This is a genomic window from Erwinia amylovora, assembly GCF_017161565.1.
In the GTDB taxonomy this organism is placed as follows: domain Bacteria; phylum Pseudomonadota; class Gammaproteobacteria; order Enterobacterales; family Enterobacteriaceae; genus Erwinia; species Erwinia amylovora.
Genome location: NZ_CP066796.1, coordinates 115,344 through 173,014, shown reverse-complemented (window position 1 = coordinate 173,014; position 57,671 = coordinate 115,344). Strand labels below are relative to the sequence as shown.

43 protein-coding genes and 4 pseudogenes (2 of these 47 cut by a window edge) are annotated in these 57,671 nt (G+C 54.1%); 20 read left to right on the top strand and 27 right to left on the bottom strand.

Going from position 1 to position 57,671, the window contains the following annotated elements; translation table 11 throughout:
* A protein-coding gene (gene iolD / locus JGC47_RS00720) for a 3D-(3,5/4)-trihydroxycyclohexane-1,2-dione acylhydrolase (decyclizing) (RefSeq protein WP_004160870.1) crosses the window boundary here: on the bottom strand, window positions 1-1,212 show its 5' portion. Its footprint begins 729 nt before the window's first position; only the first 1,212 of its 1,941 coding nucleotides appear in the window; it begins with the start codon at window positions 1,210-1,212; its stop codon lies beyond the left edge, outside the window.
* Window positions 1,213-1,705: 493 nt separating this feature from the next.
* Between iolD and JGC47_RS00715 the strand changes: the two genes are divergently transcribed.
* Window positions 1,706-3,628 (top strand): bifunctional 5-dehydro-2-deoxygluconokinase/5-dehydro-2-deoxyphosphogluconate aldolase, encoded by a 1,923-nt coding sequence (locus tag JGC47_RS00715; RefSeq protein ID WP_004160874.1) that lies wholly within the window; start codon window positions 1,706-1,708, stop codon window positions 3,626-3,628.
* Between the two features lie 217 nt (window positions 3,629-3,845).
* Window positions 3,846-4,697, top strand: a complete 852-nt coding sequence (locus JGC47_RS00710) for a MurR/RpiR family transcriptional regulator (protein ID WP_004160882.1) — start codon at window positions 3,846-3,848, stop codon at window positions 4,695-4,697.
* A 55-nt stretch (window positions 4,698-4,752) separates the two neighbouring features.
* Here JGC47_RS00710 and iolB read toward each other — a convergent pair whose 3' ends face one another.
* The gene (iolB, locus tag JGC47_RS00705; RefSeq protein ID WP_004160883.1) at window positions 4,753-5,586 is read right to left on the bottom strand and encodes a 5-deoxy-glucuronate isomerase; all 834 of its coding nucleotides are present in this window, start codon (window positions 5,584-5,586) and stop codon (window positions 4,753-4,755) included.
* A gap of 46 nt (window positions 5,587-5,632) precedes the next feature.
* Complete coding sequence (locus tag JGC47_RS00700) at window positions 5,633-7,138, bottom strand: CoA-acylating methylmalonate-semialdehyde dehydrogenase (protein ID WP_004163469.1); 1,506 nt, start codon at window positions 7,136-7,138, stop codon at window positions 5,633-5,635.
* Window positions 7,139-7,820: 682 nt separating this feature from the next.
* On the opposite strand from JGC47_RS00700, the gene JGC47_RS00695 reads away from it, so the two are divergent.
* The 4 genes from JGC47_RS00695 to ahr all read left to right on the top strand — a co-directional run bounded on the left by JGC47_RS00695 (window position 7,821) and on the right by ahr (window position 13,765).
* Window positions 7,821-8,858: an AI-2E family transporter gene (locus tag JGC47_RS00695; RefSeq protein WP_004160890.1), complete on the top strand. Its 1,038-nt coding sequence runs from the start codon at window positions 7,821-7,823 to the stop codon at window positions 8,856-8,858.
* A gap of 334 nt (window positions 8,859-9,192) precedes the next feature.
* The gene (locus tag JGC47_RS00690) at window positions 9,193-10,743 is read left to right on the top strand and encodes an EAL domain-containing protein (protein WP_004160894.1); all 1,551 of its coding nucleotides are present in this window, start codon (window positions 9,193-9,195) and stop codon (window positions 10,741-10,743) included.
* Between the two features lie 245 nt (window positions 10,744-10,988).
* A complete protein-coding gene (gene proP / locus JGC47_RS00685; protein ID WP_013034916.1) occupies window positions 10,989-12,494 on the top strand; it encodes a glycine betaine/L-proline transporter ProP in 1,506 nt (501 codons plus the stop codon).
* 254 nt (window positions 12,495-12,748) lie between these two features.
* Window positions 12,749-13,765, top strand: a complete 1,017-nt coding sequence (gene ahr / locus JGC47_RS00680) for an NADPH-dependent aldehyde reductase Ahr (RefSeq protein WP_004163473.1) — start codon at window positions 12,749-12,751, stop codon at window positions 13,763-13,765.
* A gap of 168 nt (window positions 13,766-13,933) precedes the next feature.
* Here the strand turns inward: ahr and JGC47_RS00675 are convergent, their stop codons facing one another.
* The 4 genes from JGC47_RS00675 to JGC47_RS00660 all read right to left on the bottom strand — a co-directional run bounded on the left by JGC47_RS00675 (window position 13,934) and on the right by JGC47_RS00660 (window position 18,167).
* Entirely contained in the window at window positions 13,934-14,533 is a 600-nt protein-coding gene (locus tag JGC47_RS00675) for a helix-turn-helix transcriptional regulator (RefSeq protein WP_004160907.1), read from the bottom strand.
* 741 nt (window positions 14,534-15,274) lie between these two features.
* Window positions 15,275-16,567 carry an NAD(P)/FAD-dependent oxidoreductase gene (locus tag JGC47_RS00670; RefSeq protein ID WP_004160913.1) on the bottom strand — a complete coding sequence of 431 codons (1,293 nt, stop codon included), beginning with the start codon at window positions 16,565-16,567 and terminating at the stop codon, window positions 15,275-15,277.
* Between the two features lie 21 nt (window positions 16,568-16,588).
* A complete protein-coding gene (locus tag JGC47_RS00665; protein WP_004160915.1) occupies window positions 16,589-17,011 on the bottom strand; it encodes a RidA family protein in 423 nt (140 codons plus the stop codon).
* A gap of 16 nt (window positions 17,012-17,027) precedes the next feature.
* Entirely contained in the window at window positions 17,028-18,167 is a 1,140-nt protein-coding gene (locus JGC47_RS00660) for an ornithine cyclodeaminase family protein (RefSeq protein ID WP_004160916.1), read from the bottom strand.
* Between the two features lie 179 nt (window positions 18,168-18,346).
* On the opposite strand from JGC47_RS00660, the gene JGC47_RS00655 reads away from it, so the two are divergent.
* Window positions 18,347-19,180, top strand: a complete 834-nt coding sequence (locus JGC47_RS00655) for a helix-turn-helix transcriptional regulator (RefSeq protein WP_004160917.1) — start codon at window positions 18,347-18,349, stop codon at window positions 19,178-19,180.
* Window positions 19,181-19,346: 166 nt separating this feature from the next.
* Window positions 19,347-20,674 (top strand): annotated as a pseudogene (locus JGC47_RS00650) (APC family permease).
* 3 nt (window positions 20,675-20,677) lie between these two features.
* Here the strand turns inward: JGC47_RS00650 and JGC47_RS00645 are convergent.
* Entirely contained in the window at window positions 20,678-21,862 is a 1,185-nt protein-coding gene (locus JGC47_RS00645; protein WP_004160921.1) for a BaiN/RdsA family NAD(P)/FAD-dependent oxidoreductase, read from the bottom strand.
* Between the two features lie 241 nt (window positions 21,863-22,103).
* Between JGC47_RS00645 and pitA the strand changes: the two genes are divergently transcribed.
* Window positions 22,104-23,603 (top strand): inorganic phosphate transporter PitA, encoded by a 1,500-nt coding sequence (gene pitA, locus JGC47_RS00640; protein ID WP_013036294.1) that lies wholly within the window; start codon window positions 22,104-22,106, stop codon window positions 23,601-23,603.
* Window positions 23,604-23,666: 63 nt separating this feature from the next.
* Here the strand turns inward: pitA and uspB are convergent, their stop codons facing one another.
* A complete protein-coding gene (uspB, locus tag JGC47_RS00635) occupies window positions 23,667-24,002 on the bottom strand; it encodes a universal stress protein UspB (protein ID WP_004160932.1) in 336 nt (111 codons plus the stop codon).
* Window positions 24,003-24,300: 298 nt separating this feature from the next.
* Here uspB and uspA point away from each other — a divergent pair, with 298 nt between their 5' ends.
* Complete coding sequence (uspA, locus tag JGC47_RS00630; protein ID WP_004163479.1) at window positions 24,301-24,744, top strand: universal stress protein UspA; 444 nt, start codon at window positions 24,301-24,303, stop codon at window positions 24,742-24,744.
* Between the two features lie 32 nt (window positions 24,745-24,776).
* Here uspA and rsmJ read toward each other — a convergent pair whose 3' ends face one another.
* Window positions 24,777-25,529: a 16S rRNA (guanine(1516)-N(2))-methyltransferase RsmJ gene (gene rsmJ / locus JGC47_RS00625; RefSeq protein WP_013036296.1), complete on the bottom strand. Its 753-nt coding sequence runs from the start codon at window positions 25,527-25,529 to the stop codon at window positions 24,777-24,779.
* 7 nt (window positions 25,530-25,536) lie between these two features.
* The gene (gene prlC / locus JGC47_RS00620) at window positions 25,537-27,594 is read right to left on the bottom strand and encodes an oligopeptidase A (protein WP_004160938.1); all 2,058 of its coding nucleotides are present in this window, start codon (window positions 27,592-27,594) and stop codon (window positions 25,537-25,539) included.
* Window positions 27,595-27,790: 196 nt separating this feature from the next.
* On the opposite strand from prlC, the gene JGC47_RS00615 reads away from it, so the two are divergent.
* Window positions 27,791-28,612, top strand: a complete 822-nt coding sequence (locus JGC47_RS00615) for a CPBP family intramembrane glutamic endopeptidase (RefSeq protein WP_004160940.1) — start codon at window positions 27,791-27,793, stop codon at window positions 28,610-28,612.
* 264 nt (window positions 28,613-28,876) lie between these two features.
* Here the strand turns inward: JGC47_RS00615 and JGC47_RS00610 are convergent, their stop codons facing one another.
* Both JGC47_RS00610 and JGC47_RS00605 read right to left on the bottom strand, forming a co-directional pair.
* Window positions 28,877-29,341, bottom strand: coding sequence for a hypothetical protein (locus JGC47_RS00610; RefSeq protein WP_024015381.1), 465 nt, complete (start codon window positions 29,339-29,341; stop codon window positions 28,877-28,879).
* 265 nt (window positions 29,342-29,606) lie between these two features.
* Window positions 29,607-32,297, bottom strand: coding sequence for a hypothetical protein (locus tag JGC47_RS00605; RefSeq protein ID WP_004160948.1), 2,691 nt, complete (start codon window positions 32,295-32,297; stop codon window positions 29,607-29,609).
* Window positions 32,298-32,675: 378 nt separating this feature from the next.
* Between JGC47_RS00605 and JGC47_RS00600 the strand changes: the two genes are divergently transcribed.
* Window positions 32,676-33,518, top strand: coding sequence for a 23S rRNA (adenine(2030)-N(6))-methyltransferase RlmJ (locus tag JGC47_RS00600; protein WP_004160953.1), 843 nt, complete (start codon window positions 32,676-32,678; stop codon window positions 33,516-33,518).
* Between the two features lie 83 nt (window positions 33,519-33,601).
* On the opposite strand, the gene rnz is transcribed toward JGC47_RS00600, so the two are convergent.
* Window positions 33,602-34,516: a ribonuclease Z gene (gene rnz / locus JGC47_RS00595; protein ID WP_004160955.1), complete on the bottom strand. Its 915-nt coding sequence runs from the start codon at window positions 34,514-34,516 to the stop codon at window positions 33,602-33,604.
* A 546-nt stretch (window positions 34,517-35,062) separates the two neighbouring features.
* Here rnz and gorA point away from each other — a divergent pair.
* From gorA to JGC47_RS00585, 3 genes and pseudogenes are all read left to right on the top strand, one after another.
* Window positions 35,063-36,418, top strand: a complete 1,356-nt coding sequence (gorA, locus tag JGC47_RS00590) for a glutathione-disulfide reductase (protein WP_004160958.1) — start codon at window positions 35,063-35,065, stop codon at window positions 36,416-36,418.
* 179 nt (window positions 36,419-36,597) lie between these two features.
* Window positions 36,598-37,317, top strand: a pseudogene (locus JGC47_RS17445) (MFS transporter); the annotation flags it as partial.
* A gap of 528 nt (window positions 37,318-37,845) precedes the next feature.
* Window positions 37,846-38,667, top strand: coding sequence for an alpha/beta fold hydrolase (locus tag JGC47_RS00585; protein WP_004160962.1), 822 nt, complete (start codon window positions 37,846-37,848; stop codon window positions 38,665-38,667).
* A 172-nt stretch (window positions 38,668-38,839) separates the two neighbouring features.
* Here JGC47_RS00585 and cybB read toward each other — a convergent pair whose 3' ends face one another.
* The 3 genes from cybB to hpxD all read right to left on the bottom strand — a co-directional run bounded on the left by cybB (window position 38,840) and on the right by hpxD (window position 41,500).
* A complete protein-coding gene (gene cybB, locus JGC47_RS00580; protein WP_004160963.1) occupies window positions 38,840-39,364 on the bottom strand; it encodes a cytochrome b561 in 525 nt (174 codons plus the stop codon).
* Between the two features lie 130 nt (window positions 39,365-39,494).
* Window positions 39,495-40,457, bottom strand: a complete 963-nt coding sequence (locus JGC47_RS00575) for a PDR/VanB family oxidoreductase (RefSeq protein ID WP_004160964.1) — start codon at window positions 40,455-40,457, stop codon at window positions 39,495-39,497.
* 8 nt (window positions 40,458-40,465) lie between these two features.
* A complete protein-coding gene (gene hpxD, locus JGC47_RS00570) occupies window positions 40,466-41,500 on the bottom strand; it encodes a molybdenum cofactor-independent xanthine hydroxylase subunit HpxD (RefSeq protein WP_004160966.1) in 1,035 nt (344 codons plus the stop codon).
* Between the two features lie 121 nt (window positions 41,501-41,621).
* Here hpxD and JGC47_RS00565 point away from each other — a divergent pair, with 121 nt between their 5' ends.
* Complete coding sequence (locus JGC47_RS00565) at window positions 41,622-42,536, top strand: LysR family transcriptional regulator (RefSeq protein WP_004160968.1); 915 nt, start codon at window positions 41,622-41,624, stop codon at window positions 42,534-42,536.
* 31 nt (window positions 42,537-42,567) lie between these two features.
* Here the strand turns inward: JGC47_RS00565 and JGC47_RS00560 are convergent, their stop codons facing one another.
* The 5 genes and pseudogenes from JGC47_RS00560 to JGC47_RS00530 form a co-directional block, all read right to left on the bottom strand.
* Window positions 42,568-43,422, bottom strand: coding sequence for an alpha/beta hydrolase (locus JGC47_RS00560; protein ID WP_004160971.1), 855 nt, complete (start codon window positions 43,420-43,422; stop codon window positions 42,568-42,570).
* Between the two features lie 423 nt (window positions 43,423-43,845).
* On the bottom strand, window positions 43,846-44,343 hold the full coding sequence (locus tag JGC47_RS00555; protein WP_004160973.1) for a TIGR00645 family protein: 498 nt from the start codon (window positions 44,341-44,343) through the stop codon (window positions 43,846-43,848).
* A 454-nt stretch (window positions 44,344-44,797) separates the two neighbouring features.
* Window positions 44,798-45,538 carry an ankyrin repeat domain-containing protein gene (locus tag JGC47_RS00550; RefSeq protein ID WP_004160975.1) on the bottom strand — a complete coding sequence of 247 codons (741 nt, stop codon included), beginning with the start codon at window positions 45,536-45,538 and terminating at the stop codon, window positions 44,798-44,800.
* Window positions 45,535-47,032: pseudogene (locus JGC47_RS17915) on the bottom strand (DUF8093 domain-containing protein). Before JGC47_RS17915 ends, JGC47_RS00550 begins: the two are co-directional and overlap by 4 nt.
* A 357-nt stretch (window positions 47,033-47,389) precedes the next feature.
* Complete coding sequence (locus tag JGC47_RS00530; protein WP_004160985.1) at window positions 47,390-47,722, bottom strand: helix-turn-helix domain-containing protein; 333 nt, start codon at window positions 47,720-47,722, stop codon at window positions 47,390-47,392.
* 214 nt (window positions 47,723-47,936) lie between these two features.
* Between JGC47_RS00530 and JGC47_RS00525 the strand changes: the two are divergent.
* Window positions 47,937-48,041, top strand: a pseudogene (locus tag JGC47_RS00525) (LysR family transcriptional regulator); the annotation flags it as partial.
* Window positions 48,042-48,100: 59 nt separating this feature from the next.
* On the top strand, window positions 48,101-48,835 hold the full coding sequence (locus tag JGC47_RS00520) for a LysR substrate-binding domain-containing protein (protein ID WP_004160989.1): 735 nt from the start codon (window positions 48,101-48,103) through the stop codon (window positions 48,833-48,835).
* Here JGC47_RS00520 and JGC47_RS00515 read toward each other — a convergent pair.
* The gene (locus tag JGC47_RS00515; RefSeq protein WP_004160991.1) at window positions 48,832-49,734 is read right to left on the bottom strand and encodes a siderophore-interacting protein; all 903 of its coding nucleotides are present in this window, start codon (window positions 49,732-49,734) and stop codon (window positions 48,832-48,834) included. The two genes, JGC47_RS00520 and JGC47_RS00515, sit on opposite strands and share 4 nt — an antisense overlap.
* A 185-nt stretch (window positions 49,735-49,919) precedes the next feature.
* On the opposite strand from JGC47_RS00515, the gene JGC47_RS00510 reads away from it, so the two are divergent.
* A complete protein-coding gene (locus JGC47_RS00510; RefSeq protein ID WP_004160993.1) occupies window positions 49,920-51,047 on the top strand; it encodes a GNAT family N-acetyltransferase in 1,128 nt (375 codons plus the stop codon).
* Between the two features lie 23 nt (window positions 51,048-51,070).
* Here JGC47_RS00510 and JGC47_RS00505 read toward each other — a convergent pair whose 3' ends face one another.
* Window positions 51,071-52,903 carry an ABC transporter ATP-binding protein gene (locus JGC47_RS00505; protein WP_004160995.1) on the bottom strand — a complete coding sequence of 611 codons (1,833 nt, stop codon included), beginning with the start codon at window positions 52,901-52,903 and terminating at the stop codon, window positions 51,071-51,073.
* A 233-nt stretch (window positions 52,904-53,136) separates the two neighbouring features.
* Between JGC47_RS00505 and JGC47_RS00500 the strand changes: the two genes are divergently transcribed.
* Window positions 53,137-54,681 (top strand): methyl-accepting chemotaxis protein, encoded by a 1,545-nt coding sequence (locus JGC47_RS00500; protein WP_004160998.1) that lies wholly within the window; start codon window positions 53,137-53,139, stop codon window positions 54,679-54,681.
* 72 nt (window positions 54,682-54,753) lie between these two features.
* On the opposite strand, the gene JGC47_RS00495 is transcribed toward JGC47_RS00500, so the two are convergent.
* The 3 genes from JGC47_RS00495 to kdpD all read right to left on the bottom strand — a co-directional run.
* Window positions 54,754-55,770: an SMP-30/gluconolactonase/LRE family protein gene (locus tag JGC47_RS00495; RefSeq protein ID WP_004161000.1), complete on the bottom strand. Its 1,017-nt coding sequence runs from the start codon at window positions 55,768-55,770 to the stop codon at window positions 54,754-54,756.
* A gap of 12 nt (window positions 55,771-55,782) precedes the next feature.
* Window positions 55,783-56,361 carry a cupin domain-containing protein gene (locus JGC47_RS00490; RefSeq protein WP_004161002.1) on the bottom strand — a complete coding sequence of 193 codons (579 nt, stop codon included), beginning with the start codon at window positions 56,359-56,361 and terminating at the stop codon, window positions 55,783-55,785.
* A 644-nt stretch (window positions 56,362-57,005) separates the two neighbouring features.
* On the bottom strand, window positions 57,006-57,671 hold the 3' end of the coding sequence (gene kdpD / locus JGC47_RS00485) for a two-component system sensor histidine kinase KdpD (protein WP_004161005.1). It continues 2,013 nt past the right edge of the window; only the last 666 of its 2,679 coding nucleotides appear in the window; the start codon falls outside the window, past its right edge; its stop codon occupies window positions 57,006-57,008.

Sequence of the window (57,671 nt, the reverse complement as noted above, 5' to 3'; positions counted from 1 at the left end):
ACGGTCGATATCGTCGTCGATTTCCGGGACAAAATCGTCGCCGCTGTAAACCACTGAATAAACCCGCTGAGCCTCTTTCAACATCCTGGCCCGGGCCTGCGGCACCTTTTCGCCCCAGCCGTGCTGGAAGCCGGTGGCCGCCAGGCGATTGCCGATGGCAGTAAGGGCTTCGCGAGCATCTGCCAGCACCTGTACGCCATCCAGTTTGCAGGCGTCGAAATTGCTAACGTTGATGTTGAGATAGCTGACATCCGGATTATGGAAAATCCATTTCGATGCGGTGGTGAAGTCGCTGTAGCGTGTGCCGATGCCTATCACCAAATCGGCTTCTTTCGCCAGCAGGTTCGCTGCCAGACAGCCGGTTTCGCCTACCCCGCCAACGTTTAACGGATGGTCGGAGAGGATCGTTCCTTTCCCGGCCTGGGTCTCGGCGAACGGGATCTGATAGCGTTCTGCAAAAGCGCGTAAGGCATCGCCCGCCCCGGAGTATTTCACCCCACCGCCGCAGATAATCATTGGCCTTTTCTTCGCGGCAATCAGCGCCAGCGCGTCAGACAGCTGCCCTTCGGTCGGCAGGCGGCGCTCAAGACGGTGTACGCGCTTTTGGAAGAAATAGTCCGGGTAATTATAGGCTTCGCCCTGTACGTCCTGCGGCAGTGAAAGGGTTACCGCGCCGGTCTCCGCCGGGTCGGTCAGCACGCGCATGGCACTGATACAGGCGGTCATCAGCTGCTCTGGCCGGCTGACGCGGTCCCAGTATTTGCTGACGGCGCGAAAAGCGTCGTTGGTACTGATGCTTAAATCGTGGCTCTGTTCAACCTGTTGCAGAACCGGGTCCGGCTGGCGGGTGGCGAACACATCCCCCGGCAGCAGCAGCAGGGGAATGCGGTTAGCGCTGGCGGTCGCAGCAGCGGTAAGCATATTTGCTGCGCCCGGCCCGACGGACGAGGTACAGGCGATAATCTCGCGGCGAAGCCTCTGCTTGGCAAAACCTGTTGCCGCGTGCGCCATACCCTGTTCATTACGCCCCTGATACACCCTCAGATCGCCACTGTCCTGCTCCAGCGCCTGACCCAGGCCCAGCACATTGCCGTGGCCAAAGATGGCGAAAATGCCTTTAACGAATTTGCTTTCAACGCCGTCCACCGACAGATACTGGTTGTCGAGGAACCTGACCAGCGCCTGTGCGGTGGTTAATCTGATCTTGCCCATGTGCTGTTCCTTTCTCTGGCGTCAGCCCTGTTGCGGATGCAAAGCGGCAATGGCTGTAAGTGAAACGTGAGCTGATTATAAACAAATATTTTTTTCACTAAACAGCATTATAAAAGAAATATTTCATTATGCGAGGGAGATCAAATTATGTGCTGTAACCGGAGGAAATCACCTGTCCGCCAACGGGTAAATGAAACGATAACAGCCCCCCAGGCGACTGACAGGAAAAAATGGTTTCGTTGCAAAAAGTTTACCGGCATAGCCTGAATAAGGTGAGCGGGGGCGGTCACATGGCAAAAAAGCTCGAAATACCGGGCATACGGCGCTGCATTACGGCAGCGGTATCAGAATCATAACCACTTCACATTTTCGGGGTAATAATTTCATTCAATATTGAAAATGGAATTTTTATTTCTTATAGTGCTTTATGTCGCTGGGTCCGCAGCCACTCGGGCGTTGGGATGCAAGTCAGATAACAGAGGAAACAACAGATATGAGTACACAACAGAAGCGCCTTGATGTGATTTGTATCGGGCGTATCGCCGTCGACCTGTATGGGCAGCAAATCGGTGCACGCCTTGAAGACGAGACCAGCTTTGCCAAGTATCTGGGTGGCTCTTCCGGTAACGTTGCCTATGGTACGGCAGTTCAGGGGCTGAAATCGGCCATGCTGGCTCGGGTCGGTGATGAACATTTGGGCCGCTTCCTGCGCGAAGAGCTAGAGCGCGTGGGCTGTGATACTCAGAGCCTGATCACCGATAAAAACCGTCTGACCGGGCTGGTAATCCTCGGGATTAAAGATCAGGAGACTTTCCCACTGGTGTTCTACCGCGATAACTGTGCCGATATGGGCCTGGTGCCGGACGATATTCACGAAGAATATATCGCGGCTGCGCGCGCCGTAGCCGTGACCGGCACGCACCTGTCGCATGCGGATACCCGCGCCGCCGTGCTGAAAGCGCTGGAGATAGCACGCCGCCACGGCCTGCGCAGCGCGCTGGATATCGACTACCGTCCGGTACTGTGGGGACTGACCTCACTGGGCGATGGCGAGACCCGCTTTGTAGAGTCCGCACGCGTCACCCAACAACTGCAGGACGTGCTGCACTACTTCGACCTGGTGGTCGGGACAGAAGAAGAATTTCACATCGCCGGCGGCAGTACCAACAGCCTGACCGCCCTGAAAAACGTCCGTCAGGCGACCCGAGCCACGCTGGTATGTAAACGAGGGGCGCTGGGCTGTGTGGTGTTCGAAGGCGAGATCCCGGACAGCTGGCAGCAAACAAAACTGCACGGCGGGGTTCGTGTTGAAGTGCTTAACGTTCTGGGCGCGGGTGATGCCTTTATGTCCGGCCTGCTGCGCGGCTGGTTGAACGATGAAGGGTGGGAACAGGCATGCCGCTACGCTAACGCCTGCGGGGCGCTGGTAGTATCACGGCACGGCTGCGCCCCGGCAATGCCCGGCAAACAGGAGCTGGACGACTTTCTGAGCCGCAATAGCGCGGTACAGCGCCCGGATCTCGACAGCCGTCTTAACCATCTGCATCGCGTTACCACCCGTAAGCAGCAGTGGCACGAGCTCAATATCTTCGCCTTTGACCATCGTAAACAGCTGGCCGATATGGCGGCAGAAGCGGGCGCGGAGGTCACGCGTATTTCCGAGCTGAAAAATCTGCTGTTACGGGCCGCGCGCCAGGCGGCACAGGAGGCAGGTCTCGATGATGGCCGCTGCGGTATCCTGGCCGATACTACCTACGGCCAGCCAGCCCTGAATGAGATCACCGGCAAAGGATGGTGGATTGGTCGCCCGATTGAATTACCCGGCTCGCGCCCGCTACGTCTTGAACACGGCAACATCGGTTCTCAGTTGGTCAACTGGCCACAGGAGCACGTTGTCAAATGCCTGATTTTCTATCATCCACAGGATAGCGCGGAAATGCGCCAACAGCAGGATGAGCTGCTGCTGGACGTATGGAAGAGCTGTAATAAGTCCGGACACGAGCTGCTGCTGGAAGTGATCCTGCCCGAAAGCAACCCGGATAAGGACGAGAAATACTATGCGCAGATCCTGAACCACTTCTACCATTTGGGCATTCAGCCGGACTGGTGGAAGCTGCCACCGCTGTCACCTGCCAGCTGGAAAACCATTGGCGGCCTGATTGAAGAGCATGATCCGCACTGCCGGGGCATACTGCTGCTGGGCCTGGATGCGCCGCAAGCCGAACTTAAAGCCGGCTTCGCTGCTGCTGCCCGCTCTTCCTGGGTCAAAGGCTTTGCGGTCGGCCGTACTATCTTTGCCCAGCCGTCATGTCAGTGGCTACAGAACGAACTGGACGATGACGCGCTGATTGCCAGAGTGAAAAGCAATTATCTGGCGCTGATCGATTACTGGCGTGAGGCACGCCCGACACGATAAATAACGCCGCGCCGCTGAATATCGGGCGGCGCAATCAGGACGGCCTGTTCGCGCAATCGCCTTTACTGGCTCATTACTGCGCTGAACACGACGATTTTATGCAGGTTTCCTGTAGCGAATGAAATAAAATCTGTCTGTTTCTTCATCAAGTGAAATTTTTCATTCATCTGGTAGAATAGCGTACAGTAAATATCATTTTCTATTAGCGAGCCGCTTAATGAGCAACAATCAGACCCAGCTTTCTTTGTTACAGGACGACATTCGTCGTCGCTACGACACCCTGAGTAAACGCCTGAAGCAGGTGGCCCGCTATATTCTGGATAACAGCAACAATATCGCTTTCGATACCGTGGCCTCCATCGCCCAGCAGGCAGACGTACCGCCTTCCACCCTTATCCGCTTTTCCAATGCCTTTGGCTTTAGCGGCTTCAACGAAATGAAGCAGGTGTTTCGCCAGCACCTGATGGAAGAGACGGTCAGCTATACGGAACGGGCACGCCTGTCCCGCCAGATCGCAACCGATGGAGCACCTGCCGCGCCGGAAAGCCCGGCAGAAATTCTTAACGTATTTAGCATGGTCAATGCACAGGCGCTGCAGCAGTTGGCTATGCAGGTCAGTCCAGAACAGCTGGAAAAAGCGGTGAAGCTGCTCGACGAGGCAGACAACATCTATGTGATCGGCCTGCGCCGCTCGTTTAGCGTGGCATCCTATCTGACTTACGCTCTGCGGCATCTCGAACGCCGTGCATTCTTGATCGATGGGCTGGGCGGCATGTTCGCCGAGCAGCTGAGTATGGTTAATCCTAAAGACGTGGTGATCGCCATCAGTTATTCGCCTTATGCGCGTGAAGCGGTGGAGCTGGTGGAGCTGGGGGCGAAGCGCGGTGCGCAGCAGATAGCGATTACCGACAGCCAGGTCAGCCCACTGGCCGCTTTCAGCGATGTCTGTTTCGTGGTGCGCGAAGCCCAGATCGACGGTTTTCGTTCACAGGTGGCCTCGCTGTGTCTGGCACAGACGCTGGCCGTTTCACTGGCGCTAAACAACGCCAATCAGCAGCCTCAGGCATGAAAAACGGGTGAGTCATGCGGGTCACCCGCTATATCGTGCCGATTCACTTCGATGTTTAACCAGCGGATGACTGTTTACGCGGGTAATCTTTGCTGTTGACCCAGGCATGATCCTTTTCCCAGCTAAATTTCCACAGGCGTAGCGGGCCGGCCATCACGTTGAGATAGTAGTTATCATAACCAGCAATGGTCGCCACCGGGTGGTAACCGCGCGGTACGGTTACCACATCACGGTCACAGGGCGCCATGCACTCATCAAGCGAACGGTCGTCAGTATAGACACGCTGCATGGCGAAACCACTTTCCGGTTTGAAACGATGATAGTAAGTCTCTTCCAGACGGGTTTCCTGCTGTGAATCTTCGCGGTCGTGTTTATGGCTTGGCCAGGAACTGGTGTTGCCTTCATCGGTATACACCTCCACCACCAGCAGGCTGTGTGCTGGCTTATCGTCTGGCAGGATATTGTGCACCAGACGTTGATTGTTCCCCTTCCCGCGCGGCTCAACGCCAACGTCCTGCGGCGCGATAAGACGTGCAGGTAGTTTGCCGGCAGCGCCAGGCGCGCTGCACACCGCCAGCTCCAGGTCAGATTCTGCCAGCACGTCTACCTGTTCATCTGGCGGAACATAAACCGAGTAAGGCGGCGTGCGTTCAAACGGAGACAGGCGTTTACCGATATTAGCGAACTCTACCTGGCGGGTTCTCACCGAAGCAAGACCCGCGACCAGAACCAGGCACAGCTCTTTTTCACCGCTGGCCAGCGTCAGCGATTGGCCTCTTTTCAACTGGTAAGCAGAGAAACCGACATAGCGCCAGCCAGCACTTTCCGGAGTAATATGCTGGATACGCCCCTGCGCATCAGGCTGTTTGACTTTGTACATTAATGACATTGAATTCAGCTCCTTTTCTGGCTCCATATGAGCCAGGTGGCAGTGTTTAGCCCAGCGTCGGCATGCTGAACTCAGAGACGGTTTGCTGACCGCCTGGCCAACGCACCGTTGCCGTCTTCATTCGGGTGTAGAAGCGCACGCCGTCCGGGCCATGAACGTTCAGCGCACCAAACACCGAACGTTTCCAGCCGCCAAAGCTGTGGAAAGCCATCGGCACCGGAACCGGGACGTTAACGCCCACCATGCCCGCCTGCACTTCACGCACGAAATCACGGCCGGTGTGGCCATTGCAGGTAAAAATGGCGCTGCCGTTACCGAATTCGTGGCTGTTGACCAGCGCCAACGCGCTTTGATAGTCGGCCGCACGCACGATACTGAGCACCGGCCCGAAGATCTCCTCGCGCCAGATGGTCATATCGGTTGTCACCTTATCGAACAGCGTCCCGCCAACATAGTAACCATCGGGATGACCTGCAACGCGAATATCACGGCCATCAACCACCAGCTTCGCCCCTTCACTCACCCCCTTAGCGATGTAGCCCAGCACTCTCTTCTGGTGCGCCGCGGAAACCACCGGCCCCATTTCATTTTCATCATTGCCCTTGTGCATACCCGGCCCCACGCGCAAGGCTTTCACCAATGGAGTTAGAGCAGCAATCAGGTTGTTCGCCGTGTCCTCGCCCACCGCAACCACCACCGGCAGCGCCATACAACGTTCACCGGCGGAACCAAAGGCGCCGCCCATAATGGCGTTAACGGTGGCATCCAGGTCAGCATCCGGCATTACAATCGCATGGTTTTTCGCCGCACCGAACGCCTGAACACGTTTACCGTGCGCGCTGGCGGTGCTGTAGATATGCTCCGCCACGGTGGATGAACCAACAAAACTGACCGCCTGAACGCGCGCATCTTTATATAGCTGTTCAGCGATTTCATTTGAGCTGTGAATGACGTTGAAAACACCGTCTGGCAGCCCCGCTTCACTAAGCAGTTCTGCCATACGCACCGAGGCAGAGGGGGCGAGCGCCGGCGGTTTCAACACGAAAGTGTTGCCACAGGCCAGCGCGATGGGGAACATCCATAATGGCACCATTGCTGGGAAATTAAACGGGCTAATGCCAACCGCTACGCCCAGCGGCTGCATCAGCGAATAGCTGTCTACGCCCGTGCCCACATCGGCAGAATTCTCTCCTTTTATCAGGTGCGGAATACCACAGGCAAACTCAACCACCTCCATACCACGGGTCAATTCACCCAGTGCATCTGACCAGACTTTACCGTGCTCGCTAACGATAAGTTCGGCCAGCTCATCACGATGCTGTTCCATCAGCGCCTTAAAGTTAAACAGGATACGCGCACGGCGCAGCGGGGAGGTCCGCGACCAGCCATCGAACGCTTCATGGGCAACCGTAATAGCATGCGCCACTTCATCACTGGTGCTTTGCGTCAGTTCACGCAACGGTTTGCCGCTTGCCGGGTCGTAAATGGGAAGGGTTTCGTTGCTGGCGCTCAGAGAAGTTTTACCGCCAATGAAGTTTCCGGTGATAGTCATGGTCTGACCTCTTTGATGTGATATCGGGAATGCCTTGCCAGCCAGGCGGTGTTACGCCAGTAAGCTACCTTACCCGGCAACCCCTGATGCGTACTAAAACAGTATTACATTGAAATAAAATTTTCAAATTATGCGTGGTGGAAAATTATTTTTTAGCGTGGCAGCTCGCATTTTGTCGCATCTGTTTCACAGATTGCGCAGAAAGCGGCGCATCAAAAAAATGAACGCTGCCAAAATAACGCCTGCATATCGCGGAATTACGTTTCAGATAACGGAATTTTAACGATGTGAAATGCGGGCGTCAGGTCCTGTTTTGTACGGGCTTGAGGGTGGATATAGTGAAATTTTGCGCGACGCTTCTGAAAATCCAAACTTCCATATTTACCTTATATGAAATAAATGTTCTTATCCCGGTTGCGGATCATAGCCAACCCGTCTGAGCGTCAATCCGGGTCGTTGCCCGGTCTGCAGAATGACTGAACGTTGCCGCCATTTCCTGTTCCACCGGTAGGCGGCTGCGCTTCACGGTGGTTATGGGTGACCCGGCGGCGGCTTTGCCAGGCAGCTGCGCCCGTTTCCCACTGACAAATCAGCCCTGCCATGTCGCGACGATTCCTAAAGTCATGGAGCTGGCTTTCACAGCCGCTACACTTGCTGCGCGTGAGTTGAAAACGGAGGCGCAATGAATCCATTGCGACAGGAGAAGGTTGGGCAGAATATTTTGCTGAAGCTGGCCACCCTGGTGGTGATCCTTGCAGGCATCAAGATGTCAGCAGAAATTGTTGTGCCTTTTATACTGGCAATGTTTTTTGCCATCGTCATTAATCCGCTGGTCAGCGTGTTGGTACAGCGGGGAATCAAGCGTGGAATGGCAATCAGTTTGGTGGTGGTGATACTGCTGTTGGCGCTGGCATTACTGGTCGCCATGGTGGCCGGTTCACTGCAGGAGTTCAGTGAGGTTTATCCCCAATTGCAGGCGCAATCGGTACAGAAGCTTGGCGTAATACAGCATTTCGCCGCCCGCTTTAATCTGAATATTTCCAGTACCTCCCTGGCACAGCGGCTGGACCCCGGCGCGATTATGGATGTCGCCACCACCATGCTTCGCCAGTTGTCCGGGGCCATGACGCAGTTGGTACTGGTCATCATGACGGTGATTTTTATGCTGTTTGAAGTCCACCATCTGCCTTATAAACTGCGGTACGCTCTGGTCAACCCGCAGATTCATATCGCCGGACTGCATAAAGCGCTGAAAGGCGTCACGCACTATCTGGCACTGAAAGCATTGATCAGTCTGGTGACCGGGGTGCTGGTATGGCTGTCCCTGCTGGCACTGGGCATCAAGTTTGCCCTGCTGTGGGGCATCGTAGCTTTTGTACTCAACTTTATTCCTAATATCGGCCCGGTGATCGCCGGTATTCCCCCAGTATTACAGGCGTTACTGCTGAACACGCCGCTGGAGGCAGGACTGGTGGCTGGGCTGTTTGTCAGCATTCATATGCTGCTGGGTAATCTGCTGGAGCCACGGTTATTAGGGCGCGGGCTGGGGCTGTCGAGCCTGGTGGTGTTTTTGTCACTCATCTTCTGGGGTTGGCTGCTCGGCCCTGTCGGGATGCTGCTTTCAGTACCGTTAACCAGCGTGTGCAAAATCCTGATGGAATCCACACCGGGCGGCGCCAGGCTGGCCATTTTATTAGGTAATGGACGCAAGCGGGCTTAAGGGTGCTCATCATACACGGCACATAGATGATTATGGCGCGTATACGCCCTCTGGCTTTGCCGCTAAATCTGGCACTCATCCCCTGCTCTTGCCTTTAAGCCGGTTAAGCTCATCAGCCGACAGCGAGGCAAACACATCAAATTGAGGCCGCCGCAGGCGGTACGCTATACTGTTGTTGTGTAGCGAAGATCTTCTCTGCAATGCCTGACAGGGTGTTTCTTCCCGGCAGCGCAGCGGCGTGACGATAATTAATGGATAACAGGCGCTGGTACAACAACCGTTTGCCGCCGCTGCGGTCTGTTCGTTCGCACTATAGCGCCCACAGGGGATCTGCTTGCAAGCATTTGTAAAGCCGAAGCATGAACGTATCTGGCTGGTGGCATCCGGCCTGCTGCCGCTGTTACTTTGTCTGATTTTTTCCTTTATCGAAGCGCGTCAGGCGGTGGAGCGCCAGCAGGAAATTACCGCCGCCACGCTGTTAAGCCAGGCCGAACATATCAGCGATCTCGCCTGGGATATGACCGGGCATCTGCGCGCATTCAGCAACCGGCCTTGCGCAGATATCAACTCTCAACTACAGAAACTGGGAACGCTCAATCCCTATTTTCGATCGGTGGGCCTGACCAGGGATAACACGGTCTATTGTTCATCAGCCTTTGGTTCTACCCAGGGGCCGGTGGCCGGTATGATACGTCATCCGCTCCCGCCGCCCGGTCAATCGTGGTGGATTCTCTCTCTTGCCGGAACTTTCGGTGTTCAGGATCGTCCGGCGGTGATATTTGTGCGCCAAACGCCGGACCAAACAGGCAGCTACGCGGTGGTTGACGGCCAGTATCTGATAGATCTGATGCAGGCAACGGGTCTTAAACGCGGCTACCACATCACGATGCAGTTTGGCGGTGGCTACCCTATTGCCGGCGCACGGCCGTTAAACAACCTGCAAGGTAGCTGGCGATCACGCACTTTTACCAGTGCCAGGCATTATCCGATAAGTATCAGCATTGCCGCACCCCGTGCTGAATTACTACAAAGCTGGCGTCAGGTGCTGCTGACCTTAATGCCGATGGCGGTGATTTTCTCACTGCTGTTCGTTGCACTCGTCAGTAGCTGGTTGCGGCGCAGAAGCTCATATCGGGATGAGATCCGCCGGGGGATGGCGCTTGGAGAATTCTCGGTGCATTATCAGCCAGTCTGCCAGCTGGAAAGCGGGCAGTTGGCCGGGGTTGAATGTCTGATGCGCTGGCAGCGCTCCGACGGCAGCTGGGTGCGCCCGGATATCTTTGTTAGCGCTGCCGAAAATGAAGGCATGATCGTTTCACTGACCCGGCACTTACTGCAACTGATCGAGAAGGATTGCGCCAGCTGGCAGGTTCCTGCCGGCTTCCATATTGGCGTTAACGTGGCGGCGGACCATCTTCAGCACGATGATTTTATCAACGATATCCGCAAATTTTCACAGGGCATTGCCCATCTGCAGCCCTCTTTTACCCTGGAATTGACGGAACGCAGTCTGATTAGCGAAGGCGAGCAGGTGGCGCATAAGCTGGCTGTGTTGCGCGGTGAGGGCATTCGCGTGGCAATTGATGATTTTGGTACCGGTCACTGTTCCCTGAGCTATCTGCAAACCTTCCCACTGGACTATCTGAAGATAGACAAAGGTTTTGTTAAAGCTATTGAGTCAGCCGACGGTGAAACACCGGTGCTGGACACCATTATTCAGCTAGCGCACAAGCTGGCGCTGCAGGTGGTGGCAGAAGGTGTGGAAACCCCGCTGCAGCTGGAGTATCTGAGAAATCACGGCGTGGTGTTTATACAGGGTTATTACTATGCCCGCCCCATGTCGAGCGCTGCGCTGATGCAGTGGAAAGATCAGCAGAATGCTTAGCCGCCAGCCCGACTTATTTAAGCCGAAATAGGATGTTTCTTAGTGAAATTATGTCAGTGCACAAAGAAACGATATACTGATACTTGCAGAGTGCGCTGCCGTGCTGTATTGGCGTGTGTTCAATGCCTGACGATGGCGCATTTTGCCGATGGTTTTACTCGCGTGCACGGTCAGGTTAAAACACGGTGCCTGACCGAAACGACGGGTTTTTAAACGGGAACACAGATAATGACAGGGTATTCTATATGAAATTACGTAGGAAGCGTGTTAAGCCTATCGGATTAAAGGACGTCACCATTATTGATGATGCCAGATTACGCAAGGCGATTACAGCTGCCTCATTGGGCAACGCTATGGAGTGGTTCGACTTTGGCGTTTATGGTTTTGTTGCCTTCGCACTTGGGCAAGTTTTCTTCCCCGGTGCCGATTCAGGAACACAGATGATTGCCGCCCTGGCGACCTTCTCTGTTCCTTTTCTGATCCGTCCGTTAGGTGGCCTGTTCTTCGGGGCTTTGGGGGATAAATACGGTCGCCAGAAAATACTGTCAATAACGATTATTATCATGTCGGTCAGTACCTTCTGTATCGGCTTGATCCCGTCTTATGCCTCGATAGGCATCTGGGCTCCGATCCTGCTACTGCTGTGTAAAATGGCACAGGGATTCTCGGTGGGCGGCGAATATACCGGGGCCTCCATCTTCGTTGCTGAATATTCACCGGACCGTAAACGTGGCTTTATGGGCAGCTGGCTGGACTTCGGTTCCATCGCCGGATTTGTGTTGGGTGCAGGACTGGTGGTGCTGATTTCAGCTGTTATTGGCGAAGCGAGTTTCCTGGACTGGGGCTGGCGTATTCCGTTCTTCGTTGCTTTACCGCTGGGGATCATCGGGCTTTATCTGCGGCATGCGCTTGAAGAGACGCCGGCGTTCCAGCAGCATGTCGACAAGCTGGAAAAGGGCGACCGGGAAGGATTAGCCGATGGGCCGCGTGTTTCATTCAAAGAGATTGCCACCAGGCACTGGAAAAGCCTGCTGGCCTGTATCGGTCTGGTGATTGCCACCAACGTGACCTACTACATGCTGCTGACCTACATGCCAAGCTACCTGTCGCATAACCTGCATTACTCGGAAGATCATGGCGTGATGATCATTATTGCCATTATGTTGGGTATGCTGTTTGTGCAGCCGGTGATGGGCCTGATGAGCGACAAATTTGGTCGCCGCCCGTTTGTTATTATTGGCAGCATCGCGCTGCTGACGCTGTCCGTACCGTGCTTTATGCTGATCAACAGCGGCGTGATGGGTCTGATTTTTGCCGGGCTGCTGACGCTGGCGGTGATCCTTAACAGCTTCACCGGGGTAATGGCATCAAGCCTGCCGGCGATGTTCCCTACTCATATCCGCTACAGTGCGCTGGCCAGTGCCTTTAACATCTCAGTGCTGGTTGCCGGCCTGACGCCGACGGCTGCCGCCTGGCTGGTAGAAACGACCAGCAATCTGTATATGCCAGCTTACTACCTGATGGTAGTGGCGGTGATTGGTCTGATCACCGGGATTATGATGAAGGAAACGGCCAATCTGCCGCTGCGTGGCGCTGCGCCTGCGGCTTCGGATATGGCTGAAGCAAAAGAGATCCTGCAGGAGCATCACGATAATATCGAACAGAAAATCGCAGATATTAACCAGCAGCTTGCTGAGCTTGAAGCCAAACGCTCACATCTTATTAATCAGCATCCGCGTATCAACGAGTAACATTTTACTCAGGGGCGCAGCGCGCTGTGCCCCTGCTGACGACAGGTATTTCGAGGCTGTTTTGTCAACATCACCCTTGCTGCGTATCAGCCAGAGACAACCACGCGTGACAGCAATCCAGGCGATCCCGAACGATTAGCTCACTTTCTCCACGGTTAATTTAGCCGTTATGGCCTAACCGCAGCGAAAAACCCTTTTTATTCCCCTGAGCGACTACAATCTCCGCTGAAGTCAAACCAGATATGAGGTATCAAATGAAAATCAAAAGCTATGCGGCAATGAAAGCCGGACAGGCGCTGGAATGGTACGAATTCGAAGCAGCGCCGCTGGCCGCAGAAGAAGTGGAAGTGGAAGTGGAATACTGCGGCGTCTGTTACTCCGACCTGTCGATGATCGATAATTCATGGGGTATTTCTCAGTATCCAACCATTGCCGGCCATGAAGTGATTGGACGCGTTTCCGCTCTCGGTGAAGCGGCTAAAGATAAGGGCCTGTCGCTGGGCCAGCGCGTTGGTATTGGCTGGACGGCCAAAAGTTGCCAGCACTGCGATGCCTGTATTAACGGTGAGCAGGTTAACTGCGAACAGGGCAGTACGCCGACCGTACTGAACAACGGCGGCTTTGCCAACAAAACGCGTGCCGACTGGCAATGGGTCATTCCCCTGCCGGAAAGCCTTGACGCCGCCACTGCCGGCCCGCTGCTGTGCGGCGGTATTACGGTATTTAAACCGTTGCTGATGAGCAATATCACCGCCACCAGCCGCGTTGGAGTGATCGGCATTGGCGGCCTTGGCCATATCGCCATCAAGATCCTGCGCGCGATGGGTGCTGAGGTGGTCGCGTTCAGTTCCAACCCGGATAAAAAACAGTCAATCCTTGATATGGGTGCCGACGAGGTGGTCAACAGCCGCGACCCGGAAGCCCTTAAGGCGCTGGCCGGCCGCTTCGATCTGATCCTCAGTACGGTATCGGTCGATCTCAACTGGAAGCCGTATTTCGACGCGCTGGCACCAAAGGGCAAATTCCACACTGTTGGTGCGGTGATGAAACCATTCCAGGTCGGCGCGTTTGATTTGATTGCAGGTGACAAAGCGGTGACGGGTTCCTCAACAGGTTCCCCTGGCCAGCTGCGCTCCCTGCTGAAGCTGGCATCGCGCCGTGATATCGCGCCACAGGTTGAGTTCTTCCCGATGTCGAAAATCAACGAGGCGCTGGAGCATGTGCGCGCGGGTAAGGCCAACTTTCGCGTTGTACTGAAAGCAGATTTCTGAGCTTGCCGGGATGGCAAATGGCAAACCGTTAACTCAGGCTACCGTTGAAGCTGAATTAACCCCTGATGCCGGGCGACCTGACAACCCGGGTCGTGCTGGCATATCTCGCCCGCCCGGCGCTGGCAGCGGGATCCTTCCGTCCCGCCGGGTGAAAAGTATAAAGTGGCTTTATTCGGCGTTGTCAAACTCATTCTGTACTCTGCTGCATTGTGGCGACTCGCCATTTTGAATTTTGAGATAAAGAAAATTCAAAGAATGAGCTTTGTACTTATTTTTCATATTGTTGAGATGGGAATAAATCGTTTTATTACTGAGCATAAGCCGCGAAGCCATATTCGCAACGGATAAATTCTTAAATACCAACGCCCTGATTTTCTTTTCCATATTCGTCAGCGTTATACCCTGCGAATTATCCTTATGGTGGATCAGCCCTGTTAGCCAGGAAGTACATTGACCTAAGGTGATTTTTCTTTGAGTCAACGACCGTAACTGATGCACAAATTCAGCCATGCCCAGTCTGGCATCGATAATAAAATTATTATCATACGATTCGGATGAGATCTTTGATAAATCTCCAACCATGACAAAAAAGTGACTGCCAAATAATTCTGAGAAAGTCATTACTCGCTTCAGGGCTTCTTCGGGAGATGACAGATAGCGCATGTCGATGATGATCAGTTTTTCGCACCATACTTTCATTTCACTTTCGTTTGAAATTATTTTTTTTACTGCAAGTTCAAAATAAACACAGTCGCTAATAACGTGCATCAAAAAGCCCTTTTGCCATTCTTAAAAAACGTCAATTACTCGGTGAAATCATTAAGAAATAAAATAATTCAGCGCATTTTAAATTGCGGTAAAAAAGCAAACAACCATCTGGAAAAAAGATAATAAATTTTAATAAAAAATAATAGATAAAATCTAACTGACTGTTTTACAAGGGTGATTTTAATGGAATTAAAACCTTAAAATTATTAAAAATAAATCTTAAGGTATTTAATGCATTTAAGATGATTTTTAGCGTGGTTTTGGTCTTTTTCCGCACCGGCTCTGATTCTACCGTATGCAAAAAACATCATCAGCGAAAAGGGCTGACGCAGAATGGCAGACACGTGATGATTGTTACGGATGAATGGATCAGGATGTCGCAGTATGCCACAGAAATAATGTCATCATTTGCGTCCGTGCCGGATTGTCCACTCAGGTTGCATCAGCAGGTTAATTTTGAATTAACCTGCTGATGTATTAAATGCCAGCGGATGCCCGGGCTGCAGCTGAAATATCAGCCTTGCTATCTATTATGGTCGGCGCGCATGCCGTAAGGCTGATAGGGCGTGAACAGGGGTTTGGCCCTGTTCTCTGCGCCAGTCCCTTTCGTCATGAGCATGCGGCAAGGGCTAATGATGCGGCTTTCAGACTCTCCACCACTATCCGCACGCAAAATTCAGCGACGGCAGACAAGCGGGTGAGCAGAGTGAAAGCCGCCTGCGCTATTGACGCAGGCGGCTGTTAAAAGCGGGTAAAACAATAGGGTTTCGGGTCAATGATTGGCGAATGACTGGAAACGATATCCGCCGCCAGCTGTCCGGCCGCCGGGGAAGTACCGAAACCATGTCCTGAAAAGCCTGTCGCCAGCGTCAGTCCCGGTATGCGCGCCACCGGGCCGATCACCGGATTGGAGTCCGGGGTCACATCGATGACGCCGGCCCAGGCATCGGCAATTTCAGCTTTCTCGAACGCCGGCCAGGCGCTAATCAAATTCGCCATCGCCTCCGCGTTCAGCGCCAAATTCGCTGGCGGATCCATGATGCGTACGCGTTCGAACGGTGAGCGTTTATGGGCATGCCAGCGACGCGGCAGCGCCAAATCGCTAAGGAAATTTCTGCCCAGCGAAATGCGTAAAAAACTGCGCTGGGCGCGCAACTGCGCCAGATAGCGCGATCCGATCAGCAGATGGTCCAGGGTCAGAGAAGCATCCAACGCGCCGCGCTGGGTGATAATAAAGCCACCGTCACAATGCTTGCGAAATGAGAAGTCCGGGGCGCCTACCGCAATATCCGTTGGCCCCTCCATGGGTTTAGTGCGCAGCACGGAACAGATTAGCGGCAGCGTGGGGAGCGAGATGCCGAGATTGCCAAGGAAACGTCGTGACCACAGCCCCCCCGCCAGCAGCACCTGCTCGCAGCGGATTTCACCTTGCTCGGTCATAACGCCACTTACCTTGCCACCGGAGGTCACCAGCGAACGTACCGCGCAGTTCTCGACAATCGTCACGCCTTTTGCGATTGCCGTCTTGGCAATCGCGCTGGAGGCCAGCGTGGGTTCCGCACGACCATCCGAGGGCGTAAAGATGCCGCCAGCCCAGGCGCCGCGCCCTCCGGGAACCCGTTGCGAAATTTGCTTTGCGCTTAGCAGGTGCGAATCCAGGCCAAGGTGCGCCACGGATTTCAGCCAGCGTTCATGCATCGCCATCTGCGCCTGGGTGCGGGCAATAAACATGATGCCCGCCTGACGATAACCGACATCGTAACCGGTGCGCTGCGGCATGGCTGCCCACAGGCGATCGGATGCCTGCGCCAGCGGGATATCTTCGGCAACACGATTGGTTTTGCGCACCCACCCCAGGTTGCGCGAAGACTGCTCCCCCGCCAGCCGCCCTTTCTCCAGCAGCACCACGGGGATATTACGTTCAGCCAGCGTTAATGCCGCCGTAAGCCCGACGATCCCGCCACCAATCACCACGACCGTGGTGGCAGAGGGAAAGGTCGATGCCGTCTGCACCGGAGTGATTGCAGGAGCCATAGTTCACCTTCTTAACCGAAATTAAAGAGCAAGGTTAATTTCTTCCACGTCCGCCGCTGCCGCGCCGCGCCACGCGGTCACTTCCAGCTCCACCTTATAAACGGTAGAGCCGAGCGGCGGGCAAGTGACAGTGGTTGCGGGATCCACGCCGCGAAACTTCTCGCCAATAATGGCCATCACCGTTGGTACGTCGCGCGGGTCCTGAATAAACACGCGTGACATCACCACATCGGCAAGCGTGGCATCAACGGATGCCAGCGCCTGCCCGATATTGGCAAACACCTGGTGGGTCTGCTCGCTGACATCCTCCGGGATGATTTTGCTTTGCGGATGACGTCCGGCAGTATTAGAGACGAAAATCCAGTTATCCACTGCGACAATACGTGAATAGCTCGCCTGTTGTTCAAAGACGGATCCAGTTTTTACTTTAGTGATGCGGGTCATGATTTTTCCTGTTCGGTTAGCTCAGTACCGGGGATTCCCAGAGGTTCAGTTTCACGCCGATGCCTTTTTCCAGCGCGTTGCGGTACACCACGGTGCCCCAGGCCACGTCCTCCACCGGCATACCGCCGACCGACATAATGATGATTTCTTCGTCATTCAGACGACCGGGAGCATCACCGGCGATAATTTTGCCAATGTCTTCCAACTGCTCGTGCGTCATCTTTCCTTCCGCCACCATGTCCATAAAGCGCACGCCAATGACCGGGATAGTGTTGTGGGCAGGCTTCGGCACCTCTTCGAACCAGGCATGATAAAGCCCCGTATTGTCCAGCACCTTGCGCACATCAGCCCGCTCCATGCCTTCGTCAATGTTGCATGACGCTGGCATGGCGAGGAACGCGCCGGGCTTAACCCATTCACGTTTCACAATCGGATAAGTCGCCGGATCGCCCACTTCACCCGAATTGCAGTAGGTAACGATATCGGAGCCGCGCACCACCTCTTCGATACTGTCGACAATCTCGATGGAGGTAATCTGGGGATAAGTGACCGTTACCCAGGAGATAAAGGAGTCCAGACTTTGCTTGCCGCGCCCCTTTACTTTGATGGTGTCGATTTCAGGACAAACGGCGATAAAAGCGGCGATAACGGTTTTCCCCATTACCCCAGGCCCCAGCAGGCCAACGACCTTCGAATCCTTACGTGCCAGATGACGCGCGCCAACGCCGGGAACGGCTCCGGTACGGTACGCCGACAGCAGGTTGGCCGACATATGGGCCAGCGGCGCACCCGTTTCCACATCATTCAGGGTGAACATCAGGATCGAGCGCGGTAGCCCTTTTTCGCGGTTGGCAATATTAGAGCCGTACCACTTCACCCCGGCGGTGCAGAAGCTGCCGCCGAGATAGGCTGGCATCGCCATTAAGCGGCGGTCGGCGGTGGGTTTTGGCATCGTCGGGAACGGGGAGTTTTCCGGGAATGTCACCATCGCGCCGTGCGAGTCATTATTGGATCCAGCCATCCGATAGTCCCCCTGCCAGAGCAGGCCGAACATCTCTTCCATGGTATCCACACAGGCTGGCATATCCGTTACCCCGGCGCGGATCATGTCCTGTTCTGAAAGATAGATAAAATCAATTTTAGTTGAGTCAGACATGCCGATTACCCCGTCAAATGAGTGAGTTACATCTTATTAAACGCTGCGGTACGAATTGAAAATAACGGCCCGCAAGGTGAGCTGTATTGAAGATTTGCGACATGCTGCGATATCAGCGCGCGAAATATGGCACCCGGATTGCATCATCTGTAAGCCATCTCACTGACAGGACTTCGCCTATGTCACATGCCATGCTTCCGCTTCATCGTGCAGATATTTATCCCGAGCAGCCCTGGTTTGTACTCAGTGCGGCGCAGCATTATTCGTTGATCCCCGGCAGCCATCCGGCCATTTCTCAGTTCTACAGTTTTGAAGTGGCACCGTCAGCCAGCCTGACGCTGGCGGTGCCGGACGGCTGTGTGGATATCCTTTTTGATTGTGATGCGGTGCGACCCGTGGCGAGAGTCTGCGGCACCACGCTGGAGGCGCGTAGCGCCGAGCTGTTCTGCAACCATCGCTATTTCGGTGTACGCTTTGCACCCGGCGTAATGCCGGATTTTCTTGATATAACGGCGTGCGAGCTGACCGATGACGAATTTGATTTTCTTGATGTGGTGCCGGACGCACGTCACGCCTGTGAGCAAATCCTTAATACTTCGCTGTTTTCGCAGCAGATCGCGTTGTTTAACACCTGGTTCACCCCCCGACTGGCGCGTAAATCCTCGGCGGTTACCCGCTCGGTGATCCGAACCATCATGCAGCATAAGGGGAATATCCGGGTTGAACAGCTGGCAGCATTAAGCGGCTATACCTGCCGCACCATCCAGCGCCAGTTTCGCCAGGATACCGGCCTGTCGCCCAAGGCATTCGGCCGTATGATGCGCTGCCAGGCCGCGCTGAATAACCTTCACCTGCCCGGCAATCTGTCCTGTTCCGACCTCGCTCTGGATCTGGGTTTCAGCGATCAGTCGCATTTTCTGCGCGAGTTTAAAAAGCTGGTCAGCACCACGCCGCTGGACTATCAGCGCCGCACCCTGCTGGCAGCCGGGGGTAACCGGACTGGCTGCCACTGAAGGCGAAAATTGAACGCGTACAGGCACTAAAAAAGTGCATCTGTTGCACCCCAGCCCTGTCCGATTTTTTCTATCCGCGCCTGTCGCTGCTGATAAATGATGCCAGTCTGTCTCGTGGCTCAGAAGACCTCTTTTGAGCCTTTCACTGACCACTAAGGTGCTGGCAATGAACAACTCGTCCGGTTTAAGAAAAAATACTCTTGGCTTATTTTCTCTGGTGTTCTTTGTTGTGGCGGCGGCATTCCCGTCATCTACATCATGGCCTGCGCCATTCTGATGATTTTCTCGGTCGGATATATCGCAATGAGCCGCCACGTTACCGATTCGGGCGCTTTCTATACCTATATATCGCAGGGGCTGGGCGAAAACTGCGGGGCTTCGGCATCCATCGTGGCGCTGATTGCCTATTTTTCCGTACAGACCGCCGTGGTGTCGATGCTTGGCTTCTTCGCACAGCTCTTTTTGCAGCAGCACCTCGGCGCGCATATTCCGTGGTGGATGCTCAGTCTGCTGTTTGCGGTAATTGCCTGGGTGCTGGGCATTAAGCGGGTGGAAGTCGGCGGCAAACTGCTGGGCGTGCTGATGCTGGCGGAAGTGGCGATCGTGTTACTGACTGACGTGATGCTGCTGGTGAAAAAAGACGGGCCGCTGAATATCAGCTCGTTCGAACCTGCGGTATTTATGCACGGTAATCTCGGCATCGCCTTTGTGTTCGCTATCGCTTCATTTATCGGCTTTGAGTCAACGGCAATCTACGCTGAAGAGTGCCGCGACCCGCATAAAACCGTGCCGCGAGCCACCGTCTGCGCCCTGCTGATCATTACCGCCTTTTTCTGTTTTACCAGCTGGTCGCTGGTGCAGGCCTATGATTTCGACCGACTGGTGCAAATTGCGCGTCAGGATCCCGGCAATTTCATCTTTGATATTACCCGGCAGTATGTGGGTCAGTGGGCGGTCGATATCATGTCGTTACTGCTGATCACCAGCCTGTTTGCGGCATCGCTGGCTTTCCACAACAACATTTCACGCTATATCTTCAATATCAGCCGCGATGGACTGATCTGGAAAGAGCTGTGCAGTACTCACCCGACTAACGGCACGCCACACAATGCCAGCCACGTTCACAGCGTTATTTTGCTGCTGCTGTTGGCAGGAATGGGTAGCGTTGGCATCGATCCGATGGCGCAGATTTTCGCCTTTGGGTCGGCCATTGCTACTCTTTCAATTCTGGTGCTACAGGTGGGCGTATCAGTGGCCGTGATTGTGTTCTTCCGCCGCAAGGAAACGCATGGTTTCAGTAGCTGGCAGGTATTCTGGGCACCGCTGATTGCCCTATCCGCAATGTCGGTAACCCTTATTCTGGTCATTAATAATTTGCAGCTGCTTAGCGGTAGTGATTCAAAACTGGTCAGACTGATCCCGTGGCTTATCGCCATCTGCTGCGCAGCGGGCTATCTGATGTCGATGAAACGCCGGGTGCGTAGCGCGGCGTGAGGGCTACAACGCCTGTGCGCACGCCCAGGCCGAGCTCCACGCCCACTGGAAGTTATAGCCACCCAGCCAGCCGGTGACATCGACCACTTCTCCAATAAAGTAGAGTCCGGGCACATCGCGTGCTTCCATAGTTTTAGACGACAGCTGGCTGGTGTCCACGCCGCCAAGCGTCACTTCAGCAGTACGGTAGCCTTCGGTGCCGTTTGGCTGCACGCGCCACTGATGCAGGGCGCTGGCTAACTCGCCCTGCTGGCGGCTGTTCAGCTGTTTCAGGGTACACTCCGGTACCCTGCCCAGCAGCTGCAGGCATTCAACCAGACGCTTGGGCAGCAGCTTAGCAAGGGTATTTTTCAGGCTCTGATTAGGATGGGCGTGGCGCTCATTATTCAGAAAAACATCCATGTCCTGCGCGGGCGACAGGTTAACGGTAATAAACTCCCCCGGCTGCCAGTAGCTGGACAGTTGCAATGCTGCCGGCCCTGACAGGCCACGATGGGTAAACAGCAACGCTTCTTTAAAGACGGTGCCGTCTTCGGCGGCGATCGTCGATGACACCGACACGCCGGATAAGGTCTGCAATTGTGCCAACAAGGGTTTATGCAGGGTAAACGGCACCAGTCCGGCACGGGTGGGGAACACCTTTAAACCAAACTGTTCAGCAACTTTATAGCCAAATGGCGATGCACCAAGACCCGGCATCGACAGGCCGCCGCTGGCGATCACCAGTTTCCCGGCCCGAACTTCTGCGCCGTTCAGCTGTAACCTGTAGCCGCCTTCATCGCGTGTCAGTTCAACAACCTCACTACGCAGACGCAGCGTCACCTGCCCTTCCTCACACTCTTTCAGCAGCAGATCGACTACCTGCTGCGCGGAATCATCACAAAACAGCTGGCCCAGAGTCTTCTCATGCCAGCGAATTGCATGGCGATTCATCAGGTCGATGAAGTCCCACTGGGTGTAACGCGCCAGCGCAGATTTGCAAAAATGCGGGTTTTGCGACAAGTAGGCTGCAGGTTCAGTATAGAGGTTGGTAAAGTTGCAGCGCCCGCCGCCGGACATCAAAATTTTACGTCCGGCCTTTTTGCCATTATCAATCAGCAACACGCGCCGTCCCTTTTGCCCGGCGTGAGCCGCGCAGAACAGGCCAGCCGCACCGGCGCCAATTACGATTACGTCAAACGTCTCCACAACGCACTCCGCCCAGGCCCAAAAAAAGCTGATTGTAGTGAGTTGAAGGCGTGGTTACCAGCTTCACGCCAAAACAGCGACAAAACATTTTTTTAACTTTTTGATTTGAAAATAATTTCAATGGAAAACGTCACATTACTGACGCATTAATGTTAAAAAAAGTCTATATTTCACTTTCCCCGGGTGCGGTTTGTCGCTGATAATGCGCCGCGTTCATGTCCTCAAAAATGGCGTAACGCTTATGCTACATCTGTTTGCTGGTCTCGATCTCAATACCGGCCTGTTATTAATACTTGCTCTGCTGTTTGTCTTGTTCTACGAAGCTATCAATGGTTTCCATGATACGGCCAACGCGGTGGCGACCGTCATCTATACACGTGCAATGCGATCGCAGTTAGCGGTCGTTATGGCGGGGGTATTTAATTTCTTTGGCGTGCTGCTGGGCGGCTTAAGCGTGGCTTATGCTATTGTCCACCTGCTACCAACCGATCTACTGCTTAACGTAGGGTCTGCACACGGGCTGGCCATGGTCTTCTCCATGCTGCTTGCCGCTATCATCTGGAACCTCGGCACCTGGTATTTCGGCTTACCGGCTTCCAGTTCCCATACTCTGATCGGTGCCATCATTGGTATTGGCCTCACCAACGCGTTGCTGACGGGCACCTCGGTGGTGGATGCGCTTAATATCCCTAAAATGCTCGGTATCTTTATGTCGCTGGTCCTTTCACCGATTGTCGGCTTAGTGATTGCCGGCGGGCTGGTGTTTATTCTGCGGCGCTACTGGAGCGGGAATAAAAAACGGCGGCGTATTCATATGACGCCGGCAGAACGCGAAAAGCTCGACGGCAAGAAAAAACCGCCGTTCTGGACCCGGATCGCACTGATTGTCTCGGCGATTGGCGTCAGCTATTCGCACGGCGCTAACGATGGTCAAAAAGGGATCGGGCTGATTATGCTGGTGCTGATCGGCGTTGCGCCAGCCGGTTTCGTGGTCAACATGAACTCCAGCGGTTATGACATCACCCGTACTCGCGATGCGGTCAACCACCTGGAGCAGTACTACCTGCAGCATGCCTCTTCCCTGGAGCAGGTTATCCAGATGTCTCCCCCTGCGCTGCCGACGCCGGAAGAGCAGCAGTCCGGGCCGAACGACTTTCACTGTGATGCGGCACGCGCTTTACCTGCTCTTCATCTGACACAGGGGCTGTTGAACAACCTTTCCAGCTACGATGCTCTGAACGTTGAGCAACGCAGCCAGCTACGCCGCCTGCTGATGTGCATTTCAGATACCGCAGAAAAAGCTGCCAGGCTGCCAGAGACCACGTCTGACGACAAACGTTTCCTGACCAAGCTGAAGGACGACCTGCTGAATACCGTTGAGTATGCCCCGGTATGGATTATTGTTGCCGTGGCGTTAGCTCTGTCGCTGGGCACCATGGTTGGCTGGCGTCGTGTTGCTACCACCATCGGTGAGAAAATCGGCAAGAAAGGCATGACGTATGCTCAGGGGATGTCGGCGCAGATGACGGCGGCGGTATCCATTGGCGTGGCCAGCTATACCGGGATGCCGGTCTCGACTACCCATGTTCTCTCCTCCTCCGTAGCCGGCACCATGCTGGTTGATGGCGGTGGCGTTCAGGGGCGTACTATTAAGAACATCCTGCTGGCGTGGATCTTCACCCTGCCCATCTCGATTTTGCTTTCAGGTGTGCTTTACTGGCTGGCGTTGAAACTGATTTAACACGGCAGACTCACCGCACAAGGGATGCCAGTCACAGAAGTGACTGGCATTTTTTTCCCGGTGTTAGTGCCAGATAACCAGCCCCATCAGGCCGATCGCTACCAGCCCACAAAGCGCGCTGGTTAATATAAATTGCCCACGTAGCCGCTGGCAGCGGCGGATAAACTCGTCATCGTGATGGTCAAGATAGCGCTGCGCCCAGATATAGCCGATAAGCCGTACCTGCTTGCCCGGCTGGCCATGAGAAGTAAAGAAACCGGCCCCGTCCACATACTGATACAGCAGCGGATCGCAGCCGCGAAGCACTACCAGCAGCGCACGCAGAGAAGAGTAGTAGCGTGCCATATTGATCACACAGACGACACAAAGAGCCCAGAATAGCGCAACGGTGCTGATCATCATCTCCCTCCCGGCCATTCATCGCGCAAATGCGTGGACACCTGACGATGACTCCGCCACCCTCATAATTGAGATTCTTGTTGCCAAGCGCTCGACGGTATAAAAAGGTGCCTGTAACCGTCAATATTCAGTGTAGGAGATCTGTTTGATTTTTTTCCAGCGTGATGTCCCCATTCGCAATTAAATAGTTGAAAGATGATATGGCTTTCGCCTGCATAAAGGCCGCCGAAGGCCACAACAATTAGCAACATTTTTCGCTATACTGCTTGTCAACACTTACGCGCAAAGGAGTCATTTCATGTCTTACAAACACATATTGATTGCCGTCGACCTTTCGCCAGAAAGCAAGCTGCTGGTCGACAAGGCCGTATCGTTGGCCCGCCCCTATAACGCCAAAGTGTCGCTGATCCACGTTGATGTTAACTACTCAGATCTGTATACCGGACTGATCGACGTTAATCTTGGCGACATGCAGAAGCGACTTTCTCAAGAGACGCACAGTGCACTGACCGAACTGTCGGCCAGCGCCGGTTATCCGATTGCGGAAACCCTGAGCGGCAGCGGTGACCTTTGCCAGGTTCTGGTCGATGCCATCAAGCAGTATCAGGTGGATTTAGTGGTTTGCGGCCATCACCAGGATTTCTGGAGCAAGCTGATGTCCTCAGCGCGCCAGCTGATCAACACTATTCATGTTGATATGTTGATTGTCCCTTTGCATGATGATGACGACGACGACGACTGACACCGGGACCGGCGGCAATAGCGGGACCGTTGTCAGAATAAGAGCGGGGCGTAGATATCAAACCGGTGACTTTTGGTGGTCACCGCGTTTAACGTATTGATGCCTGCCAGCGGCGGCGCGTAGTCCGGGCGCTTCACCACTACGCGCTTCTTCGCCAGTCTACGCGCGGGCTGCAATAGCCCGTCCGCATCGTCATCCGCGCCGACCAGCGACTGGAACACGCGCATCTCTTTTTTCACCAGCGCACTTTTCTGCTTATGCGGGTACATCGGGTCGAGGTACACCACATCGGGTGGCGGAGTGATGTCGGTCAGCGCCAGCAGACTGGAAGCATGCAGCAGCGTCAACCTTTCGCGCAGCCAGGAACCCATTTCCGCATCGGCATAGCCACGGCGTAAACCATCGTCAAGCAGCGCCGCAACCACCGGGTTGCGCTCAAGCATACGTACCCGGCAACCAAGCGCCGCCAGCACAAAGGCATCGCGCCCCAGCCCCGCCGTGGCATCGACCACGTCCGGTAAATAGCCGCTTTTAATGCCAACGGCTTTTGCCACCGCCTCACCCCGGCCACCGCCGAATTTACGCCGATGCGCCATCGCGCCGCTGACAAAATCTACAAATATGCCGCCAAGTTTAGGCTCATCGCGCTTGCGCAGCTCAAGGTGCTGTGGCGTAAGAACCAGCGCCATCGGCGCGCTGTTGTCGTGTTCCAGCTGCCAGCGGGCGGCTAAAACAGATAAGGCGCCGTCTCCGGCGCCTGATTCATCTAACAAACAGATGTTCACTGATGACTTATCCTTTCCTGCCCTGTTCTTTAATACCGTAGTGTTCCAGCATCGCATCCAGCTTTGGTTCACGACCACGGAAACGGCGAAACAGCGCCATTGGCTCTTCGGAACCGCCGCGCGTCAGAATATTGTCCAGGAAGGACTGCCCGGTTTCACGGTTAAAGATGCCCTCTTCTTCGAAACGCGACCAGGCATCTGCCGCCAGCACATCGGCCCACAGATAACTGTAGTAACCCGCCGCGTAGCCACCGGCAAAGATATGGCTAAATGCATGCGGGAAGCGCCCCCATTCCGGCCCGGGCATCACGGCAACCTGTTGTTTAATCTCTTTCAGCATATCCAGGATCCGTGCCCCTTTAGCCGGGTCAAACTCGGCGTGCAGGCGGAAGTCGAACAGGCCGAACTCCAGCTGACGCAGGATAAACAGCGCCGCCTGATAGTTTTTCGCCGCCAGCATTTTATCCAGCAGCTCCCGCGGCAGCGGTTCGCCCGTTTCATAATGACCGGAGATAAACGCCAGCGCTTCCGGCTGCCAGCACCAGTTTTCCATAAACTGGCTTGGCAGCTCGACGGCATCCCAGGGCACGCCGTTGATGCCGGACACGCCCGGGGTTTCAATGCGCGTCAGCATATGGTGCAAACCGTGGCCGAACTCGTGGAACAGGGTCGTCACTTCATTATGGGTAAACAGTGCAGGCTTGCCGTTTACCGGGCGGTTAAAGTTGCAGGTCAGGTAAGCGACCGGTTTCTGCAGGCTGCCATCGGCTTTTCGCATCTGGCCAACGCAGTCATCCATCCACGCCCCACCGCGCTTGTTTTCACGCGCGTACAGGTCAAGATAGAAGCTACCGCGCGGCTCACCGCTTTCGTCGAACAGGTCGAAGAAGCGCACGTCCGCATGGTAAACGTCAACATCGTGGCGCTCTTTCGCGGTAATGCCGTAGATGCGTTTCACTACTTCAAACAGGCCGCCAAGCACTCGCTGTTCCGGGAAATAGGGGCGCAGCTGCTCGTCGCTGATAGCGTACAGGTGCTGCTTCTGTTTCTCACCAAAGTAGGTCAAATCCCAGGGTTGCAGCTCATCAATGCCGTACTCTTTTTTCGCAAAGGTACGCAGCTGGGCCAGCTCTTGCTCCGCCTGTGGACGGGCACGTTTTGCCAGATCGTTCAGAAAATCAGTGACCTGAGCTGGATTTTCCGCCATTTTGGTCGCCAGCGACTTGTCGGCGTAAGAGGCAAAACCGAGCAGTTGAGCCAGCTCGTGGCGTAGCGCCAGTTCCTCTGCCATCACCGTGCTGTTATCCCATTTGCCGGCGTTTGGCCCCTGATCGGAAGCACGGGTGGAATAGGCGCGGTACAGCTCTTCGCGCAGCGCCTGATTGTCGCAGTAGGTCATCACCGGCAGGTAGCTTGGGATATCCAGCGTCAGCAGCCAACCTTCCTGCTCTTTAGCTTCCGCCTGTGCTTTCGCCGCAGCCAGCGCGCTTTCTGGCAAACCGGAAAGCTCACTCTCATCAGCGATCAGTTTGCTCCAGCCCATAGTGGCATCAAGTACGTTGTTGCTGTAGGTTGAGCCGAGTTCGGAAAGACGCGCGGCGATTTCGCCATAGCGCTGTTGTTTTTCTTTCGACAATCCGATGCCGGAAAGCTCAAAGTCACGCAGTGCGTTGTCCACCGCTTTTTTCTGCGCAATATCCAGAGCCGCATAGTTGCCGCCCTCTTTCAGATCGCGATAAGCCTGATACAGCCCTTCATGCTGCCCAACCCAGGTGCTGTACTCCGATAGCAGCGGCAGCGTTTGCTCGTAGGCCTGGCGCAGTTCCGCGCTGTTTTTCACCGAGTTCAGATGGCTAACCGGTGAAAACAAACGGCTCAGATGGTCATCCACTTCCGCCAACGGCTGCACCAGATTATCCCAGCTGTAGGGTGCCCCCTTAGCCACAACTTCTGCCACCACTGAACGGCTTTTATCCAGCGCCTGGGTCACGGCGGGCACCACATGTTCAGGTTTGATTGCAGAGAAAGGGGGAAGCGTAAAAGAGGAGAGTAACGGATTGGTCATAGCGCAGTCCTGTAATCGTTGTATGGGCAATCTGACTAACATGGGGGCAAATGCGGTGAAAATCAATGCTCCATCGCGCGTGCTCCTTTAGCCGATTTTTCTGTCGCACTTTACGATTTGCCACCCATCAGGAGGCATTGCATACTGCCTCGTCCTGAAATCCTCTACGACCTCATAACAAACAGGGAGTGTCACTATGTGGTATGTTTTGGCGGCTTCACTGCTGCTGTTGCCGCTGTATCTGCGCGGCGCACTGGCGCTATTGCTGGTTGCGCTGGGGCTGGCTGTCAGTAATCAGACATTGTTACTGCCCGCTATCGCCGCGCTGGCGTTGATCGGCATCGTTGCCATGTATCGCAGCCGGCAAAAAAAGCCCGGGTCATTGGCTTTGGCCGGTGAACTTGTTCTGGTCGCCAGCGCTGTCGCTCTGATGCTGCATCTGATCCCTGGCTTTAATAACCTGGCGATCGTTTCCGGCGTGCAGGCCGGGCCGCAGAGTGCGCCGTTCACCTTTTATTATAATCTTGATAAAGCCCTGATCCCGTTCTTGCTGCTGGCCTGCTTGCCCAGCCTGTTACAGCGCCCGGCAAAGCCCCCGGCTAACCCTGTGTGGTGGCTGGTGCTGATGATGTCCATGCCGCTGCTGCTGCTGGCCGCGACCCTTGCCGGGGGACTGAAAGTAGAACCGCATCTGCCCGAGTGGCTGGGCGCATTTATGCTGGCCAACCTGTTTTTTGTCTCGATGGCGGAAGAAGCGCTGTTTCGTGGCTACCTTCAACAACGGCTGAGCAACCTGATCGGCGACAGGCCGGCCCTGCTGATTGCCGCGTTGTTATTCGGCTGCGCGCATTTCTCAGGCGGGCTGTTGCTGGTACTGTTTGCCACGCTCGCCGGGCTTGTCTATGGCCTGGCATGGATGTGGAGCGGACGGCTATGGGTCGCCACCCTGTTGCATTTTGCTTTCAATATGCTGCATCTGCTGCTTTTCACCTATCCGGTGCTACAGCGGCCGGGCTGATCGTGTATTGATGATTGCCACTCTTGTGCCGTCCGCAAGCGACATGCCTGCACCACAACCGCGGTAAAAGTGATTTCTCACCGGGTTCATTGCAGGGAATCAAGTGGGTAACGCTTGACGCCAAAGGAAAGAATAAGCGGGAGCCGGGGCAGCCTGAAGGCTGCCTGGAATATCTCTGTTGCAGCCTTAAATGACGATGCCAGTCGATGATTGCCTTTGTCGTTGGTCATGGGCCGTTGGTCGCATCGGGACATACTGCTTGTATTACAGTGCGCTTTTATTCAGAAACTTTATAGCCGCCTTTACCAGTGGGACAGATTTAAACATTTCGCCCATCAGATCTCTCCGCCAGGTTGGAAAACGGTCTGTTACGTCCTTATCATGTTCGGGCTTTTCAACTCCCCCGATAGCCTGCTGTCGCGAGACCGGGGACTTTTCCAACTGATTTTGTTCGCCTTTACTCGGGCCGGGACCGCTACTCTCTGCCTTTTTTGAGCCTGAAAAGTTAAATATTACGCTACAAGGCCCGGCTGAACTTTTGACGCACTTCAACTTTCCAATAGCTTCCCGTAAAAATTCGTTAGCCGCTTTCTTACCCGTTTCCTCACCCGTTGCGGCCATCTCAACGGTGCTTATTTTTTTCAGCACCCTCGCTTTGCCATCGGCTTTGCTCGGTAAGGTACAACTTGTTGTATTTATATTCTGACTGGCTACCCTTTCCGGAAGCATAATGAAACTCCTTTGCAATTTCTTTTATATCAGCACCCCAAATATAAAGGGCATTCTCCCAACATTCTCCCTGCCGGGCATGGGCACGGCTAAAGCCATAACTCAACGAGTAGCTGGTAAATCCATAGTGGCGGACAACCCCCGTAAAGGGCCTTATTTCTCGGTGACAGTCGACCATGCAAGCTGTGACTCAGGCACATAAAAAAAAGTGCCGACCTGCCTGACTGCGAATAAGCCTGCGAAAAAAGCTTGTCGAGCAGTTAAGTTAATAAAGCAATTTCAATCTACTGTCTATAGCAAACGGAATTATATCGGCCTCATGACGATATAAAAAACAAATATCCCCTAAACGTTCATCATGCGATATCTCATTCTTACTTAAGAAATGAATAATTGAAAGTGGGATGGTCGCAGCCTCATGACCCAGAGTTCCTAACCGTCGAAGTTCAAGTTTTTTTAACCGGTAGCCACGATGGTTATTCACGGAATAATGTCTAATCGTCTCGTAGTGAGAAACCAGGAAGATCATACAAGATTTACCTAAACTCATTCTTTCTTGCTGCGATACAGAATCTTTTATTTCATGCATTTTCTTCATTATTGAGCAAATAACATCTTCATATTTTGCCACCTGCTCTAACGTAAGCCCTTTCCTTACCGACAAGCCGTCAACCAGGGTGAGGAAAAATGGGATGCTGTTAAGCTCACTGATATTATGGTTTTGGCTGTAATATTCTTTAACGTCTTTTTCGCTGCCTGACTTTATGTTGCGACTCAGTTTTAAATGCTTCGTCACCACTTTTTCCCACTGCACCCCGCCATGCTCAGTTCTGTACTGATGAATGGCCTCGGACTCTTCTGTTAACGGTAGCGGGACGCACAAAACCGTTTCTCCGTTATAAATTGCAACCGGCATTATCTTTTTTTCATTAAAGGTATCCAGCTCAGGATTCATAAGCACCGCGTTATATTTATTAATTCTGGTGATGTTATCATTTTTATCGACAATTAATTGCGAGGTTGAGCTTGCTTTTAGCAAGTTTAGCGCAAGCCTGGCGCCCAGCGCAGTGCGAGGCACAACTAAATAAGTGTTTGGGTTAGCCATTCCACCTATTTCCAATCTCAGTTCAGACTTAGCTTCAAGCATAATAACACACTCTTTTTCCTTCAGCTCACTTAACTCTGACTGGCTGATGATGCGTTTTATTAATCCTGGCTCTATGACATCGTTGTCAAACTGTCTTATGAACAGGATGAAATCATTATTCGACAGGCTAAAAGCAAAATCTTTTTTATCAGAAAATTGTGTGGCAATAATGAGATTTGCTTCAGCGGGTAGCACGGTCATATAGTCCATTCCGTGAAAACCGAGCAAAGTCCTCTCTAATCCCTGCCCCGTTCCCACAAGACCGGTGACTCCGCGCCAAAACTGATGAGTGAATGTGAGTTTGACGCTGGCTTCATCCGTTCTTGACAGGGATAGACTGTGGCTACGGCTGATCCCACCCAGAATGCCGGCGAACCAACCCGGACAGAACGGTATTCCGCCAGAGGCAATGCCAAAAAATCCGGATATCCGATCGGAACTTGCTATGTGAATTGTATCCTCCGCATGCAGTTTCTGGCTTAATTCTGTCAGTGCGTCAGATAAACCCAATTTCCGCCTGTGGCCTAACGCATCATTTATTACGCCAGATACTTTTTTTCCCCGTGATGTTAAAAATTCCAGTCTGGATTCAAATGACGACTTTCCATCTTCAGCATGATGACGAGGTTGACCTGAATTATAACGGGTTATCATACCTGATGTGGTTGAGTAAATCCCATCTATACCTATGTCCAATCCTTTAGCCATGTCAATTGCTGCCAGGATATTTCTTCCCTCCGCTTTTTTTAAGCTGGCTTCTTTAACATGAAATCTTGAATTATTTGCAACAGATGAGAATAAAGGAATGCGTCTGGCACTAAAATTCCCCCTACGGTCTGAAGAAAAGGGTTGTCCGGCATGATACTTTTCATGCGGATCGCTCCCCAAACGAGAAGAAAAAATTTGCGGGGGCTTGTGACTTAGTTTTCTTGCGAAAAGACCATCTGAAGAAATATGATTTGGATTAAGATAGTAAATTCTGGACTTATTTCCCGATGTGACGGCGATCTGCAATGTGTTGATTGCTCTTTTTATACTTATAATCTTATATTTCTTTTTCAAAGGTAGCTTAATTTCAGCATATCCGAATGATAAATCGGATTCATTTTCCACCCCCTGGGATATTTTAGCCCTTAACGTCCCTGCCTCATAACTGAATGATATCAGTTTATCATTATCTGTTTTGAACAACAGATTATCACGTTCATTCTTTTTGTATTCCTGGCACGCTATGGATACATACTGACCTGCAATATCTTCCTGATTCGATTCGGGCTTTATCTCAATCGAATAGGCCCTTCCGGTATATTTTTCCTCACCTTTAAGTATTCCACTCTCGTTTACGTAAATGCGACTAAACTTGATGCCACATTGAAAGTCAGTTAGCGCGGCTGAATAGTATTCATAACCGACAGATAGTTTTTTAAGCAGCCCTTCAATCAGATTGAAACTCTTTCCCTTAATTAAAAGCAAGTGCCCTTCATCACTAATCGTCATTCCCAGGTTATTCTTGGGAAACCCTGCAATCATACCGCAATATACATAATTTTCTGCACTACGACTTGATAGCCGGGACAACAATTTATACTCTATTTTACATAATGTCTGGTCGGGAAGATGACTGACGTTGTGATTTAACTCTGTACTGGCTTTAGCTCTCTTTAGCTTGCCGGGCGTGTTTTCTACATGATCAATGCAATTAAATAGCACATTATTACCCAGGTCGGCTAATGAGCATCTTCGTTCATTACTCATTTTTCTTAAATCTACAGAGGCTTTATCTTCAGAGTAAAAAGGATTCACTTTCATATAGTTACCTTTAATTTTTAATTGAACAATGCCTCATCCTTTTCACATTCAAATTCAATTCCCGTTGATAGAAAACGTGCAATGATATTTTCTACATATAACATCAGCCCCCGCTCTTTTGTTGTTAAGATTATTCTTCATCCCGCTATTGATAAATCACAGCCAGATTTGGTTAACTCAAGGCTGTTTACCAGGCTAAAGCTAAAGAACGGCAGCCATCCGGCAGCCATCCCTGATATAATCCCTCGCCTTAAAGGTTCTCATGCTTTTTCCTGCATCCGCTGCTGGCGACGTTCTGTGGGTAATCCGTGGGGTAATAATTGTGAAAATTGATTCACCATCAATTAAAACCTTATAAATTCAACAGGATATAGATAAATGCTCAGTTACCGCCACAGTTTTCATGCCGGCAATCACGCCGACGTTCTTAAACACACCGTACAAAGTCTGATTATCAGCGCGCTGAATGAGAAAGATAAACCCTATCTCTACCTCGACACTCACGCGGGTGCCGGGCGCTACCAGCTCAGCGGCGAGCACGCGGAGCGCACCGGCGAGTATCTGGAAGGTATCGCCCGTATCTGGCAGCAGGACAATATACCGGAAGAGTTGTCCGCCTATATCGGCGTGGTTAAAAATCTTAATCCGGGCGGCAAACTGCGCTATTACCCCGGGTCGCCGCTGATTGCCCGTTTTCTGCTGCGTGAATTCGACAAGTTACAGCTGACTGAACTGCACTCCAGCGACTTCCCGCTGCTGCGCAATGAATTTCTGAAAGACGATCGCGCACGTACCGAACGTGCCGACGGCTATCAGCAGCTGAAATCTAAACTGCCGCCGCCGTCGCGCCGGGGGTTAATCCTGATCGACCCGCCCTATGAGATGAAAAGCGACTATCAGGATGTGGTTAAAGGCATTCAGGAAGGTTACAAGCGCTTCAGCACCGGCGTGTTCGCTTTGTGGTATCCGGTGGTTCTGCGCCAGCAAATCAAGCGTATGTGCAACGAGCTGGAGGCCACCGGCATCCGCCGTATTCTGCAAATTGAGCTGGCGGTGCGCCCGGACAGCGATCAGCGCGGCATGACGGCTTCCGGCATGATTGTGATTAATCCGCCGTGGAAGCTGGAACAGCAGATGAAAAACGTGCTGCCGTGGCTGCATAAAACGCTGGTGCCGGCGGGAACCGGCCACACCAGGGTGAGCTGGATCGTGCCGGAATAATCGTTGAAGGCCCGTGCGGGATGACATTACCGTCCCCGCGCTGGTTGGCGGAACGCCCCATCATCCGCTGCCCGGACCGGGTTTTACAGGGTAAACAGCGCAAAGTCATGCGCCATCTCGGTGTGCGGAAATACCGCACGGCACTCCGCCAGCAGACGCTCATAATCATGATGCAAGTAGCGAGAACTGAGATGCGTAATGATTAATTTTTTCGCCCCGCTCTGCTGCGCCACCCGTGCCGCCTGTACCGTCGAAGAGTGGCCGCGCCCGTTGGCTTTCTCCTCCATTGCCACTTCCAGCGTGGCTTCATGCACTATCACGTCTACTTCTGACGCCAGCTCGACTGCCGCCGCCGTCGGTGCGGTATCGCCAAAAATGGCCAGACTGCGCCCTTTGATCTTGCCGCCGACATAATCCCAGCCGTTAATAACCCGCCCGTCGGCCAGCGTAACGCTGCGCCCCTGCTTAAGGTCATAGAAATAAGGCCCCGCCGGGATGCCGTGCGCCGCCAGCTTCGGTGCATCGAGCGCGCCGGGTTTGTCGTGCTCATCAATGCGGTAGCCGTAGCACTCTACCGGGTGGGTGAGCGGGTAGGCGGTAACGCGAAATTGCGCATCCTGAAATACCTCACCCGCGCCGATTTCGATAATCTCCAGTGGGAAAGTCAGCCAGGATCCGCTAAGACTGAGGCTGGTTTCAACAAAGGTTTTTATCCCCGGAGGGCCGTACAGGGTCATCGGTTCAACACAGCCATTCATTGAGCGGCTGGTCAGCAGCCCCGGCAGGCCAAAGATATGATCGCCGTGCAGATGAGTGATAAAGATCTTTTCAATCCTGCCGGGTTTGATCGGGGTGCACAGGATCTGGTGCTGTGTGCCTTCACCACAGTCAAACAGCCAGGTCGCGTTGCGCACGCCCTGCAAATCCAGCGCGATGCTGGTCACGTTACGCTCGCGGCTCGGCGTACCGGCCCCGGTTCCTAAAAACTGCAAATGCATAATCAGCAGGCTCCGTTGATTATTGTGCCGGGGCTGCGTCTGTCGAATCGCCGGCCGTTCAGGATAATCTTACTTGCCAGTATGCCAGGCAGGGTGATTATGCCAAACAATTTTCGTCGTTTTCTGACTCAAAGCCTTTTAACATTGTCAGCAGAGGGCGGGGAACACCTGCGGTCACTGATAATCAGCAGACCAATAAAAGGATGAGGTGCAAAGGGTAATTGCAGAATAAACACCAGGTGCAGCGAGGCGTGAACGGCTGCCGGGCGCGTAGAGCGCTATTAACGCACGCCATGTTGTGCGGGTGCTGTACGCCTGCAAGTCCGGCAACAACTTGAACAACAGTTACGTCCGCCATGGCAGGATGCCGTACGACGCGATAGCCGACTGCCGGACAGGATGCTGATGCGGACGGTGCTGGCCCCACGCTAAACCCAGCCTCGGAGATCCTATCACAATCATAGACGCAATCTTTGCGGGTTTTACCCGACAGGCGTTACACTCTCGGGTAGCTGAATTTACTCACTTATGGAACTGGGACACTCGATGACCAAACATTATGACTACCTTGCCATCGGCGGCGGCAGCGGCGGTATCGCCTCCATTAACCGTGCGGCTATGTACGGACAGAAATGTGCGCTGATCGAAGCGAAAGATCTCGGCGGCACCTGCGTTAACGTGGGCTGCGTACCGAAGAAGGTGATGTGGCACGCGGCACAAATTGCCGAGGCCATCCATAACTACGGTCCTGATTACGGCTTTGATACTACCGTCAATCAGTTTAACTGGGACGTACTGGTGAAAAACCGTAGCGCCTATATCGACCGCATTCATACCTCGTACGATAACGTACTGGGCAAAAATAAGGTGGATGTGATTAAAGGTTTTGCGCGTTTTGTTGATGCGCACACGGTTGAGGTGAACGGCGAGAAGATCACCGCCGATCATATTCTGATTGCTACCGGCGGCCGCCCAAGTCTGCCAGCCATCCCCGGGGCCGAATACGGTATTAACTCCGACGGTTTCTTCGAGCTGGACGCGTTGCCAAAGCGTACTGCCGTGGTCGGCGCGGGTTATATCGCGGTCGAGATTGCCGGCGTACTGAACGCGCTGGGTTGTGAAACTCACCTGTACGTGCGTAAACACGCGCCGCTGCGCAGCTTCGATCCGCTGATCGTTGACACGCTGGTTGAAGTGATGAACAGCGAAGGCCCGACGCTGCACACCGAATCAACGCCAAAAGCGGTGGTGAAAAACGCCGACGGTAGCCTTACCCTGCAGTTGGAAAACGGCCAGCAGCAGACCGTTGACTGCCTGGTGTGGGCAATCGGCCGGGAGCCCATGACCGATAACCTTAACCTGGACGTAACGGGCGTTACGCTGAACGAAAAGGGTTACATCAACGTTGATAAGTATCAAAACACCAACGTGAAGGGCATCTATGCGGTAGGCGATAACACCGGAGCGGTAGAGCTGACCCCGGTGGCGGTTGCTGCCGGACGTCGTCTGTCTGAACGCCTGTTTAACAACAAGCCGGACGAGCATCTGGACTTCAGCAATGTCCCGACCGTGGTCTTCAGCCACCCGCCAATTGGCACCGTGGGCCTGAGCGAACCGGAAGCGCGTGAGAAGTTTGGCGACGACCAGGTGAAAGTGTATAAATCGTCGTTTACCGCTATGTACACCGCCGTCACACAGCACCGCCAGCCGTGCCGGATGAAGCTGGTGTGTGTCGGTGAAGAAGAGAAAATCGTTGGCATCCACGGTATTGGCTACGGGATGGATGAGATGTTACAGGGCTTCGCGGTAGCGTTGAAAATGGGCGCAACCAAGAAAGACTTCGATAACACGGTCGCGATTCACCCGACCGGGTCGGAAGAGTTTGTAACCATGAGAGGTTAACGGAGAAAAGCCGCCGACACGCCTTTCAACGTCTTAAAAACCACGATTGAAGCAGGCTGTAGATCCCAGGATCTGCTGCCTGCTTTTTTAATACACAAGGCAGATGATGTCGTGATTCATATAAATAAGCCTCTTTTTAAGCGCTGATTAATCATAATGGCTAAATTTCGTGCCACCAGATAATGTCAATGACCTGGTTACAGGTTTTGTGTACGCATGATGGCTGGCATGTCGCTCTTTGGTTAATCAGCGCCTTTGTTTGCTGGCATTGCCAATGGTTATTATCACCATGCCCAAAGACCGCGTCTCTTCAGGTGCCCAGTCAACCCTGTCAAACAATCTTCTGATAGGGAGACGTTGCTGTTTGCTTCCGGTAATGCGCTTGTGCAGTTCAGCCCGATGCTCATTATTCCTGTACTGGTGCCATTAACGCCTCTGGTGCCGGGCGCATCACCAAACCCGTTGCCCTGGCAGTTCTGCGGAGGGGGTGATTGCCGGTTACCTGTCCACGAAAATGACTGGTGCGTTAACCTCCGGTATTTCTGCTCCAATTAAGGCTACACCCCGTTTTTATACTGAGTGTGTTGATACCGGCGCTGGCTAATCGGAATTCGGCGCTATTTATTACTTTATTTATCGCTGCCTCTTACAGTCGTTTGGTTTCATCATCAGCGGTTACGGTTCCGTTCCCTGATAACAAGCCAAAGGCTGGATTCTCTTTATTGCAAACAGCGAGGATGTATCTGATGACAACCATCGCCTTTTTCCTTTCCGCTTTGATCTTACCCGATCAGGGTATGACGCCTCGAAATCTGAACAGACTGCTGGTGATATGTGCAGGCGCTGCATCAGGGTTTCCGGTTTTCATTATCATTTTGCAAACGAAACTCGCTAACCGTTTTTGCCTGTCAACAATTTCAACCTGTAATCAGGAACGACATGTTTGTAAAGAGCCTGCATGCGGCAAACCCGCGAAGGACGGTAGACTTATGCGATAACCATTTTTATCACAGGCGCCATACGGAATAACTTACAAAGGAAACGATATGCCACGGAGCCACATTCTTTCACCGGCGGAAAGAGAATCATTATTGTCATTACCTGACGATGAGTTAACGCTGACCCGCATCAACTCGCTGCTTAAGCTCCCGGACACCCTGAAAAGGTAACGTTCGTCCCCGACCGGGCCGGGCAAGACGGTTAAAACCTGATAGCCGTATTTGCCACGACAAAGCATTTCCCTGACGCGCTGTCCACCGCGAAAGTCACGGCTATGACGACAGAAAATAACGCGCCCGAGAATGTCACCTCCTCTCACATCAGCCAGCATTTTCCGTATTGTCTGATAAAATTGATCGGCAGATGTCACATGACAACCCTGTTTTCCATTTACAGACTGAACTGAATCACTCTTTGAGGAGACCACAATGAGCACATTCAAGACCCAGGATGGCACGCAACTCTATTACAAAGACTGGGGCAGCGGTAAGCCGGTGTTGTTCAGCCACGGCTGGCCATTAAATGCCGATATGTGGGACAGTCAGATGAACTTTCTTGCGGAGCGCGGCTACCGGGTTATTGCCTTTGACCGTCGTGGTTTCGGTCGATCAGATCAGCCGTGGGAAGGTTATAACTATGATACCTTCGCCTCAGATATTAACGATCTGATTACGCATCTGGATCTGCACGAGGTGACGCTGGTCGGCTTCTCCATGGGCGGCGGTGACGTTTCACGCTATATCGGTCGTTATGGCAGCGGACGCGTTAGCGCGCTGGCGCTGCTTGGGGCGGTTACGCCGATCTTTGGACAAACCGCCGATCACCCTGAAGGGGTGGAAAAGTCGGTGTTTGACGGCATTCGCGCCGGGCTGCGTAAGGACAGGGCGCAGTTTATCAGTGAATTTTCCACGCCTTTCTACGGGACTAATGCCGGACAAACCGTTTCACAAGGCGTGCTGACGCAGACGCTGAATATCGCGCTGCTGGCCTCGCTAAAGGGTACCATTGACTGTGTAACCGCCTTCGCCGAGAGCGATTTCCGCGCGGATATCGCCAAAATTGACGTCCCCACGCTGGTGATCCACGGCAGCAACGATCAGGTCGTGCCGTTCGAAGCCACCGGCAAGCTGTCAGCCAGGATGATTAACAACGCCGAGCTAAAAGTGTATGACAACGCACCGCACGGCTTCGCGGTGACCCATCAGGACCAGCTCAACCAGGATCTGCTGGCGTTTCTGCAACAGAGGTGACGGCGCACTGCGCTGGCATCCATGTCTGCGACATCACGGCCGCCTTTCTGGCGGCCAGAAAAAAGGTTCAGAGCGCCTCTTCCCGACAGGCAATGCGACCGTAGGTGAAGGTTTGTAGCCGGACTGCCCCGCGCAATTGCCCAGAAAATGCGTTTCAGCCTGGCTAAGCGCATCAGGGCATCATTCTTTTCAGCGTATTATCACGGAGAAAATAGTGATGAAACAGGGCGGCCAGCGCGTGCAGAGCGATAAGCCAGTAACCCAACGGGGCCAGGGTCTCGTGCCAGCCAATCAGCGTTTCGGCAAGTTCAGGGGCCGGATTGTCAGCCACCGGCATGCTCAGGCCGAACAGCCACCACTCCTTGCCACGAAGATAGCGTGAACAGATGCCGAGCACGGGCAGCACGAAAAACAGCATGTATATGCAGCTATGCACCAGATGTGAAAGCCCCGTCTGCCAGCGCTGTGCCGGAGGCAGTATCTGTGGAGTTTGGTAACGGGTTCGCAGGTACAGGCGCACCGCCATCACCAACAACACGCAAAATCCAGCGCTGAAATGAGTGATAATAATCACGCTTCTCTGCCAGGTTCCCTTTTCTGCCAGCCATCTCAGTTCTATGGTTGCATAGGCAACGATCAGCAGTAATACGGTCAGCCAGTGGAAAATAATTTGCGGTGCTGAATATTTTTTAAGCATTTTCCTGGTCCATTTAAATACCGTAAAGTAACTTTAGCATCGTATTATTAACCGGATAACGAGATATTTCCTTGCTGATCCTTTGCGATATCGGTGCCAGGGGATATCAGAGATATCTGTATTTGACTCTTCACAAATCAATCACCAGTTGCGGCGTGCGGCTGCGCGAACAGCACAGGGCGATTTGCTGCGCCGTACAGGCTTTTTCCGCCGCCGATTGGACGGTATCACGATGATCGGCCTGCCCGGCTATCACCGGCGTCAGGCAGGCGCCGCAGATGCCCATTTCACAGGAAAGCGGTACGGCAACATCATTTTCCAGCAGCACTACGGCGATGCTCTTCTCTGGCGGCACGTAAAACGAACGGCCGCTGCCCTGTAAAGTAAGGGTAAAACCCTCACCTTCAGCAGCGCTGGCTAACGGTTGCACAGCGGTAAAAGCTTCGCTGTGGATGCGCTCCGCCGACCAGCCATGTTGCAACGCATGTTGCTGAATATGGGCCATAAACCCTTGCGGACCGCACAGATACAAGCGCTGACCAGCAGGATGCTGTAACGCAGTCGGCAGAGTACGGCGTGGGCTGTGTCCTTCACAGCCGGGCCACAGTGCCACGCTGCCGTGGCGGAAACCCTGCTGCAAACGGCGGCGAAAGGCGACATCAGCCTGCTGCCGGACGTAATAGTGCAGCTCAAAACTCTGGCCACTGGCGTCCAGCTGTTCGGCCATCGCCAGCAGCGGCGTAATGCCTATTCCGCCAGCCATTAACACCGTATGCTGCGCCGGCTGCAAAGCAAACAGCAAGCGCGGCAAAGAGGCCGTCAGACGCTGACCGGGGCGCAGCTGCTCATGCACCAGGCGCGATCCGCCGCGCGACGCCTCTTCACGCTTGACGCACAGCAGCCAGCTGTCGCGCTGCTGCGGGTTTCCGGTCAGTGAATACTGGCGGATCAGCCCGGCAGCAAGGTGCAGATCGATATGCGCCCCGGCCTGCCACGCGGGTAGCGCACTACCGTCCGCACTCACCAGCGTTATCGCCAGGTTGTTATTGCCCTGGCACGCCAGCGCATCGACTACCAGCTCAATGGTCTGCATAATGCCCCCTAAACGAGGAAGAAGTCGCCAAAGCCCTGTTTTTTCAAGCCACGGCGGTAAGCTATAGAACTGCGATCGGCAGGAATATGAGCTTCCAGGGTTAAATCGAGCGGCAGCCGCTCCGGGCGCTGGCTCTCCACCATCAGCCTGTCCTCTTCAAATACCCGGTGGTTAAACGCATGCACTTCCTCTGGCGGAATGTGCAGATCAAAGTTGCGCGCTATCGGCGCAAACAGCCGGGTTTTGCGCGCCGAGACCGGCGAAGCCGCATTCATAATCACCAGCTTCTCCTGCTGCGGGAAATGGATTGTCAAGGTAGCGGTAAACGGCAAATGCATCTCGAAATGGCGCAGCCACTGAAACCCTTCCGGCGCCTGGCGTTCGGAGTCGGCAGAATAGTTACTGACTGAACTCCAGTAGTCGACGCTGAAACCGTACGGGGTTTCTACCGGGTTATACGGCGGCACCGCCTGATTTTCCGCGTCAGCGAAAGTTTCCGTATGGATCCACGCAAAATGCGCCACATCAAGAAAGCCTTCCACCTGACGCCCGGCAAATCCGGCCACGTCAAAATGCGGGCAGACAATCTGCTGGAAACCGGCATCTTCCCAGTGCGGCATCACCGGCAGCGGCGGCACGGCCCCTTCTGCTGCTGCCAGACAGACCCAGATCAGCCCGTAGCGCTCCTCGCTGGCATAAGTCAGCAGATGCAGCTTCGCCGGGATGGCCTGCTCGGGGCTGGACGGGATGCGATTACAGCGGCCGCCTTCGCCAAAGCGCAAACCGTGGTAGGGGCAGATAATCCCTGCCTGGTCATGGAAGCCCAGCGTCAGCGGCACGCCACGATGCGGGCAGACGTCACGCGCCACCACCACCTGGCCATCAATGCGGTAAATCACCAGCGGCTCATCCAGCAGTACCGCCTTTACCGGCGCCTGGCCGATATCAGCGGCCAGCGCAACCGGGTGCCAGTAGCCTGCCAGACGTTCCCAGTCATCCGGTTCAAAGGTGCAGTGCGGCGGCGGCGTGATGTTGGCTTTCATGGTAATCACCTGGGTTATCCGGCGGTTGTTATCGTTAAGGACATTGTGAATACTTTGAGGTGTTGCAGTCCATCAGAGATAATGCACTTACCCTTTGCAAAAATTCGTACAGGAGCAGGCCGTGGATCCCTTCTCACGTTTTTCCCACTACTTCGCTGCGGTCGCCACCAGCGGCAGCCTGCGTAAGGCGGCGGAGCAGCTGCATGTCTCTGCCTCGGCGATAAACCGGCAAATTTTGCTGGCGGAGGAGATGATGGGCGCCCCGCTGTTTGAACGGCTGCCCGCCGGGCTTAAAATGACCACCGCCGGAGAAATGTTGTATGACGATATCCGCCGCTGGAACAGGGAATTTCGCCGCACCCGACAGCGCTTTGATGAACTACAGGGGCTGAAGCGCGGCCACGTCAGCGTGGCGCTGATTGCTGCGCTAAATGAAGGCGTGGTGGTGGATGCACTTGCCGGGGTGGCGCGGACTTATCCGTGGCTGACCTTCGACCTGGCGGTACATGACAGCCAGACTGTGGTTGGCCGGGTGGCCAGCGCCGAGGTTGATTTTGGCCTGCTGCTGGATCCGGTAGCGCACAGCGGGCTGGAAGTGCGGGCATTCTGTGAAATGCCGATTGGCGTAGCGATGCCTGCCGATCACCCGCTGGCGCAGCAGCCGTCGCTCTCCTTTGGCCAAATCAGCGAAAACCGTCATATTATGCCAACGGCACCGCTGATGGTGCAAGAACGCACTGCCATGCTTTACGCACGACACGGCATAACGCCTCAGGCCACCATTTGCTGTAACGATATTCGCTTGATCACATCGCTGGTTTGCGCCGGATCCGGTCTGGCGGTGCTCAGTCTGCTGGACGTCCGTCAGGAGGTGGCCAGCGGTGAGTTGGCGTTTGTGCCGCTGCAGGGTCAGGCGGTGCGTCCACTCACCCTTGCGCTGTGCGTGGCCCCTAAACGTCAGCTGTCACGCGCCGCCCAGGTGGTCATCCAGCATTTGAGCCAGGTATTGGAAAGTCTTGCAGAGGAACAGGGGTAACGTCACGGCAGCGCTACCGCCAGGCAGCTGTTTAAGCACGCGCCGCCAGCCAAACCGCATAGGCTTCATCCCAGATGGCGGCTGGCGATCCTGCCTTGCCCAGGCCGAATCCGTGACCGCCCTGAGAAATACGGATCATCTGTACCGACACGCCCTTACGACGGCAGGTGTCCTGCATAATGACGCTGTTTTCCGGGTTGGAAGTGGGATCGTCCTCTGCCTGAGCAACAAACAGCGGTGGAAAGACGCGGGTAACATAATTCTGTACCGACCAGTACGCCTCGTCTGCCGGGGCCGGATGATCGCCCACCAGCGATAAATGGGTATGGGTATGGGAGTAAGGGGGTTCAAGCGTGATCACCGGATAGATCAGACCAACGCTGTTGGCTTTCGGCACCAGCCGATCGATGGCATCATGCGGCGGATATGAGGCAAAATCTGGCCGTGCGGCGGCCATGCCCAGCAGGTGACCACCGGCCGAAAAACCGAGCAGATGGACGTTTCCCTCTATTGAACGCACCAGACGTATCGCCCGCTGCGCATCCTGTAACGATACGCGATTGCCATCGTGCCATTTTTCACCGGGCAAGCGATAGCTAAGCACATAGGCGGTAAAGCCTTTGTTGTTGAGCCAGCGCGCCACCGGCCACCCTTCTCGTCCCATACCGATCCAGCGATATCCCCCTCCGGCAGCGATCAATACCGCTTTACCGTTTGGCGTTTCCGGCACAAAACGTTGAATGCAGGGCGTGACGATATTGGACCAGGATCCGTTGGCGGAAATACGCAGCGCACCGTCTGGCCCGCCACCACCCGGCGGCTTATCGGGCCACAGCGGGAAACAGTCCTGGCGGGCAAACAGATTATCAGTCTTCATGGCGAACATTAACGCGCCGGTTCCCATTAATATCCGACGGCGACTAATCATGGTGCATGTTGTGGATCTCAACAGGGATCGAGGATTGAATGCTGAGCAATGCAGAAGGGCCCAGTGGCGCGATAGTAAGCATTAGCACTTAAAAATGCTACTTCTGTCACACTTTTTTGGAAGATTATCTGCGCCGCCGTCCTTCGGTGGGTGCGGTAAATCTCACCGTACCCGACTCAACATGACAACAGCCGGGGCGTTACTTTTCCTGACGAGTCGCACGGAACAGGATCTCGTTGATATCAACGTCTTCAGGCTGGCTGGTGCCGGAACACGAGATAATGCGGAATCACAGCGAGGGAAATGACAGAGAGCACGGCTGACGGGTGAAGCTGCAATCATCCAGCCTGGCGGCCTGGATCGCACCAGGCCACCGGGCTGTTATAACTTGTCTTTACGCGACATGCGGTCCAGATAGCCCATGACAAACGCCGACAGCACAAACGTCAGGTGAATGATCACATACCACAGCAGCTTGTTATCGGGGATATTGCGCGCATCCATAAACACCCGCAGCAGGTGAATGGAGGAGATGGCGACAATCGACGCCGCGACTTTATTTTTCAACGAGCCGGAATCCATCTTGCCCAGCCAGTTAAGCTTTTCTTTATGCTCGGCAAGATCCAGCTTGGAAACAAAGTTCTCATAGCCTGAAAGCATTACCATCACCAGCAGACCACCGACCAGCGTCAGATCGATCATCGACAGCAGCACCAGTACCATATCGTTTTCAGCCATGCTCACCACGTGCGGCAGCAGATGAAATACCTCCTGAAAAAACTTAATGCCCAACGCCAGCAGTCCCAGTGACAGCCCAAGGTAAATTGGCGCCAGCAGCCAGCGCGAGGCATAAATCAGGTTTTCAACAAAACGTTCCATAGCATCCACGTCACTCTTCAACAGGGCGCACAGTATACCCGAAGGTCACAGAATTTTTTCAACAGGACGAAGGTTAAAGCGTGGGATCGGATGATTTTCACACGATGACAGCATCAGCAGTATCGTCTTGATGGTGCTATTGGACGCACTGCCGATCGTCGAACCCAATAATAAAATGACTTATCGCCAGCCGTCAGTTCTGAATCGGCTGACCCTGCTTTTGCAGCGCCTACGGGGTAGTCAGATATATGACGTTGTACACCGGGACATTCGTCAGGAATGGATAAGACAGGTCGATTCTATTTATCACACAAGTCATGTAGGTCTTATACTTTATATCTAAATAATTTTTATCAGAATTAAAAACTTTACGACCACCCCTTATCGGGAAGGAGGACCTTACCCCCCCGATCCAAAAATCTGTATCTTGACTGGTTTTTTTATATCGCCAGAGCTAATCACCCCCAATGGAGTCTCTTATTGAAACTAACGATTTTATATATTCATTTCCTTTATCTCCTTTAGAAATTTCATTATTGATTAATGAAATGAAATCATCGTTAAACCTGTCCTTAATTAATGGACTCGCTCCGTTTGATAACAAAAGCTTTATGTGTTCTATCTTACCAGAATATAGCGCATTTATTAATGGTGTTCTTTTTAGTGAATCTTGTATATTTAGATTGGCTCTGTAGTCAATTAAAATCTTTAATGTCTCAGTATTCATAGCATTAAAGCTTTCGAATATAATTGGCTCATGATGAACGTTATCCCTGGCATCTGGCGATAACCCTCCATCAAGAAGCGCTTTTATCCAAATCCCTTTATCCGCCTGCATCATGGTTTCTGCCGGACTGCCTGGCATATTGGGCTGTGGCTGTAAGGGATCTGCCCCTGCTTTAACCAGTTCGGTTATTATCCGAAGTCTCTCCGGCGTGGCCTGATCGTACAGTGAACTGCTTATTGCCCAGAACAGCAGGGTCATCGATGCTTTCGCCGGCCGGTTTAGCTCTTCTGCGCTCATTTCAGGCAAAATTTTTCTTATCTCATCTTGGTCTCCTTTTTCAATTCCCTTTGCCAGAGCCAACTGCTTTCCTTCGAAATAATCCTGCGCGTTTAAATCCATACCTTTTTTACACCCCTGCACCATCAATGCTGAAAGTAATATCGTGATTGCGATTAATATTCTTTTCATATGCGGCCCCTGATTGTGGCAATATCCTCGTCTTTCTGACCTTCAATACAATCAATTGCCTGGTCAATGCCGTGCCTGTCGAGTAATGACCCCTTTCCTCCCGGCAGGGAGTGTTTCATCCCCACGGCATCCGGAATTGTTGCAGATAAGCCTTCTTTTGCCGACAGTACACTGAGGTTGCCATCGACACTCTTGTAATCTTCTGACAGATTTACTTCCTGTATTTTCGTCAACAGCTCACCCTCTACCCGATAAGCCTGTATGTTTTTAGCGCTGCCAACAAGGGTGCCACCTTATTTCTCCACCGTGCCTGCATTCATCCCTGCTGCATTGAATGTCCATGCCGCTTTCCCACTGGCAATAGAAGCAGCAGAAGCCATACCGCCACCAAGCGAGTGACCTGATATATCTATTCCATTTGGTGAATTAGATAATTTCATCCCTATTTTTACAGCCCTTCTATAATAATCAGAATCAAATCCGCCCCCCTGGTTAATATTATTAGTCCAATCATTGATATTTTTAATTCCAGAGTAATCCCCTTCGAATAGCACTTTCTTTGCGATATCTCCAACGCCAGCCGAAAGCTCCGGCGCTCTCGATCCCCTGAATACCAGCGTAGGATTCATCTCTGAGCCAAATATCGATCTATCCGGTGAACAGACCCGCGCAAAAAAGTCCGGGTTTTCTGACCGGTCGTAAAGCATATCAGGATCAATGTCAATTTTTGATAAGGCATTGTTATCATTGCTGATATCAGTCCAGCCCTCAGGAACGTCCGGCATCGATTTCAGGGCGTTTATGGGATTGCCCTTAACGCCGTAGATATTCTGGGCCAGCTTCGCTTTTTCAACGGCAATATTGTTCTCTGCCAGCCTCCGTGCGGCGATCATCGCATCCGGGTAAACGCTACGGCTTCCCCGATCGATCAGGTATTTCCGCTCCTGCCACCGCTCCGCCTTGGTCATCGGGCGCATGCTGTCCACTGTCGCCACCACGGTGGCCGCTACAGTAGCTATCGCCTGCTGTAATGGAGATTCCTTCGTCAAATTCTGTCGAGAGGGAAGCATGGTTGGCCTGGGGCGCCTGGCGTAACGGCTGACCATTTCTTCATAGCGCCTGATGATGCGCGATATTGGGTACATCGCAGGAAGGTAGCTTCCCGGATAACGTTGTAATTTTCCTTTTTCATCAATATAAAAACGGGTGCTTCAACGGCGACCAAACGGCGAAAACCTCATCAATCGCCAGCAGGCTGCCGCGATCAATTTCATCGAAGACTTGCCTCTTCACGCCGGCGTTCTCGGCGAAGCCCGGGACATCTCTGCCCGACTGCCTTTTGCGCATGATGTTATAGCGACTGCAAATCGACATCTGCGCAGCGCCACCGAACAGATAGCTGCGGTCAAGTTCACTGCGTACGTTTGCCGGGCTGATAATGCGTGAAAAGTTCTCAGGCTCCGTATTTTCGAAGGAAAAAAATATCAGTTTCATGCTTTCCCTGTTCTCCTTGCATGCATTCAGTCACGTCATGATTGCAGCTATCAGGTATTCCGGTTACATCGAAATGGTGATGTTGATTACAGGCTGGAGCCACAATGATCCCGCTTGCCACTGGCGATGGCGTGCCCGATCTGAAGCAACTGCTGCCGCCTGTGCTTTATCCACCTGGCCAACCGATCTTCTTTTGACGCGATCAAATAAGCTCTGATGAGCTTTTCTCACCACACGATCGCGTTCAGATCGCCGCATATTTTTACCGCATCACATGCAGGTTAAACTGCACACTAATTTACAAAGTGAAGAGTGCTGTTGCAAGGAGTGTCAAACTGATACGCTTTGCCGGCTAACTCAGTGAAACTGGCGGTGCCGGATGCGGTAATCGCGCGGGGTAATGTGGAAATGTTTTTTGAACACCCGCTGGAAACACTGCTGGGAAGAGAAGCCGAGATCCATGGAGATAGCCATAATCGTTTTGCTCGAACTCACCAGGCATTGCGCGGCCTGTTCAAGGCGGCGGCCGCGAATAAAGGTCGCCAGAGTGATGCCCTTCTGCGCTTTAAAGGCGCGTTGCAGATGCCATTTCGAATAGCCCGATTTCGCCGCAACCGCTTCAATATCAGGCCCTTCTTCAATATGGCATTCGATCCAGTCTACGATGACATCGACAATGTCGTTTTTCATTTTTCTACTCCGCGATAAAAGGCGTTACCCGCCCGGCTCCCGCCTGAACGGCACTGCTGGTTTTTTATTTTATTGATTTAATCAGGCTAAATCAGACATGAAAAAAAAGTCACAAAATATCAATAAAACGTAGAAGGGATGTTAGTAGAGGCTTTAAAATAGTTCAAATAGATAATATTCATCTTCTGTCATAGACCGGAGCTATATCTTAGCAATGATGGACCTCAACCTGGTACGCGTGTTTGTTGCTATTTATGAAACCCGCAGCGTCAGCGGGGCGGCCGCACGTCTGTTTATCACCCAACCCTCTGCCAGCTACGCCTTAGCCCGACTGCGGGCAGAGACAGGCAACGAGCTGTTTAAACGCAGCCGTAAGGGATGCTGGCAACACCGACCGCCAGCCAGCTGTATGACGTATTCAAGAAATCACTTAGCGGGATTGAAAAGGCGGTGGCGGATACGCGTCACTTTTCCCCGGACAGATCCTTTCACCCATTTCGTCTTGCCCTTTCCGACCTCGGCGAACTTTTGCTGCTGCCCCGGCTGGTCAGGCACCTGCGCAACGTGGCCCCTAACGTGCAGCTGGAAGTGATCCCGGTATCGATGCATAAAATGGACGAATGGCTGCTGACCGGTCATGTTGATGCCGCGATCTGTAGCCGCAATGAACGCATTTCGCTGGCGCAGCGCGACCGCATTATGGATGAGCGCTATGTCTGCCTGCTGAACTGCCAGCATCCGCGTATCGGCGCAACCCTGTCGCTGGCCGCCTGGCTGGCTGAACAGCACATTAAGGTGGCAGCCAGCAGCGGGCATTACATGGTGGAAGAGCGGATTAAAGAGTACGGCTTTGAGCGCCGTATTGCCCTGGAAGTGCCGCATTTCGCGGCGCTGGGCGAACTGATTGCCAGCAGCGAACTGCTGGTATTGCTGCCTTTCAGCGCGGCCAGGGTTTACGCCGCACGCGGCAATGGCCGCATCGTCGAGCTGCCGTTTGCGCTGCCAAACCTGGAGATTTATCTGTATGGCCACCCGGAGATTGGCGATATCACCGCCAAAACCTGGTTCTACAACACGCTGAAAAGCGCCTGCCCACTATTGACGGAACCTTAGCATTTACGCCGGGGGCCACGGCTCCAGTAAGCCATAAAGCTGACGCATTCAGCAGACAGGCCGCGCTCGCCAATCAGATAGCGGCGCACCTGTTTCACCGCGCTGGACTCGGCTGCCACCCAACCGTGGAAACAGGTATCCGCCCCGGCGGCACGGTCCCAAAGCAGATCGTCCTCGTTGCCCTCTGACAGCTGCTGGCGCTCTCTTGCCGCCGCTGGCAGTTCGGCATACTGTTTCACCGCATTCAGCATCGCCTCACCGTGTGCTGCGCCACTTTCGTCACGCGGCAGCCAGTGAACTTCAGCAAAGCGGTAATGGCTGAGATCGATACAGTCAGCGCGTTTTGGCAGCTCAATAAACATCTGTAGCGGCGGTGGATTACGCCATTGCGCCAGCTGTTCGAGAATGGCTTTTGCCGCCGGGAACGCCGTTTCATCAGCAACAACCAGCGCCCGCTCAACGTTGCGGTGCGGGTTCCACTCGTAGCCGCCGCTGTCCGTTGTGCAAGCAAGGTTGGGGGCAATTATCTGTAAGGGATCGCCCGGCTGCGCGGCCAGCGCCCAGGCGGATGCCGGCCCTTCCGTGCCGTGCATCACAAACTCAACTTCGCACTCGCCGGCTTCGACATTGACCCGGCGCAGAGTGTAAGTACGCGCAACAGGGCGGATATCTGCCGGCATGGCGCAAACGGTTTCCCACCATGACTTTTCGCCGCTCAGTGACGATGGCGTACCGTTGCGCGAGGGGAACAGCAGCTTGATGCGCTGATCTGGCGCGTCCATCTTCATCTGACGCACGTCATCACCGCTGAACACACAGCACAGCATCGAAGGAGAAAGCACCTGCTTACGCGCCAGCACTACGTTGAATAAGCGATACTCCTGAACATCCGCCATCATTCCGCCTTTTAAATCTGAAAGCCCTGCACGTCCTGCAACGCGCCTGAGGGGGCAAAGAATAGCAAAGCCAAATGATAATGAGAATGAGAATGAGGACTCTTTACCGTGATAATCGAGAACGCATTGATCCGCGGGCGAAAAACGTTCACCTTAGCGTTTTACTGTGACAGATGCGGAGCACACCGATGTCCCTGACCCTCCTGACGCGGCTGGCCGATATTCCGGCCAGCCAATGGGACGCCCTGACCCCAAACGATCAGCCTTTCTTACGCCATGCCTTTCTGCGTACGCTGGAGGAGAGTGGCTCCGTGGGCCGCGCCAGCGGCTGGCAGCCGCAGCACCTGCTGTGGATCGCGGATGGTATCGTGCGGGCGGCGCTGCCCGGCTACGCGAAAAGCCATTCGATGGGCGAGTACGTGTTCGATCACGGCTGGGCGGAAGCCTGCCAGCGGGCCGGAGTACCCTATTATCCAAAATGGCTGTCGGCGGTTCCCTTCAGCCCGGTGAGCGGAGCACGGCTGCTGGGCGACGATGTCGCCGCTGCACAGCTGTTGCAGGCGCTGCCAGGTTTTCTGCAAGCAAACCAGCTGCACAGTGCGCACATAAACTTCAGCGATCGGCGCGTGCACCAGCTGTTGCAGCAGGATCGGCGCTGGCTGCTGCGTGTTGGCTGCCAGTACCACTGGCACAATCGCGGCTACCGCGACTTTCAGGACTTTCTTGATGCCCTCACCTCACGCAAGCGCAAACAGCTACGTAAAGAGCGCCAGCGGGTGGCCAGCCAGGGCGTGGCGTTTATCTGCTATCAGGGGGATGAACTGAGTGAAGCGCAGTGGGATTTTATCTACGCCTGTTATGCCAATACTTACCATGTGCGCGGTCGCCAGCCTTATCTCACCCGGCGGTTCTTCAGCCTGCTGGCAGAGCGGATGCCCGCCGCCATCCGGGTAGTCATCGCCCGCCGTCAGGGCCGCCCGCTGGCGATGGCTTACAGCCTGGTGGACGGCGATACGTTGTATGGCCGCTATTGGGGGTGCCTGGAAGAGTCTGATAGCCTGCATTTTGAGACCTGTTTTTACCAGGGCATAGAATATGCTATCGCGCAGCGGCTGGCGCATTTCGATGCCGGCGCACAGGGCGAACATAAGCTGATCCGTGGTTTCGAACCGCTACTGACCGAGTCCTGGCATCTGCTGCGCCATCAGGGCCTGCACCAGGCGGTCGCCGGGCTGCTGGCCCAGGAGCGTGATGGCATCCGCGCCTGGGCGCAAGAGGCGCGAGACGCACTGCCTTATCGCCTGTCATCACCGTGATGACATCATGCCCGGTCAGCAGATCACGCCTCGCCGACAAAACCGCCGGTCTGATGCCGCCACAGGCGCGCATACAGCCCGCCACGCGCCAGCAGTTCGCTGTGGCTGCCGATTTCAGCAATCCTGCCCTGCTCCAGCACCACCAGCCTGTCCATACGTGCGATGGTGGAGAGGCGGTGCGCGATGGCGATCACCGTTTTGTCGCCCATCAGGTTTTCCAGGCTCTCCTGGATCGCCGCTTCCACTTCAGAATCCAGCGCCGACGTTGCTTCATCCATGATCAGAATCGGGGCATCTTTCAACAGCACGCGGGCAATGGCAATACGCTGGCGCTGGCCGCCGGAAAGCTTCACCCCGCGCTCACCAACGTGGGCATCCAGCCCGGTACGGCCCTGTGAATCGGACAGCAGCGGAATAAACTCATCTGCTTTCGCCCGGTGGATCGCCTGCTGTAGCTCATCTTCGCTGGCGTGCGGACGGCCATACAGCAGGTTGTCACGAATCGAGCGGTGCAGCAGTGAGGTGTCCTGAGTGATCATGCCAATCTGCGCACGCAAGCTTTCCTGACTGACGCCGGCAATGTTCTGCCCGTCGATCAGAATGCGCCCGCCATTCAGGTCGTAAAGCCGCAGCAGCAGATTGACCAGCGTCGATTTGCCGGCGCCGGATGGGCCGATTAACCCGATCTTTTCACCGGGCCGGATGGTCAGTTGCAGGTTATCAATTACCGTACGTTCGCCGCCGTAATTGAAGTCAACGGCGTCAAAATGAATTTCGCCCTTTTCTACCCGCAGCGCCGGTGCCTGGTCTTTATCGCTGACGTTGATCGGCTGGGCGATAGTTTGCAGGCCATCCTGCACCATGCCGATATTCTCGAAGATGCCGTTCACCACCCACATAATCCAGCCGGACATGTTGACGATGCGGATCACCAGCCCGGTTGCCAGCGCAATGGCCCCCACGCTAAGCAGTGACTGAGTCCACAACCACAGCGCCAGCCCGGTGGTGCTGATAATCAGCAGGCCGTTTAGCGTGGTGATCACCACGTCCATGCCGGTAACCATCCGCCCCTGATCGCGGGTTTTTATCGTCTGATCGTCAATCGCCTCACGCGCGTTCTGGCGTTCCAGGTCACTATGGGCAAACAGTTTCAGGGTGGAGATATTGGTGTAGCCATCAACAATGAAGCCCATCAGGCGCGAACGGGAATCGGAAGAGGCGACCGATCGCGCTTTCACGCGCGGCACAAAGTAGCGCAAACTGAGAAGGTAGCCAACGATCCAGATAAGCAGCGGGATGGTCAGTCGCCAGTCTGCCTCGGCAAACAGCACCAGAGTGGTGACGGCATAGATCAGTACATGCCACAGGGCATCCACCGCCTGCACCGCCGAGTCGCGCAAGGCATTGCCGGTTTGCATAATGCGCTGCGCGATACGCCCGGCAAAGTCGTTCTGGAAGAAGTTCAGGCTCTGACGCAGCACGTAGTTGTGATGCTGCCAGCGGATCATGCTGGTCATGCCGGGATTAATCGCCTGGTGAACCAACAGATCGTGCAGGCCGATAAACAGCGGCCGCAGCAGCAGCGCCACCGCCGCCATCCACAGCAGTTCGCCGCCGTGGTCGCTGAAAAAGGTCACGGCGGGACTGGCGTTCACCAGGTCGATAATACGGCTAAGGTAGCGGAACAGCGCCACTTCAATTAACGATGCAATCAGCCCGATGACCAGCAGCAGCGCGAAGCCCGGCCAAACCTGGCGCAGATAAAACAGATAAAATGCCCAGACGCGGTTCGGCGGCGTGGCGGCCGGGGCATCCTTGAAGATGTCGATAATCCTTTCTAAACGGCGATACGGCATAAAGCAGGCTCACTTGCAGGTCAGTAAACCTGTAGTTTAGTGCATCAGTGACTACATCAACGTCGACCGGCATCACGGTGGAAAAAAAGTTGCCACTGTAATAGTCATCAATGCCACTATTTCTGCCGGACAACGCGCCGTGCTGACCACATGAAAATAACTTTCAACACCTCCCTGTTTCTTCGTCGCAAAGTGCCGATAGTCTTTTTTTTACACAGCTAATCTGGTTAAACATGAAAATATCGACCCGCCTGATAGCAGGTTATTCCCTGCTCATTTTTATCTTTATCCTCTGCTCCGCCATCGCATGGAGCGGGCTGAACAGGGCGCGTGACGGCATGGATGAAGTGGTAAACCATCATATGAAAAAAGTGCTACTGGCCAATGAAATGGGCACCGCCCTGAGGAATATGTTGGTCGAAGTCAGGAATATGGCGCTTTTCACTGACCAGCAGGCAATTGAAGCAGAGGGACAGCGCTTTCAGCTACAAAGGTCAGTCTATTTGCAAAAGCGCGATGCGCTTGCCGCTATGATTAAGGCACAGGCTGCGCCAGAAGAGCTGGCATTGCTCGGCCGGGTGAATGATAACGAGAAGGCAGCGCTGTCCGCGCTGGAAAACGCAGCGCGCATGGGGCAGCAGCAGCAGCTAAAGGGATTTGCTGACTATCTGACCCAGGTGGTCAGGCCCCCTCAACAGATTTTGGTCGCCAGCCTGAATAGCCTGACGCAGCTGCAAACCAAAGCGGCTGAAGATAAAGCGCAAGCAGATGGCGCGGCCGTTAACCACATTCTGCTGTTGCTAAGCGCGCTGAACTTGCTGTCCGTGGCAGCAGCCGTCTGTATCTGTCTGCTTACCGTGCGGGTGCTGATGCGCCAGCTGGGGGGCGAGCCACGGCAGGCGCAGCAACTGGCCGCCGCAATTGCCGATGGCGATCTGACCTCCTCGATCGTATTACGCCATCACCACAGCAGCAGCCTGCTGGCCTCGCTGGACGTGATGCAGGCACGCCTGCGCAGCCTGGTGTCTCAGGTTAAAGACGCTTCTGCATCCGTCGCGCTTGCTTCAGACGAAATAGCCCAGGGCAATACTGAGCTTTCATCACGTACCGAGCAGCAGGCGGCGGCGTTACAGCAAACCGCAGCCAGTATGGAGCAGCTGACCGCAACGGTGAAAAGCAATGCCGCCGGGGCGCAACAGACGGCGCACTCGGCCCGTGAAACCGCCGTTGCAGCACGCAGCGGCGAGGCTAAAGTAGAGCGTATGACGCAAACCATGCAAGACATTTCCCTGAGCGCAGTGAAAGTACGCGATATTATCAGCGTGATCGAAGGGATTGCCTTTCAGACCAATATTCTGGCGCTGAATGCTGCCGTCGAAGCGGCGCGCGCGGGCGAGCAGGGGCGCGGGTTTGCGGTAGTCGCGGGTGAGGTCAGAACGCTGGCGCAGCGCAGCGCCGTAGCGGCAAAAGAGATCAAACAGTTGATTGAGAGGACGGTCGCACAGGTAGAAGAAGGTGCCAGCGCTGCCCAGGGTACCGGGCAAAGCATGATGAACATTGTGGCCAGGGTGGGCGAGCTGGCCGCCGCCATGGATGAAATCGCCCTTTCCTCCTCAGAGCAGATGCAGGGCATCTCGCAGATCAGCGTGGCGGTCAGTCAGATGGACGGCGTGACGCAGAACAACGCGGCGCTGGTGGAAGAGTCGTCTTCGGCTTCGCAAGCTCTTTCCGGGCAGGCACATGCCTTACGCGGCATGGTGGAACGCTTCAGCGTGTAAACGTCGGCTGTTACGCCAATCAAGACGGCCTGTCTGACCGCTGGCCGTCTTGTGTTTTATGTCGCCAGCTGACTATTTCGCCGCCGTATCTGCCCCTTTGACCCGCACCGGAATACGCAGTACCTGGTTGGTCGCGGTCACATACATCCAGTTCCGGTTCTGCGCATCGGTGCACAACGCCAGGTTCGCGGTCGCCTTCGCGGGGATGAGTATTTTCCCCAAACGCTTTCCTGCCGGCGAGAATACCTGAACGCCATCCCCGCTGCTGGTCCAGACATTGCCATTGGCATCCACCTTAATGCCGTCGGGAACGCCCGGTGAGATCTCGGCAAATACCCGACCTTCTCCGGTCTGCTGCGCACTGACCGGATAAACCATAATGCGGTGTTTTAGCGATGTGTTGTTAACATCGTGCGCACGCTGCGTGTCAGACACGTAAAGCAGCTTGCCGTCCGGGGAGAAGGCCAGCCCGTTGGGAGTATATAATTCAGGCGTGTTCATCTTCGTCAGCTTTTTTGCTGCCGGGTCATAGCGATAAACGAATTCCCCTTCCAGCTCCGGCTTCCCTTTGCCGCCACCCTCTTTCTTACTCAGAAGGCCAAATTTAGGGTCAGTGAACCAGACAGCACCGTCCCGGGCCACCACCACATCATTCGGGCTGTGGAAGCGCTTACCTTGCCATTCGCCAATCAAAGTTACCCAGCGACCATCGTGTTCACGACGCAGCACGGCCCGTTGTTCGTGGGAAGCCGCGATAACTCTTCCTTCTGCGTCAACGGCATGACCATTCTGATGATCCGCCGGAGCAAGCCAGGTTTTCAGGCCGTGTTTCTCTGACCAGCTCAGCACCTCATTGCGGATCACGTCGCTATAAATAAGCGTGTCAGGCGCGATACACGCCGGCCCTTCAGCCCATTGCGCGTTATCAGCGATTTTCTGTACAAGGGGATGCTGACCAATAAGGTCGTAAAATCCGGGCTGCCCGGCAATCAGCTTAATTTCCGTATCACTTGCCATGCTGTTGGCTGAATTAAGCAGCATGAGGCTGCCAATGGCGCCCAATAAAAAGGGTTTGCAGCAAAAAGACATCTCAGTCACTCCTTAGTATGCGCATGATCCACGGGTACGCGCACGATCGATGCCAGGTTTAAGTTTGATAATCAGCTGGACGTTTGGCTCATCCCCCACGGTGCGCGATACATGACCGACGCGGTCATCGCCGGGCCGCGGCCGGGAGGAGGTATCAGCATTGAACTGCACTTCACCCGGCCCCTGCACCAGGGTGCTGCCATCTGTCGTTTCAACCGACCACTTGCCCGATAGCGTAATCACCCACTGCGGGCCTGGAGCATGATGCCAGCTACCGACATAACCCGGCGGCAACACGGCGTAAGCAATGCTTTCAACTTCATCAGGCGACAGGCCAATCCACTGCGGTGCAGACGGCGGCGCATAGCTTTTATGTTCCAGTCCTTCAAAGCGGCAGTGGCCGACATGCGTAGCCCCCTTATCATCGGCCCAGACGGTGGAAAATTTGACCGGCGGCTGGATTTTGCCATCACTGACGGTAGTTTCGTGCGAGTCGCCAGGCACAGCGCGCAACTGGGTACTTGCCCCGGCAGAGGCGATAACGCTAAACCCACAAATAAGTGCCACCGCATGGAGTGTGCTGCGTTTCATTAGATCTCCTTAATTATTGATATTCGGGTCCTATTATAAACAGCAATATTTGGACATGTCTTGTTACCCTGGCCAATATGGGATTATGCCTAAAAGGCGTGTATAACGACGGCAATAAAAAAGGGGCTGATTGCTTTTAGTGAACTGTCGGCTGCGAGTCATTGCTGGCTGTTTTACAGGATTCGCTACAATCCCATTCTTACTGATGCAGAAACGAAAAAAGGCGGGGTGGAAAGCCCCCGCCTTGATTCAAGTTCCTTCAGCGCTTACGGGCGTCCGGTCAGTTGTCTGATAACAACGATAATGCTTAAACGAAGATGCAGTATTTGCAGCATCAGCAGGATAATAGTTAGCGTTATCACCTGGCTGCCTCCTTGACAGAAAGGCGCTACCCGCCACTTATGCTCATGAACTTCCCTCGCGGCGTGTCTCAATGCGAGTTGATACACGCAGCACCCGGTAGCTGTTTGCGGCCTGCAACCGCAAGCGGAACTGAAAAAAACCGGTCCTTTCAACCGGGTTTTTTCGCCCTGAAGGCGCTGTTTTGCACCGAATTGAGATCTTCAACGCGTTTTCTCTCTGGCTGTAGGAAGTGTTTAACCACGACCGAATATCCACCCGGCCGCTTTAAACTCCCATCCAGGCTACATTGGCGTGTAATCTTCCAACAGCGGTGGTGCCGTTAGCGGCAGAGTGATCACAAAGCGTACCCCGCCCTGTGGCCGGTTTTCCGCATGGATTGTGCCTTCATGCAGCGTGATAACCGCCTGGCAGATTGCCAGGCCGAGGCCAACCCCCGGCACCGTCGACTCTTTATCGCCGCGTGAGAATTTCTCGAAGATCAGCTGTTGTTGGCCTGGTGCGATGCCAGGCCCACTGTCCCACACTTCCAGTTCCAGCTGCTGCGCAACGGCGTGCGCACGGATACCGATTTCCGCCTTATCACCCGCGTATTTCAGCGCGTTCTCCAGCAGATTAATCAGCACGCGTTCCATCAGCGGGCCGTCAACGTCAATCAGCAGCAGATCGGGAGGTAAATCGAGGGCGATCTGGCGCGCCTCCAGCAGCGGAGCTAACTGGCGCAAAGTGCTGCCAATCAGTTCGTCCAGCGCCATCCACTCGCGGCGTAAGCTAAAGCCGCCGGACTGCAGGCGCGCCATGTCCAGCAGGTTATTCACCAGTCGGATGGTATTGAGCGTTTGTTCACGCATCACGCTGGCCTGCGCGGCGTAGGGTGAGTTTTCGCTGGCGAGGTCGAGCGTGAGAATTTCCGCCTGGCCAAACAGCACCGTCAGTGGGGTGCGCAGATC

Excerpts from the sequence above, each read along its gene's own strand:
- ahr (WP_004163473.1), top strand. The coding sequence starts at position 12,749 with ATGAAAATCAAAAGCTATGCGGCAATGAAAGCCGGACAGGCGCTGGAA.
- JGC47_RS00560 (WP_004160971.1), bottom strand. The coding sequence starts at position 43,422 with ATGTTCGCCATGAAGACTGATAATCTGTTTGCCCGCCAGGACTGTTTC.
- JGC47_RS00500 (WP_004160998.1), top strand. The coding sequence starts at position 53,137 with ATGAAAATATCGACCCGCCTGATAGCAGGTTATTCCCTGCTCATTTTT.
- prlC (WP_004160938.1), bottom strand. The coding sequence starts at position 27,594 with ATGACCAATCCGTTACTCTCCTCTTTTACGCTTCCCCCTTTCTCTGCA.
- JGC47_RS00575 (WP_004160964.1), bottom strand. The coding sequence starts at position 40,457 with ATGCAGACCATTGAGCTGGTAGTCGATGCGCTGGCGTGCCAGGGCAAT.
- cybB (WP_004160963.1), bottom strand. The coding sequence starts at position 39,364 with ATGCTTAAAAAATATTCAGCACCGCAAATTATTTTCCACTGGCTGACC.
- JGC47_RS00610 (WP_024015381.1), bottom strand. The coding sequence starts at position 29,341 with ATGCTTCCGGAAAGGGTAGCCAGTCAGAATATAAATACAACAAGTTGT.
- JGC47_RS00495 (WP_004161000.1), bottom strand. The coding sequence starts at position 55,770 with ATGTCTTTTTGCTGCAAACCCTTTTTATTGGGCGCCATTGGCAGCCTC.
- pitA (WP_013036294.1), top strand. The coding sequence starts at position 22,104 with ATGCTACATCTGTTTGCTGGTCTCGATCTCAATACCGGCCTGTTATTA.
- JGC47_RS00710 (WP_004160882.1), top strand. The coding sequence starts at position 3,846 with ATGAGCAACAATCAGACCCAGCTTTCTTTGTTACAGGACGACATTCGT.
- rnz (WP_004160955.1), bottom strand. The coding sequence starts at position 34,516 with ATGCATTTGCAGTTTTTAGGAACCGGGGCCGGTACGCCGAGCCGCGAG.
- uspB (WP_004160932.1), bottom strand. The coding sequence starts at position 24,002 with ATGATCAGCACCGTTGCGCTATTCTGGGCTCTTTGTGTCGTCTGTGTG.
- JGC47_RS00490 (WP_004161002.1), bottom strand. The coding sequence starts at position 56,361 with ATGAAACGCAGCACACTCCATGCGGTGGCACTTATTTGTGGGTTTAGC.
- JGC47_RS00520 (WP_004160989.1), top strand. The coding sequence starts at position 48,101 with ATGCTGGCAACACCGACCGCCAGCCAGCTGTATGACGTATTCAAGAAA.
- JGC47_RS00670 (WP_004160913.1), bottom strand. The coding sequence starts at position 16,567 with ATGGCTCCTGCAATCACTCCGGTGCAGACGGCATCGACCTTTCCCTCT.
- JGC47_RS00655 (WP_004160917.1), top strand. The coding sequence starts at position 18,347 with ATGTCACATGCCATGCTTCCGCTTCATCGTGCAGATATTTATCCCGAG.
- JGC47_RS00695 (WP_004160890.1), top strand. The coding sequence starts at position 7,821 with ATGAATCCATTGCGACAGGAGAAGGTTGGGCAGAATATTTTGCTGAAG.
- JGC47_RS00660 (WP_004160916.1), bottom strand. The coding sequence starts at position 18,167 with ATGTCTGACTCAACTAAAATTGATTTTATCTATCTTTCAGAACAGGAC.
- JGC47_RS00605 (WP_004160948.1), bottom strand. The coding sequence starts at position 32,297 with ATGAAAGTGAATCCTTTTTACTCTGAAGATAAAGCCTCTGTAGATTTA.
- JGC47_RS00550 (WP_004160975.1), bottom strand. The coding sequence starts at position 45,538 with ATGAAAAGAATATTAATCGCAATCACGATATTACTTTCAGCATTGATG.
- iolB (WP_004160883.1), bottom strand. The coding sequence starts at position 5,586 with ATGTCATTAATGTACAAAGTCAAACAGCCTGATGCGCAGGGGCGTATC.
- JGC47_RS00700 (WP_004163469.1), bottom strand. The coding sequence starts at position 7,138 with ATGACTATCACCGGAAACTTCATTGGCGGTAAAACTTCTCTGAGCGCC.
- JGC47_RS00530 (WP_004160985.1), bottom strand. The coding sequence starts at position 47,722 with ATGAAAAACGACATTGTCGATGTCATCGTAGACTGGATCGAATGCCAT.
- proP (WP_013034916.1), top strand. The coding sequence starts at position 10,989 with ATGAAATTACGTAGGAAGCGTGTTAAGCCTATCGGATTAAAGGACGTC.
- JGC47_RS00600 (WP_004160953.1), top strand. The coding sequence starts at position 32,676 with ATGCTCAGTTACCGCCACAGTTTTCATGCCGGCAATCACGCCGACGTT.
- uspA (WP_004163479.1), top strand. The coding sequence starts at position 24,301 with ATGTCTTACAAACACATATTGATTGCCGTCGACCTTTCGCCAGAAAGC.
- JGC47_RS00515 (WP_004160991.1), bottom strand. The coding sequence starts at position 49,734 with ATGATGGCGGATGTTCAGGAGTATCGCTTATTCAACGTAGTGCTGGCG.
- JGC47_RS00585 (WP_004160962.1), top strand. The coding sequence starts at position 37,846 with ATGAGCACATTCAAGACCCAGGATGGCACGCAACTCTATTACAAAGAC.
- JGC47_RS00615 (WP_004160940.1), top strand. The coding sequence starts at position 27,791 with ATGTGGTATGTTTTGGCGGCTTCACTGCTGCTGTTGCCGCTGTATCTG.
- JGC47_RS00715 (WP_004160874.1), top strand. The coding sequence starts at position 1,706 with ATGAGTACACAACAGAAGCGCCTTGATGTGATTTGTATCGGGCGTATC.
- JGC47_RS00675 (WP_004160907.1), bottom strand. The coding sequence starts at position 14,533 with ATGCACGTTATTAGCGACTGTGTTTATTTTGAACTTGCAGTAAAAAAA.
- JGC47_RS00555 (WP_004160973.1), bottom strand. The coding sequence starts at position 44,343 with ATGGAACGTTTTGTTGAAAACCTGATTTATGCCTCGCGCTGGCTGCTG.
- hpxD (WP_004160966.1), bottom strand. The coding sequence starts at position 41,500 with ATGAAAGCCAACATCACGCCGCCGCCGCACTGCACCTTTGAACCGGAT.
- gorA (WP_004160958.1), top strand. The coding sequence starts at position 35,063 with ATGACCAAACATTATGACTACCTTGCCATCGGCGGCGGCAGCGGCGGT.
- JGC47_RS00505 (WP_004160995.1), bottom strand. The coding sequence starts at position 52,903 with ATGCCGTATCGCCGTTTAGAAAGGATTATCGACATCTTCAAGGATGCC.
- JGC47_RS00665 (WP_004160915.1), bottom strand. The coding sequence starts at position 17,011 with ATGACCCGCATCACTAAAGTAAAAACTGGATCCGTCTTTGAACAACAG.
- JGC47_RS00510 (WP_004160993.1), top strand. The coding sequence starts at position 49,920 with ATGTCCCTGACCCTCCTGACGCGGCTGGCCGATATTCCGGCCAGCCAA.